Origin of the sequence: Massilia sp. CT11-108 (assembly GCF_047302915.1) — a bacterium.
Classification (GTDB): Bacteria; Pseudomonadota; Gammaproteobacteria; order Burkholderiales; family Burkholderiaceae_D; genus Telluria; species Telluria orientalis.
Map to the genome: position 1 here is coordinate 1 of NZ_JBKYMO010000007.1, position 46141 is coordinate 46141.

A 46141-nucleotide genomic window follows, 5' to 3' on the forward strand; every position below is an offset into this window, starting at 1 on the left:
GCCGTGGCCTTCGTGTTCGCGGTCAAGCAGCCGCTGGCCGACCTGCTGCGGACGCACCACGCTGCCGCGCCCGCGGCGCTGCGGGCCGTCGACACGTGGGTGGACCAGATGGGCATGTATGCGCTCGACGCCTTCCAGCGCAGCCGCGAGCAGATCATCGCGCGCCAGCAACGGGAATTGCTGGAGCTGTCGACGCCGGTCATCAGCCTGTGGGAGGGCGTGCTGGCCCTGCCCCTGATCGGCACGCTCGACAGCGTCCGCGCGCAAGTCGTGATGGAAAGCCTGCTCGACCGGATCGCCGCGACCCACGTCCATACGGCCATCATCGACATCACGGGCGTCCCCACCGTGGACACGATGGTCGCGCAACACCTGATGAAGACCATCGCGGCGGCCCGCCTGATGGGCGCCGACTGCATCCTCAGCGGCATCCGGCCGCAGATCGCCCAGACCATCGTGCATCTCGGCGTGAACCTCGCCGGCGTCGTCACGAAAGCGACGCTGGCCGACGCGTTTCTCCACGCGACCGGGACGGCGGCCGACTGAAAAAGGCGGGCCGTGGTAGCATCGGCGCCCTGTTTCAGTGATCGATGGAGGACCCGGTGAGTTTCGTGTTTCGGCTGATATCCCAGGACGAGGATGCGGCGCCGTCCGTCGCCTTCCAGGACAGCATCAGTCCCGGCTACGTCCCGCTGTGGGAAGAGGTCGGCGTGTACGACGCCTTGTACAACAGCGACGGCCGCGAGGCCCGCGACATCTCGCGCGCGATCGCGTACGGCGTCGACCGTATCGCCGGCGACGAATCGCTGGGCCGCATGCTGCCGTCCTCGTGCCGCCAGGAGGAAGCGCTGCGCTTCCTGGAAAACGTGCACCGCGGCTGCACGATCCACGTGTCGGCGCGTGTCGAGACGCGCTGATTCCATGTCCCGGACCACCGTTACCCTGGGCGGCGAGCAGGTCGACCGCGCACGCATCGACGCGCTGCTGGCGGAAGACACGCTGCTCGTCCTCGAAGACTGCGACCTCGCCGGGGCGGACCTGTCGCGCCTGAACCTGCAGGATTGCGCATTCATCCGCTGTGCCGTATCCGAGACGTCGTTCTATGCCGCGAACCTGGCGCGCACGCGCTGGCAGCGCTGCCGCGGCGGCCATGCGGATTTCGAATCGGCCGACCTGGTCGATGCGAAGTTCGACGGCTGCGACTTGAACAACGCCGGATGGCGCCGCACCAAGCTGGCATCGGTCGCGTTCCGCAGCTGCAAGCTGACGGGCGCGCGCTTCGAGGAGGTGAGCCAGCTGGGTCTCTCGTTCGAAGACTGCCTGCTGGTCGGCGCCGACCTGCGCCGGATGTCGTTCCGCAAGGCGGTGCTGCGCGGGCTGGATTTCGCCGATGCCGATCTGTCGGGCTGCGATTTCCGCGAGGCCGTGTTCGAAGAAGGCTGCAGCCTGCGCGAGGCCCACATCAAGGACACGCGCTTCGATGCGGCCGATCTGCGCGAGGCGGATCTGGGTGGCCTGAAGCTGTCGAATGCGAAGCAGTTTGCGGGCGCGACGATCTCCACGCGGCAGGCGGCGGAGCTGGTGCGGGGGCTGGGATTACACGTGGCTTAGCGCGGAAGCATAAGCGGACGTTGTCGCGGATCCGGCACCCGTACCATCAACTCATTACAGGGCCTCAACCTTTCGCTCGCGTTTCCCGTAACTGACGGCGAAGCTTCACATTGTCTGCCACTGCGCACACGAACCCGACAGTCGCAAACACGGATAGGGCATCATTGCTGCCGAACTTCCAGAATGCCCATGAGGTCAGGGCCAGACCCAGCCCTGTAGCGAGCAATAATAGCGAGTCTTTCATTTGAAGTTCTCGTAGAGCTTGTGGTACTTTCGCCCCGCTACGCTTGCGTCGTAGATGCCCGGATTGCGATGGAGAAGCGGCAACAGCCAATCCCGTTTCAAATTCCAGCGGGACGCCTCGAACAGCACGTCGCTCAACGACGTGCCACCCGCCAGCGTTCGGCCCGTTGCTACTGCCAAGCTGCCTATTGCCGCCCCTATGTAGTACGCTGCCTGAACTGCGGCCACAGTGGCAAGGCGTTCCAGGTTCGTTCCTGCACCGATCATCTCCAGAACGGTTACTTTGGTCCCGTACTTGTCGATATAGGCGAGCATGCCGGATATGCTGGCCTGCGCGGTTGCAACCGATCCATAGAGATTTTCGGGCGCAGGTAAATTGAGCGCATCCATGTTCTCTTTGAAATATTTGTAGAAGTCCGACATTGGATGGCTCCCGGTTGTGCTGTGCGCTATGCAACGACCTTATTGGCCGACAAGTCCCAGCCTCCCGCAGTCGACCCACCGGCACCGCCAGAGATTTTTTGTTGCGTGTACTTCCAGGTCATCTTGGCGAATTTCAGTTGAAAGTGTTCCTGCATCCCGCCTGTCGCCGTCAGTCCCGGCTTGATGGAACCGATTAACACATGTTCGAGGTTCATCTCGAAATACTTGACCCGCTCGCCGTTACTGTCGGCCCGGAAGAACTCGAACTTTGCTTTTGGGATAGTTTTCCCCATGGCGCAGTGTTGCAGCAGGAGCGGTGTAGAAAGGTCGGCCAGCTTGGCGACTACGACATCATCGAAATCGGCACGAGCCGATGTATGGCCGCCGCTGGTCGAGGTCACGGGGCTCCGTGGTTGATCTACACCGAAGTGCACATTCAAGCACTCAATCCAGTCTTTGTGGGCTGAGTCCTGGGACTCACCCTTGATGCCTTCGATATGAAGATAAGCGTCCACTGCCATGATGCCTCCGTTGTCGATTGAGCAAGTGATGCATTCTGGCTTGGCCTCCTATCAGCAACGTTGGTGATCGTCAGTACATCAAAGGGGAAAGATCAACAGCGCTGGCATGTCGCAGCTACAGCGGTGTAATACGGCCGTACGGGATTTATGAGGCGAGATCGCGATGGCCCGGCGATCATAAATAAACGTGCACCGCGGTTGCACGATCCACGCGTCGGCGCGTGTCGAGACGCACTGATCTCATGTCCCGCACCACTGTTACCGCTGAGCGGCGCGGAGCTGTCGCGCCGATCTCCACGCGGCAGGCGGCGGCACTGGTGCGGGGGCTGGGGTTGAACGTGGCTTGGTTAGGATGACCGGTGCATCTTTCAGACTGTCATCGTCTTCGATGTAGCCTGATACCGCTGATAGTTTCCCACCACATCATCATACATTTCCACAGTTTTCTTCAAGTACGACGGATGATTGGCGTTGATGAAGATCCGTCCGCCTGCCTCGTGCACGCGTGGGCCGACGCGTCGGATTGCAGGATAAACGTGTTGTTTGATCGCTCGATAGGTCCCACCGCACACGACGATCCGGGGATCGATCAACTCGATCTGTTCGCGCAGGAAGATGGCATCGCGTGCGGCGGCGTGCTCCACAGCGTTGGTCGCTCTGGCACCTCCCATTGTCTTTTTTAAATTGATGAACGCGCATGCGAGTAGTGCAGTCTTCCTGTTCTTGTGCGCGTCCTCGAAGGTCGGAAAACTGGCCTCCGCGGCGTGGACGAGTCCATGTGCCCAACGCCCGACATTGTGGAAGGTCGGGCGATCCCATAGCTTGCTGGATGGATGTGTCGTGCACGCTTTATGAATCAGCGCTGCGATGTTGCCGCGGTAGCCGTTGGTTTCTCGGAGTACGAAAAGAATCTGCGTGCCGGCCTGGAGCCACCGGGCCGGATCGACGATACCGTCCTCGACGAAGTGGTCCTGAAAATCCGGACTGCTGGCGCGCCATCTCGAAAAAAGATCCCTTGCTGCGGAGGGATAGTCTCTGGTCATGGAAAGGGGCGGCCGTTCAGTGCACGAATCCGATCGAGCCGCACGGTCGGGCCGCCACGCAGCCGCAGGTATTCGACGCCGGTGTCGGCGTAGACATCCTCGATCACGCCCGCCAGGTTGTCGAGCGTGCCATCGGGACGTTCCACGTCCAGCGTGCACGGGCGGCGCAAGGTGGCCAGCGCCAGCAGTTCGTCATGGCGCTCGCAATTGATCGGGATGTAGGGCTGGTCCATGCCTTATTCTAGCGCGTTGCCAGCCCGGTGATGACGTGCTGCAGCGGCGTGGCCCCCGCCCATTCGACGGCGTCGGGATCGCTCCTGATGTCGATATGCGGGCCATTGAGGCCCCGCGTCATTTCCGTGAAACCGGCGAGTGCTGCCGGCGAAAAGCCCGCATCGGCCAGCGCGTCGGGCCACTGAGCGTCCGGCAGGACCACCACGTCGACCGGCTTCCCGAGCGTGGCCGCAACGCTGGCGGCGACGTCGATCGGGGCGTAGTCCGCGGGCCCCGCGAGCGTGACGATGCGGTGGCCCGGCCATGCTTCCTGCAGCAAGGCGGCCGCGGCGTTGCCGACGTCCGCGGTGGCCACCATCGGGATGGCGCGCTGCGGCGGTGCCAGGAACGTCGGCAGGGTGCCGCTGCGCACGGCCTGGCCGACCATGGGCATCCAGTTTTCCATGAAATAGGCCGCGCGCAGGAAGGCGGCCGGCACGCCGGATTCGCCCAGGCGCTGCTCGAACATCCGGTTCATGCCGATCCAGCCCGTGCCGTTCTCGCGGTCGGCGCCCACCGAGGACAGGGCCACGAGCCTGGGCACGCGCGCCGCCGCCGCCGCGCGCGCCGTGGTGGCGGCAATCAGGTCGGCGTGCTCGAACAGGTCGTCGCGGCCGTATTGTTGAGGACTGACGACGTAGGCGCCGCGGACGCCACTGAGCGCCCTGGTCAGCGAGACCAGATCCGTCAGGTCGGCGATCGCGACCTCCGCACCGCGTTCAGCCCAGTGGCGACCCTGGGCCGGGTCGCGCACGATGACGCGGACAAACTGGCCGGCGCGCAACAGCGCATCGGCCGCGGCGGCACCGGTGCGGCCGGTCACGCCGGACACGGCGTAAGGAAGAGAGGGGGCTGCAGTCATGGAAATCTCCTGTGAAGTTGAACCGGAAGCGTGCATGATTGCGGGACATGCATCAATGACATGAAAGGCATAGTGAAAATGCGCCAAGTGGATTTGTCCGGGGCCGACCTCAACCTGTTGAAACTGTTCGAAGCACTCGTCCGGGAGCGCAGCGTCACCCGGGCGGGCCTCCGGCTGGGCCTGAGTCAACCGGCCGCCAGCCGCGCACTGGGACGACTGCGTACGATGCTGGGCGATCGCCTCGTCGTCCGCGGCACGTCCGGTCTCGAATTGACGCCGCGCGGCGAGGCCTTGGCAGGCCGGGTGACCCGGTTGCTGGACGACGCCCGGGGCATCGTCGCGCCTGCCGTCTTCGATCCGGCCGCCGCAACGGGGCGGATCACGATTGCCGCGCACGATCACCTGAGCCTGGTGATCCTGGGTGAATTGATCGCCCGTTTTGAACGACAGGCGCCCGGATTAAGTCTGCACATCGCACAACCTGCCGGGGACAATATGCGGCTCGTCGAGCAGGGGATGGCGGATCTGGCCATGGGTACGTTCGACAGCCTGCCGGGTAGTCTTTATCGACGCGGGCTGTACACCGACCGCTTCGTATGCGTAGTGCGGTCCGGCCACCCCGGCGTGACGCGGGGACTCGGCCTGGAACAGTATGTGGCGCTGCGCCACGTGACCGTGACCATTTCCGGGCTGGGTGAAAGTGCGGTCGACGCCGCGCTCTCCGCACTGGGCCTCACGCGCCGCGTCGCGCTGCGCGTCCCCCATTTCATCGCCGCTGCGCTGCTGGTGGCGGACAGCGACATGATCCTCACGCTGCCGGGCCGCCTCGCGCGCCGGCTGGCGGACAAGCTCCCGATTGCGCTCCTGGATGTGCCGCTGGAGGTCGCCCCTTTCTCGCCGGCCATGATCTGGCATGAGCGCTGCCACGGCGACCCCGCCCATGTTTGGGTCAGGCAACAACTTGCGGACATCGTGGCGGCGTTCGTGTAGTAATATTACACTTCCATCATCCAGCCGGATCGCTGCGTCGTCCGGCTATTCGGGAGTGTAAAGATGCGTCTCCGTCTGCTCGCGCTTGCCGCGATGTTTACAAGCTACATGGCGGCGCCGGCCGTCTGGGCGCAAACCGTCGTGGCCACGGCCAGCTCGCCGGGCGGCGTGCTGACGGTCGACGTCCAGCTCGACAACATGGGCAAGCTGGCCTACGACATCAAGCGCAAGGGCAAGGAGATCATCGCCCCGTCGCATCTCGGCTTCAACCTCGCCAATGCGCCCAAGATGGACGACGGTTTCACGGTGAAGGACAAGCGCGTCAGCGAGCATGACGACACATGGGAACAGCCGTGGGGCGAGCGCCGCTACGTGCGCAACCATTACCGCGAGCTGCGCGTCGACGTCGAGCAGACGAACCGCTCGAACCGCCGGCTCGCCATCGTCTTCCGCATCTACGACGACGGCATCGGTTTCCGCTACGAATTCCCCGACCAGCCGCAGCTGCGCGACGTCGCCATCACGGACGAGCTGACGGAATTCGTCGTCGCCCGGCCCGCGACGGCGTGGTGGATCCCGGCGGGCGAGTTGTCGGGCCTCGAGCAGATCGTCGAGAAGGCGCCCTTGACCGAGATCGGTACGGCCAACACGCCGCTGACGCTGCGCCTGGACGACGGCACGCACATCGCCCTCCACGAAGCGGCGCTGGTCGACTACGCGACGATGTGGGTGCGCAAGGTCGCGGGCCAGAAGCTGCGCGCGCAGCTGGCGCCGTCCACGACCGGGGCGGCCGTCGTGCGCCATGGCGCGTTCACGACGCCGTGGCGCACCCTGCGCATCGCGGACGATGCGCCTGGCCTGTACATGTCGGACCTCGAGCTGAACCTGAACGAGCCGAACAAGCTGGGCGACGTGTCGTGGGTCCACCCGTCGAAATTCGTCGGCGTGTGGTGGGAAATGCACCTGAACAAAGGAACGTGGAACGCGGGGCCGAAGCATGCCGCGAACACGGCCAACGTCAAGCGCTACATCGACTTCGCGGCCGCGAACGGCTTCCGCGGCGTGCTGGTGGAGGGCTGGAACCGCGGCTGGGAAAGCGACTGGGGCCACGGCGGCGCGGACTTCAGTTTTACGCAGCCTTACCCCGACTTCGACCTGCCCGCGCTCGCCGCGTACGCGAAGCAGAAGGGCGTGCGCCTGATCGGCCACCACGAGACGGGCGGCAACGTCGCGGCCTACGAAAAGCAGATGGATGCGGCCTATAAACTGTATGCGAAGCTGGGCGTGGACAGCGTCAAGTCGGGCTATGTGCACGAAGCGGGCACGATGCAGTTCCCCGGCCCGGACGGCAAGGTCCACTACGGGAACTACGATTCGCAGGAAGGCGTGCGGCATTTCGTGAAGGCCGTGACGGAGGCGGCGCGCTACCGCATCGCCATCGACACGCACGAACCCGTGAAGGACACGGGCCTGCGCCGCACCTACCCGAACTGGCTCGCGCGCGAGGGCGCACGGGGCGTCGAGTACAACGCGTGGGGCGAGCCGCCGAACGCCGCCGACCATGAAGCGAAGCTCGTGTTCACGCGCATGCTGAGCGGCCCGATGGATTACACGCCCGGCGTGCCCAGCCTCGTCGGCGCGGGCGGCAAGACGTTCAATTCGACGCAGGCCAAGCAGCTCGCCAACTACGTCGTGATCTATTCGCCGCTCGCGATGGCGGCCGACCTGCCGGAGAACTACGCGAAGTATCCGGCCGCCTTCAAGTTCATCCGCGACGTGCCGACCGACTGGGCCGACACGCGCGTGCTGAACGGCGCCGTCGGCGAGTACGCGACCATCGCGCGCAAGGACCGCCGTTCGGACGCCTGGTACGTGGGCGCCGTCACGGACGGCATGGCGCGCACGGTGGCCGTGCCGCTGGCCTTCCTCGACCCGGGCAGGCGGTACGTGGCCGAGATCTACCGCGACGGCGAGCAGGCCGATTACCGCAACGAGCACCGGTTCGATCTCGTGACGGAGACGAGGACCGTGACGGCGAAGGACGTACTCGACGTGCGGCTGGCGCCGGGCGGCGGGCTGGCGGTGCGGATCGTGCCGAAGCAGTGATTTTTCGATAGCCTGCGAGGGCGCCGTTCGTGGGATGATCGCGTCCATGAACAAACGCTTACTCGCATTCTTCGGCGGCATCCTGCTCGCCGCCTCGGCGGCCCACGCCGCGCCCGTAGTGCAGCAGGAACCGCTGGAACTCGGCAAGGCCGCCGCCACGCGCTTCACGGTGCAGCGCGACGGCGCGCCCGCCATCCGCTACGTCATCTCGCAACCCGCGCACAAGGCGCCGCTCGTGCTGTTCGTGCAGGGTTCCGGCTGCACGCCGCCGTTCGTCGGCCTGGGCACGCCGAACCGTTACTCGACCGTCTTCAATTTCGTGCCGCTGGCGCAGCGGGGCGACTACGCCGTGATGGTGGTCGACAAGCCGTACCAGCCGGAGGCCCCGCCCCAAGCGCCGCCGGGCGTGGCGACGGGATGTCCGGCCGCGTTCAACGCCAACTTTTCCTACGACAGCTGGCTGGACACGCTGCGCGGCGCGCTGCGCCATGCGCTGGCCTTGCCGTGGGTCGACGGCAGCCGCGTGCTGGTGTTCGGCGTGTCGGAAGGCGCCGTGATGGCAGCGGGCCTCGCGCGCGCGTTGCCCGAGGTGACGCACGTGGCGCTGATCGGCGGCACCGGCACGAGCCAGTTGTTCGACTTCGCCGCCAACGCCTATCGTGCGGGGACGAACGACGACGACACGCTCGCGCGCCTGCGCGACATCGACGCGACCGTCGACGCCATCAACGCGGACCCGCGCAGCAGCGTGAAATTCGCGTGGGGGCACACCTATCTGCGCTGGAGTTCCTTCTTCGCGCAGGCGCCCGGCGAGAACCTGGTCCAGTCGAAGGCGCGGGTCTGGCTGGCCAGCGGCATGCGCGACGACAGCGTACCGGTCCTGTCGACCGAGGTCGCGTACGCGCGCCTGCGCGCGCTCGGGCGCGACGTCACGTTCCGGCGCCTGCCGCGCGCGGGCCACAACCTGATGGCGGAAGGGGGCTCGATGGCGGACGTGCAGAAGGAGTACGACGCCATCATGGCCTGGTTCGACCGCCGCTGAGCGTTGGCGCTTACGGCTGCAGCGCCTTCTCGATATCGCCCGCGATCTCTTCCGGCTTGGTCTGCGGCGCGTAGCGATGCAGCACGGTGCCGTCGCGGCCGACGAGGAACTTGGTGAAGTTCCACTTGATGCCCTCGGTGCCCAGCACGCCCGGTGCCGCGTTCTTCAGGTATTTCCACAGCGGGTGCGCCGCATCGCCGTTGACGTCGACCTTGGCGAACAGCGGGAACGACACGCCGTAGTTCTTTTCGCAGAACGCGCCGATCTCCGATTCCGTGCCCGGCTCCTGGCTGCCGAACTGGTTGCAGGGGAAGCCCAGCACTTCCAGGCCGCGCGCGTGCAGTTCGCGGTACAGGGTCTCGAGGCCCTGGTATTGCGGCGTGAAGCCGCATTTGCTGGCGGTGTTGACGATGAGGAGGACCTTGCCGCGGTACTGGGCCAGGTCGACCGGCTTGCCGTCGAGGGAGGTGGCCTGGAAGTCGAACACGTTCATCGTGGGCTCCTGTATGCTTGGGTTGATTCGAAGGCAACAGTGTAAGGCAAAGGAGACATCGATGCAGTCCACCGTGAACATTCCCCTGGCCGCCGGCGCGCTGCTCAGCGCCGTCGCCGCGTTGCTCCACCTGGGCATCATCGCGGGCGGTCCGGCGTGGTACCGCTTCTTCGGCGCGGGCGAGCGGTTCGCGCGGGCGGCCGCGCAAGGGCGCCGGTATCCGACCCTCGTCACGCTGGGGATCGCCGCCGTGCTGTTCACGTGGTCCGCGTATGCGCTGGCGGGGGCGGGCATCATTGGCGGGCTGCCGTTCCTGAAGGCGGCGCTGGTCGCCATCACGGCCGTCTATCTCGTGCGCGGGGCGGCGTTCGCGCCGCTCGTTCTCGCCAGGGGCGGCGCGATCACGCCGTTCGTCGTGTGGAGTTCGGTGATCTGCTTCGGCTACGGGGTGGTGCACCTCGTCGGTCTCGTGCAGCGCTGGGCGGCGCTGTAGCCGAAGCGGATCAGATGAGACCGAGCGTCTCGGTGCCCGCGGAGAAATCGCGGTTCTTCGCGTGCTTGCTATTGAGCTTGATGTTCAGGCGCAGGTCGTTCACGGAGTCCGCGTTGCGCAGCGCATCCTCGTAGGTGATCTTGTCCGCCTCGTACAGGTCGAACAGGGCCTGGTCAAAGGTCTGCATGCCCAGCTCGCGCGACTTCTTCATGATCTCCTTGATCTCGTGGACCTCGCCCTTGAAGATCAGGTCCGAGATCAGCGGCGAATTCAGCATGATCTCCATCGCGACCACGCGGCCCTTCGCTTCCTTCTTCGGAATGAGGCGCTGCGAGATCAGGCCCTTCATGTTCAGCGACAGGTCCATCAGCAGCTGCTGGCGGCGCTCTTCGGGGAAGAAGTTGATGATACGGTCCAGCGCCTGGTTGGAGCTGTTCGCGTGCAGGGTGGCGAGGCACAGGTGGCCCGTTTCGGCGAACGCGATCGCGTGTTCCATCGTCTCGCGGTCGCGGATTTCTCCGATCTGGATCACGTCCGGCGCCTGGCGCAGGGAGTTCTTCAGCGCTGCCTCGAAGCTGTCCGTGTCGACGCCGACCTCGCGCTGCGTGATCACGCAGTTCTTGTGCGGATGGACGAATTCGACGGGATCCTCGATCGTGATGATGTGGCCGTAGCTGTTTTCGTTGCGGTAGCCGACCATCGTCGCCAGCGTCGTCGACTTGCCGGAACCCGTGGCGCCCACCATGATCACGAGGCCGCGCTTGGTCATGATCACGTCCTTCAGCACCTCCGGCAGGTCGAGGTCCTCGAACTTCGGGATCGTCGTCGTGATCACGCGCAGCACCATGCCCACGGCGCCCATCTGCATGAAGGCGGAGACACGGAAACGTCCCAGGTCGCCGGGGCTGATGGCGAAGTTGGCTTCCTTCGAGAGCTCGAAGCCGGCGGCCTGCTTGTCGTTCATGATGGCGCGCGCCAGGTCGGCCGTGTGCGAGGCCGTGAGGGCCTGGCTGGACACGGGCGTCATGCGGCCGTCGATCTTCATCGCGGGCGGGAACCCGGACGTGATGAACAGGTCGGAACCGCCCTTGCTGACCATCAGGCGCAGCAGGTCGAACATGAATTTGGAGGCCTGGTCGCGTTCCATGCGCTGTCCTTAACCTGGGAAGTTTTCGGGGATCTTGGCGGCGGCGCGCGCGGCCGCGGACGAGATCACGTTGCGGCGCACGAGGTCCGTCAGGTTCTGGTCCAGCGTCTGCATGCCGACGTTGGAGCCGGTCTGGATCGCGGAATACATCTGCGCGATCTTCGCTTCGCGGATCAGGTTGCGGATGGCCGGCGTGCCGATCATGATCTCGTGCGCGGCCACGCGGCCGGCGCCGTCCTTCGTTTTCAGCAGGGTCTGCGAGATCACGGCCTGCAGCGATTCCGACAGCATCGCGCGCACCATCTCCTTTTCCTCCGCCGGGAACACGTCGACGATACGGTCAATGGTCTTCGCGGCCGACGACGTGTGCAGGGTGCCGAACACGAGGTGGCCCGTCTCGGCGGCGGACAGTGCGAGGCGGATCGTCTCCAGGTCGCGCAGCTCGCCGACGAGGATCGCGTCCGGGTCTTCGCGCAGCGCCGAGCGCAGCGCATTGTTGAACGACAGCGTGTGCGGACCGACTTCGCGCTGGTTGATCAGGCACTTCTTCGAGTCGTGCACGAACTCGATCGGGTCCTCGATGGTGAGGATGTGACCGTACTCGTTCTCGTTCAGGTGGTTGACCATCGCGGCGAGGGTCGTCGACTTGCCGGAGCCCGTCGGACCCGTCACGAGCACGAGGCCGCGCGGCTTCAATGCGAGGTCGGCGAAGATCTTCGGCGCGTTCAGTTCTTCCAGCGACAGGATCTTGGACGGAATCGTCCGCAGCACGGCGGACGCACCCCGTTCCTGGTTGTACGCGTTGACGCGGAAGCGCGCGAGGCCGGGAATCGCGAACGAGAAGTCGCATTCCAGCATCTCTTCGTACTGCTTGCGCTGGCCGTCGTTCATGATGTCATAGATCATGCCGTGCACGTCCTTGTGCTCCAGCGGCGGCAGGTTGATGCGGCGTACGTCGCCATGCACGCGGATCATCGGCGGCAGGCCGGCCGACAGGTGCAGGTCGGAGGCTTTGTTCTTGACCGAGAAAGCGAGCAGTTCGGAGATGTCCATTTATAATCCTGTGGTGGGGCCTCGCAAACCTACTGCGCGTCGGATTTTCGTCCTGCGATGCTCGCCGTACCGTAAGTACGGCTGCGCTTCTCGAACGAAACTCCTTCCGCTCGCTACGGTTTTCGAGGCCCCTTTGCGACACGTATGTCTGAAAATATTTCCTACAGAAAACCATTATGTCCACAATCGCAGCCAACTTGCAAGCTGTCGAAGCGACAATCCAGGCCGCTTGCGAGGCCGCGAACCGGCCCCGTTCGACGGTCCAGTTGCTGGCCGTTTCGAAGACGTTTCCGGCGGAAGCCGTGCTGGAAGCGATCGAAGCGGGCCAGCGCGCGTTCGGCGAAAACTATGTGCAGGAAGGCGTCGACAAGATCGCCGCTGTGGCAAAAGCGCGACCCGGCCTGATGCTGGAATGGCATTTCATCGGCCCGATCCAGAGCAACAAGACGCGGCCCATCGCGACCAGCTTCCAGTGGGTGCACACGGTCGAACGTTTAAAGATCGCGCAGCGGCTGTCGGAACAGCGCCCGGCCGAACTGGGCCCGCTGGACATCTGCCTGCAAGTGAACATCAGCGGCGAGGCCACCAAAAGTGGCGTCAAGCCGGAGGAGTTGCTGGACCTGGCGAAGGCCGTCGTCCAGCTGCCGAACCTGCGCCTGCGCGGGCTGATGGCGATCCCGGAACCGCAGGCCGACCCGGCCCTGCAACGCGCCCCGTTCGCACGCCTGCGCGCGCTCGCGCAAGACATCGTCAAAGCCGGTATCCACCTCGACACGCTGTCGATGGGCATGTCCGGCGACCTGCAATCGGCCGTGCTGGAAGGCGCGACCATCGTACGCATCGGCAGCGCGATTTTCGGCGCGCGCCATTATGAGTGAATGAAAAAGCGCGCATCACGCGCGCCTAACCCCGGGACTCTCATGAAAATCAGTTTCATCGGCGGCGGCAACATGGCCACCGCCCTCATCGCCGGCCTGGCCGGCAAGGTCGCGCAGGCGGCGGACATCCACGTCGTCGACCCGAACGCGGACGCGCTCGAGCGCCTGCGCACGCAATACGGCGTGACGACGTCGCCGGACATCGGCGCGGCCGTCGCCGCCAGCGACGTCATCGTGCTCGCGGTGAAGCCGCAGCAGATGCGCGACGTGACCGTGCACTTGCAGTCGCAGCTCGCGAACAAGCCGCTGCTGCTGTCGATCGCGGCGGGCATCCGCGGCGCCGATCTGTCGCGCTGGCTCGGCGGCTACGGCGCCATCGTGCGCACGATGCCGAATACGCCCGCACTGATCGGGCAGGGCATCACGGGCATGGTGGCGATGGCCGGCGTCGGCGCCGCGCAAAAGGACGCCGCCGACAGCATCATGCGCGCCGTCGGCCAGACCGTCTGGCTCGATGAAGAAGGCCTGATCGATCCGGTGACGGCGGTGTCGGGCAGCGGCCCCGCCTACGTGTTCTACTTCCTCGAAGCGATGCAGCAGGCGGCTGCGGAAATGGGGCTGTCGGTGGAGCAGGGCAAGGCGCTCGCGCTGGCCACGTTCACGGGCGCGGCCCAGCTGGCGGCGCAGTCGGACGAACCCGTCGACGTGCTGCGCCAGCGCGTGACCTCGAAGGGCGGCACCACGCATGCGGCCATCACGAGCATGGAGGCGGCCGGCGTCAAGCAGGCCATCGTCGAGGCCATGAAGGCGGCGGCGGCGCGCGGGCGGGAGCTCGGCGCGGAACTGGGCAAGGACGCCTGACAACCGACGATGATGCGTGCGATCCCGCGCCCGTCGCTCGTCCTGATGCTTGCCGCGAGCCTGATGGCGGGCGCGCCGGTGCCGTGCATGGCCCAGTCGCGCCCGCACCGCGGCGGCAATGGGCCGCATACGGTGTCGTCGATGCTCGGGCAGCCCCAGTACTGCGACGTTGCGCCGGCGAACTAGCGGTTTTGCCAGACCCACTTCAAGCCGCGCATATAGCCTTCGGCCTTGCTGGTGCCGTGGCCCATTCCCTCGATCGTCACACTCTGCAGTTGCAAGCCCTGGTACTGGTGCGATGCCAGCTGCTTTTCGAATTGCTCGATCGCGCCGCGATACTGGGCCTGTTCGATCGAGCCGACGGAAATGAACATGCGCGCCTTCAGGGGCCGGTTCTGCCTGGCCAGCGCTTCCTCGAGTTTGAACACGGCACCGCCGTCCCAGACGACCGTGGGACTCAGCGCGATATATCCCGTGAAAAAGTCCGGCGTCTTCATGGCGGCGCCCAGCGTGAACAGGCCGCCCAGCGAGGCGCCGGCCAGTGTGCGGTTGTCCTTGTCGCCGTGGTACTTCGATCCGATCAGCGGCGCGACTTCCTTTTCCAGGAAATTCAGGAATTGATCGCCTTTGCCCGAGCCGGGCGCCATCCACATCGACGTATAGGTGTAATCGCGCACGCGGGCGCTGCCGTAGTCCGTGCCGTCCGGGTACGACAGGCCGACCATGATGAACTCCGGCGCCATCTTGTCGTACACCAGGTTGCCGTAGGCGCCGGCGAGCAGCGGCGTGTCCCAGTAGCCGTCCGTGAAATACAGGACCGGATATTTCTTGTTCGGATTGCTCCAGTAGCTGTCAGGGTAGACGATGATCAGTTCGTGGGTCTGGCCGGTATAGGCCGACTTCACGGACACGATGTCCGAATTACCGAACACGAATTTCTTCGACGTTGGCTCGGCGAGTGCGGCGGACGCCAGGCCAACGGACAGCAGCAGGACGAGCAGCGTTTTTTTCACGGACGCCCTTCGAGTTGCGGTGGTTGTGCCGGCCGCTTGCCCAGCAGCGCCCAGAGCGAATAGACGCCGATCGCGGTACCGAACGGGAAGTTGAGCAGCCCGAGCACGCTGAATATGATCGTGAACACCCGTCCCGTCGGCGATCCTTTCAGCAGCGCGATCCCGGCGATGGCTTCCGCCGCCAGCAGCAGCGCGAAGAATCCCGCCACTACCGCGCCGAAGCCGAAGAAGAAGTTCGCCACGGCGCCGTCGCTGCCGGCCGAGTCGGCGATGAAGTGGCCGATCCAGTTGGTGCCGAGTGCGAAGATCAGCATCATGCCGGCGCCCAGCACGCCGATGACGATGTGAAGCGCGGCGGTAATGCGGGTGTGAATGTCCATGGCGTGCCCATTGATAAAGGCGCTTAGTGTATTTCGTTTTCACCCCGCATAAATACGCACAAAGTCACCTCAGGGCGTTGGCGCCTTCAGCCGGAACGCGACATCCCGGTCGCGGTCGACTTCGAGCCGGCCATCCTTGAACACCAGTTCCGCCACCTGGATGACCGTGCGCTGGTGCCAGCGCGCATCCGTCGCCGCTTCCGGTTCGTTTTCCTGATGGACGAAGTAGTAGATGAACGCGCGGTCGCCATCGACGACGACGTCCGCATGCTGCCCCTTGGCCCGGTCGGTGGCCTTGTGGCCCGGCTCGCCGAGGATGTAGCCTTTCTGTTCCGTCCAGGTACGCGCATCGTCGGACCGCAGCACCATCAGGCCCTTCCACACGTCGACGACCATCCAGTAATACCCCTTGAAGCGGAACACCTTCGGTCCCTCGCCCGTGGTCGGATTGACCGGCTCGTCGCTCACCTTCTTCCACGTACGCAGGTCCTGGCTGTCGGCGGCCAGGATCTTGCTGCCGGCGCGCTCGTCCTTGTACCACATCCGATAACCCTGTCCGAGCTTGATGACCGTCGGGTCGATCATGCGGCCGGTGTCCAGCTTCACGGTGCCTTCGCACTGCCATTTGGACAGGTCGGTGCTGGTCAGGTGCTCGATGCGGCCTTCCGCGCCGGGGCCGCCCCACCGGTGGAAGATACCCGGCACGATCGTGAGCCACATGTGGTACGTGCCATTTTCATAGTAGATCTCGGGCGCCCAGAGCGTCACGTCCGTACACGCCTTGGGAAACTCGGCCGTGCCCTGGTAGCGCCAGTGCACGCCGTCGTCGGAAGCGGCGATGCCGATGGGCGTGCCGTGCACCCATGCGACGTCCTGCGGGTCGGGCAGCTTCATCGTCGCCCGGCGATTGGTATAAAACATTTTCCACAGCTTGGCGGCGCGGTCGTAGACGATGGACACATCCGCCGCGCCGTCGTACACGGGGTCGCGGAACACCGGTTTCGGTGCGACGTCGGCGGCGCTGGCCGCCAGCGGCAGCACAAGGGCCAGGGTGGCGAGGAACGATTTCATGGGGTCTCCGGTGGACTCAGAACTTGATCGATAGCGGTTTGCCGGCATACGTGACCGACTTCGTCGCGCCCGCCGGTTCGATGGCGGTCGCGTTGTCCCGGCCGACGACGACGACATTCAGCTTGCGCGTCCCGACCAGGCCCTTGAACGTGCCCTTGCGGGCGCCGATGGTCAGGGTGCGCGCGGCGTCGTTCCACGCCAGGTCGTAGGTGGCGTACTTGCCCTTTTCGTAGTCGTACGTTTCGTTGTCGTCTTCATAGACCGTGAACTTGCCGTCGGCGCCCGGATAGACGCGGATCTCGTAGGGTGCATCCGGCCGCTCGGTCGCGTACTGGACGACGGGACCCATCGGCACGATCGCACCGGCGCGCACGTACAGCGGGAAGACGTCGAGCGGCACGTCCTTGGCGACCGTGGTGCCGCCTTTGAAGCGCTCGTGCGTCCAGAAGTCGTACCAGTCGGTGCCCGCGGGCAGGTAGGTCTGCATCGTCGTATCCGGCTTGCCCGACGGTTGCGCCTGCGCGGCCAGCTGCGACGGCGTGCGCCATGCCAGGCGCAGGCTGCGCTCCGACGTGGCGTTGTAATACTCGAGGGTGATGGGGAGGCTCTGGCCCTTTTTCAGGACGACCTTGGTGCCGGCGTAGCGTTTGCCGCCGTTTTTCCAGTCCTCGACGGCGAGCTTGCCGTCGACGTACAGGCGGTAGCCGTCGTCGCCTTCCGCACCCAGCTCGTATTCGCCGTCTTCCGGCGCCACGACGGCGCCCGTCCAGCGCGCGGAGAAGTTGTCGAGGCTCGCCAGGCCGGCCGGCATGTCGGCCAGCGGCGGGCCGGGCCACTGGAAGTCGATGGTGGCATCGACGGTCTTGCCGTGCGGCGTCTCGAAATTGGTGCCCGCGAAGTATTGGCCGGCCAGTCCGGGCTTGCCGTCGGGCGTGCGCAGGGCGGTCGCCGGGATGGTGGCGGGCGGCGGCGGCTGGAAGCGGTACATCTGGCGCGTGACCGGATGGACGAGGAGGGACGGGCCGAACTGGAAGGCGTCGTTGATGTCGCGCACGCGCGGGTCGTCCGGGAAATCCATCGGCAGCGCGCGCATCAGCGTGTAGCCGTCACGCGTGACTTTGCCGGCCAGGCTGTACGTGTAGGGCAGCAGGCGGTAGCGCAGGCGCACGGCATCGTACAGCGCCTTGTACATCTCGGGATCCGACTGCTTGAAGAGGTAAGGCTCGCGCTCGATGTCGGTGCCGTGGATGCGCATCAGCGGATTGAAGGCGGCGTATTGCAGCCAGCGGGCGTACAGTTCGCGGTACGACGCATTCTTTTCGCCGCCCGGGAATCCACCGCCGATGAAGAAACCGGCGGTATCCTGCGTCCAGTACGGGTTGCCCGTGATGGTGACGTTGACGCCGCCGTTGATCTGCTCGAGCAGGGTTTTCCAGCTCGCCCGCGTGTCGCCGGACCACGAGGCCGCCGCCGTCCGTTGCGCGCCGGCCCAGGCCGAGCGCGTCAGCGTGAACACGCGCTTGTTGCTGGTGGCTCGTTGTCCCTCGTACGTGCCGAGCGTCGTCATCAGCGAGTATGGATTGAGGTAGCGGGCGAAGTCGCCCATCGCGTTGTTGCCGAGTCCCTTGATGTCGCGCTCGTTGTCGGCGGCGTTGTGCGCGGCCGTGCCGACTTCGACCTCGGTGCCGTCCATCCACAGCGCGTCCACGCCCACGTCGAGCAGGCCCTGCTTGACATGCTTGAAGTAGATCTTCCGGCCTTCGGGGCTGTACGCGTCGTAGATGCGCGCCTTTTTCGAAATCCAGTGCAGCGGCTCGAAGCGCAGCTTGTGTTCGTCGAGCTCGTGCGCCAGCGCGGTGTCGTTGCCGATCGACGGCCAGATCGACACCATCAGCTTCAGGTGCATGTCGTGGATGGCCTTCGTCATGCCTTTCGGATCGGGGAAGCGCTCGCGGTTCCACGTCATGCCGCTCCAGGTGCCGTCCTTGTCGCTGCCCCAGTACTGCCAGTCCTGCACGATGTAGTCGAGCGGGAACTGCTCCTTGCGGAAGGTGCGTGCCACCTCGACGAGGCGGTCCTGCGTCTGGTAGCGCTCCTTGCTCATGAACAGGCCGAACGCCTGCTTCGGCACCATCGGCGCCGCGCCGGTGAGGTCGCGGTAGCCGGCCACGACGTCGTCCAGCGTGGCGCCGGCCATGAAGTAATAATCGACGCCGCCCGGCGCGCTCTCCGCCCACAGCGACGCGCCGTCGGCGTTATCCGTGAAGCGCATCTTCGAATACGTGTCCCACAGGATGCCGTAGCGTTCCGTCGACACCATGACGGGGATGATGATGCCGATGTTCGTCTGCACCAGCAGCAGGTCCTTGTTGCGGCGGTTGATGTCGCCTTCGCCCACGAAGCCGAACCCGTAGATGCCCTCGCCGGGCTTCAGGGTGAACGTGTTGCGCGCTTCATAGGTCGGCGCGCCGGCCAGCTCGATTTTCTTCAGCGTCTGCGGCGCGCTGCGCTTTTCCTGCGTATAGACCTTGCCCTGCGCATCCTGGAACGTGATGGCGCCGGTCGACTTGTCGATCACGATGCGCAGCCGTTTGCTTTCCAGCGTGAGAGAGTCGGCGCCGTCGCGCGTGGTGAAGGCGACGGCCGCGGGCGGGTGCGTCACGACGATGCTCGGATGGCGCCAGTAGTTTTCGCCGAGCGTCGTGTTCACGCGCACCGTCGCCGGGCCGTAGAAGATCACGTTCTTGGTCACGCCGCCGACGCGGACTTGCACGCCGTGCGCGATGGGCGCATATGAAAAGGCCGACGTCGCGGCGGCGACCGGCAGCAGATGGCCGTTGGCGTCGAGGCCGGCGAGCGGCGCCGCGTGCGCGCTCGCGGCGAGAGTTGCGAGCAGCGTGAGCGTCGGCAGCGCGGTATGTGTTTTCATGACGTTCCTGGTCGATGGATGGCTGGGATCAACGCGGGACGTTAGCAGAATAATTTGTTCGGGAATAATACTAATTTTTACGATATCGATAATGAAAACAGTATCGCAAAGGTCGCGTATGTACCCCGACGCGCTGAGATAGCGCTATCATCGTGTGATCACAATCAAGGAGACCTCATGAAGACACTGTTGGCAGCATGCGCCGTCGCGCTCGGCGTCGTCGTCCCCGCCTCGGCACAGCAGCCCGCCGCCCCGGCGGCCGAACGCCACTTCGTGCTGGAGAACACGCAGATCATCCCCGTGCAGTCGGAGTCCACAGGCAGGGCGCACGAGCTGGTCGTCGTGCTGCCGTCCAGCTACGCGGCGCATCCGGAAAAGCGCTATCCCGTGCTGTACTACCTCGACGCGTACTGGGACACGCCGCTGCTGACCGCCACCTACGGCAACCTGATCTACGATAACCAGGTCCCCGAGTTCATCATGGTGGGCCTGTCGTATCCATCCGGCGCCAACTACGACGTCGAGCGCCGCCGCGACTACACCATCACCGCGACGGACGCCGATTCCGGCAAGGCCGACGCCTTCCTCGGCTTCATCACGAAGGAAGTCGCGCCGCTGATCGAGAGCCGCTTCCGCGCCGAGAAGACGGACCGCGTGATCGCCGGCAGCTCGCTGGGCGGCCTGTTCGCCATCGCGGCCGCGTACAAGGCGCCGGGCTTCTTCGCGGGCCATATCGCGATCAGCCCCGCGGCCGGCTGGGACCACGGCGCGCTCGGCAAGCTCGATGCCGCCTACGCCCGCGACCACAAGGCGCTGCCCGCGCGCATGTTCATCTCGCACGGCAGCATCGAATATCCCGCATTCCAGCAGCCCATCGTGGCGTTCCAGAAGCAGCTGGGCAACCGCAACTACCAGGGCCTGGCGCTGCAGACGTGGACGATGGAAGGGCTCGACCACACGGCCGTGAAAGGCGACGGCTACGTGCGCGGCCTGATGTGGGTGTGGAAACCGAAGAAGCCGGCCGGGCCGAGCGGGCTGACGAAGGCGATGCAGCAGCAGGGCGAGTAGGGCGCCGGTCAGCGTCCGCGGAAGTGCGACGCCTGCAGGAAGCGCAGGCCGGCGAGTACCTGGTCCACGCGTTCGCTGGACAGCCGGCCGATGCGTGTCCCCAGCCGTGCTTTCGGGATTGCGCTGATCTGCGAAGGCAGGACGACGCTGCGTTTCTCGAGTCCGCCCTCGCCGGGTTCCAGCGGCACGCAACCGGGCTCGCTTGCCCGCCTGAGGTTCGTCGTCAGGGCGCAGACGATTACGGTGTCGATGCGCGAATGATTGAACAGGTCGTCCTGCACGACGAGGTGCGGATGGGGATACCCGGGCACCGAGCCGCGCGTGCCGTCCGGCGCCACCCAGTAGAGCTCACCCCTGTCGATGCGCCGCGCGGGCGTGTGGTCGTTGTCCATGTGGTTTCCAATCAGTGAAATGATAGGATAGCGCTTTACGCACCATCCAGAGGAAGCCATGACCATATTCGCCATGCCCGTATTCGACGCCACCGTCATCTACGAAGGCAACGAGCTGTTCAAGGGCCAGGGCGCGGCGCGCGGCTGGGCCGAGAAGCTGGCCAGGGAAATCGAGACGCCCGTCACGGTCGAGAAGATCGGCACCGGCTGGGCGCTGTGCGCTCAACTTGACGGCGTCGCTTGCCGCTGGGGCATCCTGGGCCAGCGCTTGAAGCGGCTGGACTGATGACCGCGTTGACGGTCTCGCGGATCCTGCATGCGGGCTACGTGTTCGCATGCGAGGGTACGCGCATCGCCTTCGACACCATCTTCGAAAACCCGTTCAGCCGCAACTGCCACGCGTTCCCGGACGTGCGCTTCGACGCAGCGCTGATCCGGCGCCAGCGCTTCGACGCCGTTTTCATCTCCCACTTCCACGACGACCACTGCTCGCTCGAGAGCCTGGACCTGCTGGACCGCGCGACGCCGCTGTACATCTACTGCCTGTTCGACGAGCTGTTCGACATGGTGCGCGAACTGGGTTTTACGCGCGTCCACGCGCTGCAGCTGGACGTGCCCGTGGACGTCGGCCCGTTCCAGGTCGTGCCGCGCGAAGCGATGGATGCCGAGGTCGACTCGATGTTCCAGGTCCGTGCCGCCGGGCTGAACGTCCTGAACGTGGTCGACTCGTGGATCGACGATGCGGCGCTCGCACGCCTCGTCGCCGAAAAGCCATGGGATCTCGTGCTGTTTCCGTTCCAGACGATGCGCGAGATCGAGGTGCTGGCCCCGACGCGCGCCGAACCCGCGCCGCCGGCGCTGCCGGAGGAATGGCTGGAGCAGTTGCAGGCCCTGGACCCGCGCTTCGTCGTGCCGAGTTCATGCCAGTTCCAGCTCGAACCCTGGTCGTGGTACAACCGCGCGTTCTTCCCGATCTCGTATGCCCGTTTCACCGCCGAGGTGCAGGCGGTGCTGCCGCGGGCGCGCGTCGTGCGCATGGATCCGTCGGTCTCGATGCGGCTCGATGCGGACGGATTGCGCGCGGCGCCGCCGCTGGACTGGGTCATTCCCGTCGGCGCACAGGACGTCGACTACATTTATGAGGGCAATGCCGACGCGCCGCCCACGGCCGACATCGCCCGCCACTTCCCTGCGCTGACGGCGGACCAGTGGACGTGCGTGCTGGACTTTTGCCGCACCGGCCTGGCGGACCGGTATGCCGCGCTGGATGACGAGAGCGAGTATTTCGACAGCCCGCGCATCTGGCAGTTGTCGATCCACGATCATGCGGGCGAGGTGACGCGCTTCCGCTACCGGCTGTCGCCAGGCAGCGCGGAACCTGTCGACGATGATGGACCGCTGGGCTGGACCACCGGGATCCCGGCCGCGAAACTGTACGCGGCGCTGGAACTGGGCGAGTCGCTGACGTCGCTGTACATGCGCATCAACGATGCCGTGTTCGATGCGGACACGGAGCGTGCCCTGGCGCAGGCCGACGTGGTCGAGGATCCGCTGATCCGCTGCCTGTTCAGCGAGGGCTTCGGCGCCTACCAGCGGGCGCAGTTGCGGCGGTTGCTCGCGCGCTAGCCCGGCCCGAAGTCCAGTTGCGATTGTTCCGGCGGATACGTGATGTGCAGGCCCTCGACGTGCGCGAAGGGCGTCAGCTTGTGCGGCTTGCGCTGGCGCGCATCGATGATGTCGTCGACGGGCACGCCGCGCACCAGCAGCGCATCGGCGACGAGCGAGCGGTGGCAGCGCCACGGCACCGCTTCCGCGCACATCAGCGCGCAGGGCCGGGTCTGCGCGAGTTCGATGACCGCATCGACGTTGGCCGCGAATTCGTCGGTCTGCATGTAGTCCGCGTAGCCGCGGAACGACGTGTTGCGCCAGGCGGCATTCGGTGAATCCTTGAGTGGGCGGCGCAGGCCGCCGAGGCCTTTCATGTATCGGTATTCGATGCCGGCATCGAGCAGCGAGGCCGCGAGTTCATCCTGCCCGAATTGCGGATTGTGGCGCGATTTGGGGACGGTCCGGATATCGAGCAGGCAGGCGATGCCGTTCTGCCAGAGCAGTCCGATGAACTCCTCGATCGTACGGTTCGAATGCCCGATGGTGCAGACGGGTGCGGGTGTCATGACGCTATTCTGGCACGGCCGCGCGGGGCGGGGCGCCCGCTTCCTTACAGACTGAAACGTCTCTTACAGCGACCGAACAGAGCGTTTCGAGCGCGCGCGCTACGATGAAGTCATCCACTTCAATCGGGAGAACAAAATGACACTCAATAATCGCCCCCTCCTGCGCATCGCCGCCATCCTGGCCTTGAGCGCCGCCACCACATCCGCGTTCGCGCAGAGCGCCGAATATCGCCGCGGCTATGACGACGGCTATGCCGCCGGCCTGCGCGAAGCCGGCGGCGGTCGCGGTGAAGGCCGCGGCTCGCGCATCTTCGTCGAAGACGCGGAATACGGCACGCATTTCGCGTCCTGCGACGCACGCCGCGCCGTGCGCTATCAGGTCGAACGCAATCGCGGCGCCGTCCGCGCGGACAACCAGCTGTGCGGCGATCCGGCGCGCGGGGAGCCGAAGCGGTTGCGCATCGTGTATCGGTGCGGTGACAGCGAGGCCGCCCGCGTCGTTGCGCGCGAGAATGAGACGGTGCGGTTGAGCTGCAGGCGCTGAGTGGGTGCGCCCGGTGTACAATGTTGCAACATTGACACCATTGCGTACCACCATGACGAGTATCTTGCGGCCCCTCGGCCTGTCCCTGCTGCTGGCCACCTCGATCGCGAACGCGGCCGAGGCGCCCTTCTACTTCATCGACATTACCAACACGGGCAAGGCCGTCCTGTACAGCGAGTCCCAAACCGCACCGAAGGGCGACCTGTCGTATGCGCTGGTCGAGCAGGTCGGCATGGGATGCTGTTTCAGGGCGACCGGACGCAAGCCCGCCCGCAAAGGGGATGACGACATGGCCAGGTTCGTGGCAGACGACGACAAGCCCATCTTCAGCCACGCCGTCCAGTTCAGCAGCGCAAAGAAGCCCGAGCTGGAACAGGCCTACGGCTTCGAAGGCATGCAAACGGTAACGAAGAAAGGTCGCGACACCTACCAGGTCACGCTGCAGGCCGGCGACCCGGTGTTCGTCCGCACCTGCTACTCGGGCGAAGGGCTGCGGGTGCGGCTGTACCACCGGCTGGCCGACCGGAAGCCGTACGCGAGCTATTACTACTATCTCGGATACGACGTGGAGCCGACCTGCCGCTAGTGCGCCGCAAGCGTCAGCGCAATCCCCATCTCCCGATACGGCCGCAACACCTCTTCACCGGTACCCGCCGGCACCACGAGCCCACTGATCTCGGCCAGCCCGACGATCCGGTACGGCGACGCGGTGGCCAGCTTCTCCGACGACGCCAGCACGACGGTCTCCGCCGCCGCATGGCACAGCGCCCGCTTGATGCACGCTTCCTCGTAATCGCCGGTCGACAGTCCGCTCTCGGGATGCACGCTCGTCACGCCCATGAAATACGTGTCGGCGCGGATTTGCGCGATGGCTTCCAGCGTCGCCGCACCCACGCCGACGGCCGAGTGGCGGAACAGGCGGCCGCCGAGCATGATGACCTCGATGTCCGGATGGTCCATCAGCTCCATCGCGATGGACGGGCTGTGCGTGACGACCGTCGCTCCCAGGCGCCGCGGCAGCGCGCGCACGAGTTGCGCGCACGTCGTGCCGCCGTCGACGAACACGACCTGGCCCGGCTGCACGAGCGCGGCGGCGGCGCGGCCGATGGCGGCCTTGTCGTCGGTGGCGATGTTGTGGCGCGTCGCGAAGTACGCCAGCGCCGGGCTGGCGGGCAGGGCGCCGCCGTGCACCCGCTGCAGCAGGCCTTCCTTCGCCAGCTCGCGCAGGTCGCGCCGGACCGTGTCTTCCGACACGCCCAGTTCCGCGCTCATCTTCGTGGCGACGATCTGGCCGTCGCGCCGCAACACATCCATTAGATACTGTTTTCGCTGGCTCGTCAGCATGCCGTCCTTTCGTCGTGCTTGACATTGCACGATACTGCACGATAGTTTACACGAACTTCAATGACTGGAGAATATCGTGCAGGATCGTGTGGAAATCAGGCAGGTCGAGCTGCTCTCGGACGACTGGGGCATCCTGAACAAGACGACGTTCGCGCTGCGCACGGCAGATGGCGGCTGGGACGTGCAGACCCGGGAAACCTATGACCGGGGCAATGGCGCGACGCTGCTGCTGGTCAACCGCGCGCGCCGCACCGTCGTGCTGACGCGCCAGTTCCGCCTGCCGGCCTATGTGAACGGCCACGACGGCTTCCTCGTCGAGGCAGCGGCCGGCCTGCTCGATGGCGCGAGTCCGGAAGAACGCATCCGTGCCGAGGTCGAAGAGGAGACGGGCTACCGCGTCGGCAACGTCACGCGCTTGTGGGATGCGTTCATGAGTCCCGGCAGCGTGACGGAGCGCCTGCACTTCTTCGTGGCCGAGTACGAGGCGCGCGACCGCGTGGGACCCGGCGGCGGCGTGGCGGCCGAGGGCGAGCGGCTGGACGTGCTGGAACTGGACATCGACGCGGCGCTGGCCATGATCGGCACGGGCATCGTCGACGGCAAGACGATCATGCTGCTGCAGTACGCGCGCTTGTACCTGTTCGCGCCGCGCGGGATGATGATCCTGGTCGCGGGCCCGTACCGGTCGGGCACGGACGGTGATCCGGACCGTATCGCGGCCAACGTCGCGGCGATGGAAGCGTGCGTGATGCCGCTGTACGAGGCCGGGCACCTGCCCGTGCTGGGCGAATGGCTCGCGTTGCCGACGGTGCGCCTGGCCGGATCGCAGGCGCCGGGGGACGCCGTGTTCGACGCCCTGTTCCACCCGCATGCGCAGCGCCTGCTGGAGCGGTGCGACGCCGTCCTGCGTATCGGGGGCGCGTCGGAAGGGGCGGACCTGATGGTGGCGACGGCGCAGAAGCTGGGCAAGCGCGTGTACGAGGCTATGGAAGAGATTCCACCCGCGCCCAGCCTTGGTACAATCACATCACCATGAACAAGACTGCCATCTCCCTCGTGCTGGGCGCGACGCTGGTCGCATCGCTGTCCGCCTGCAGCAGCAAGACGTCGGCCAACGAAAAGAACTTCGGCCTCACCGTCTCCCAGTATTTCGACAAGAAGGGCGACCTGTGCCTGGATCCCATCAAATGGCCGGTCGACGTGTATGAAACCGACATCCGCCAGCAGAAGATGTACCCGGACGGCGTGGCCGGCCAGATGTCGGCGCTGGAATCCGTCGGCCTCGCCAGGAGCGAGGACGTGGAATTACCCGGCGCCGTCGTCAATGGCAAGGCGAGCGGGGTGAAGGTCAAGCGCTACACGATGGCCGATGCCGCGAAGCCCTACCTGCACGCGAAGGCCGGGAAGCAGCCGCGCATCTGCTGGGGCCGCAAGTCGCTGAGCAAGGTGCTCCGCTGGGCGGACCCGGCCAAGGTGGGCGACCACGAGGAGAGCAGCGTGATCTACACCTATCAGCTGTCGAACGTGGCCGACTGGGCCCGGAAGCCGCAGGTCAAGGAAGCGTTCCCCGAAGTCGGGCGGAACGTCGACGGCGAGCGCTCCCAGAAGGAAAAACTGTACGTCAAGCTGACGCCGAATGGCTGGGAAGCGCTCGGCCTCAACGACTAGCGGCGCAGCTGCGCGAGGATGCCCAGCGCGCCGCGCGCCATCTTCACCGCCGACAGGGCCGACGTGACGAGCCCGGCCAGGCGCTTGCGGCGCATGAGGACGACTCCCAGCACGGCACCGGCCGCGCCCAGCACGAGCTTGCGGTTGGCGGCGACATAGCCCATGACCGGATGCCCGGTCAGTGCATTCGACGGACGCAGCGCCTTCAGCTCGTAGGCGAGGCCCACGCGCTGTTCGGCGCATTGTTCGATCAGGGCCGCGCGGCGGGTGGCGAGATCAGGCTTGTTCATCGGTTGCCTCCGCATGATGTTGGGCCAGGCCATGGCGCAGGTAGTCGACGTCGTTGCGCAGTTCGGCCAGCGTGGCCGAGAGCAGCGGCGCTTCCGCGGTCATGCTGGCGCGGACTTTCATGAGGATGATGCCGGCCAGCGCGCCGAACAGGACGGCCATGCCGCCGACGGCCTGCAGGCGGTACGTGTCCCAGAAGATGGCGATGACGAACAGCGCGGCCAGCAGGAGGGCGCCGGCCGCGAGGAACACGGCCAGCAGGGTCCACGCGAGGTGGCCCAGCAGGCGGCGTGCGTCTTCCTGGAATTCGACCGCGGCCAGTTCCAGCCGCGTGCCCGCCATCGCGACGAGCGTCGCGCCGATCCGGCCTGCCGCCGCCAGGATCCCCATTACTTACGGGCGATCAGCATGCCGATCACGACACCGACGGCAGTGCCCAGGCCGACGGCCTTCCACGGATTCTCCTTGACGTATTCGTCGGTGGCCTTGGCGGCGACCTTGGCTTTTTCGACCGCGGCTTCTTCCAGACGGACGATGTCTTCCTTGGCCTTGACCAGGGTGCGCTCGAACTTGACCTTGGCGGCCTTGAATTCTTCGCCGGTCAGGTGGCCGCTGTGGCGCAGCCACGCTTCCGCGTCCTGGACGACGGTCTTCAGGTCGGACAGCAACTGGTCGCGGGCGCCGGACTGGGTCGGGATTTTTTCCATCATGGGGGGAACCTCTCGTTATGGGTTATTCAAGGGACAATATTATCCTAATGCATAGTCTAACGCGACGCCAGCAAACACGGCCGCACCCAACCAATTGTTGTGGTTGAACGCGGCAAAACACTTCATGCGGTCGCGGCCGCGGATCAGGGTGTAGTGGTAGACGGCCATCCCGGCCGCGACGGCGATGCCCGCCACGAACCACCAGCGCAGGCCCAGCGACCAGCCGCACACGAGGTCGATGAGGAGCGTGGCCGCGTAGCACACCATGATCGCGGCGACGTCGTAGCGGCCGAACGTGATGGCGGACGTGCGGATGCCGATGACGAGGTCGTCGTCGCGGTCGACCATGGCGTATTCGGTGTCGTAGGCCAGCGACCAGAACACGTTGGCGACCAGCAGCCACCACGCGACGGCCGGGACGTGGTCCTGCACGGCTGCGAACGCCATCGGGATGCCGAAGCCGAACGCGATGCCGAGGTAGGCCTGCGGCAGCGCGAAGAAGCGCTTGAAATACGGATAGCTGCCCGCGACGATCACGGCCACGACGGAGAGCCGCTTCGTCAGCGTGTTCAGCGGCAGGATCAGCAGGAACGAGACGATCGCGAGCACGGCCGCCACCATCAGCGCTTCCCAGCCCTTGATGCGTCCGCTCGTCAGCGGGCGGTCGACCGTGCGCTTGACGTGGCGGTCGAAGTCGCGGTCGGCGTAGTCGTTGATCGCGCAGCCGCTTGATCGCATCAGCGCCGTGCCCACGATGAAGATGGCGAGGATCATCGGATCGGGATGGCCGTTCGATGCCATCCACAACGCCCACAGCGTGGGCCACAGCAGCAGCAGGATGCCGATGGGCTTGTGGCCCCGGACCAGGCGGAAATAAAGCGCCAGCTTGTTCATTGTGCGTTCGAATTGAAAATCTGCAAGGTCAGGATTGTAGCCTGTCGGGGCGCGCCCGGCTGTACGGCGCAGGACGATACGCGGCGATCATGCGCACGTCGACGATGCACAAGGCATGGCGCACGCGCGCGCTCTACGATGCCGGCTTCGGATCAAGGAGAATGCATATGCGGTTCGTAACCATGGTGGTGGCCGGAATCGGACTTGGAAGCTGCCTGCTCGCGCAGGCTGGCGGGCAGGAACAGGGCGCGTGGATTGAGGCGCGGTCGCTGCGCGAGCTCCCGGCAGGCATCCAGGCGCTGCTGGGCGTGGGACTCGGGCTCGCGGGCATCGCCGACCGGGGCGGCGATTTCAGCGAGACCGACGCCAGCGACGACAGCATGCCGCGCCGCCGCTTCGTGCTTGGGGTCGTGAACGGCGGCACGGCGCTGATCGCGCTGGAGCAGGGCGGCCGCGTCTATGCCGTGCGCGCCGTCGAATTCAAACAGGAAGGCAGCACGTGGGACGCGGCGCGACGGGACCGGATCCTGGAACGGGACGAAGGTCAGCATGCCGTTCGGATCCTTCATGTCCGGCACGGACGCGCGCGGCAGCACGGTCAGGCCGATGCCGCTCGCGACCATGTGCCGGATCGTCTCCAGCGACGAGCCCTCGAAGGTGCGCTGCATGCCGTTGCCCGGCGACGAAGAAAAGCGCGCCATCTCCGGGCAGACTTCGAGCACCTGGTCGCGGAAGCAGTGGCCGGCGCCCAGCAGCAGCATCGTCTCGCTCTTGAGGTCCTCGGCCGCGATCTCGGTGCGCGTCGACCACGGGTGGTTCTTCGGCATCGCGACGACGAACGGTTCGTCGTACAGCGCCTGCACGGCCATGCCGTGTTCCGGCAGCGGCAGGGCCATGATCGCGGCGTCCAGCTCGCCCTGGCGCAGCAGGTCGAGCAGTTTCACCGTGAAATTCTCCTGCAGCACGAGCGGCATCTGCGGCACGTTCGCGATCAGGTTTTTCACGAGCGGCGGCAGCAGGTACGGGCCGATGGTGTAGATCACACCGAGGCGCAGCGGGCCGGACAGCGGATCCTTGTTCTGCTTGGCCAATTCCTTGATGGCGGCCGTCTGCTCGAGCACGCGCTCGGCCTGGGCGACGATCTGCGCGCCCAGCGGCGTCACGGACACTTCCGAGCCGCCCCGTTCGAACAGCGTGACGCCGAGTTCGTCCTCGAGTTTCTTGATGGCGACGGACAGCGTGGGCTGGGCGACGAAGCAGGCTTCGGCCGCATGCCCGAAATGGCGGGCGCGTGCGACGGCGACGATGTATTTCAGTTCGGTCAGTGTCATGGGATCGGAGTTTATTGAACGGCCGTGTTCTCGAAGACACGTTTGCCTGCCTTTTAAGCAGTCTGTCACTATTTTACCGGTAAAGCCATGGATATAATGGCCGGGCAGGCGATGTTGCCTTGCGTTAATAGGAAGACATCCATGTCCTCGACCTTCGGCCCGGCGGAAGCCCAGGCCTATATGCACAAGCTGCTCACGGTCATGCACCAGCAGAGCGGCTCCGACCTGTTCATCTCGGCCGACTTCCCGCCCAGCATGAAGCACCAGGGCGCCATGAAACCCCTGAGCCAGCAGCGCCTGACGGGCGACATCACGCGCGCGCTGTCCCTCTCCCTCATGAACGAGCGGCAGCGGGCCGAGTTCGAAGCCGAGATGGAATGCAATTTCGCGATTTCCCTGCCGGGCGTGTGCCGGTTCCGCGTGAACGTGTTCGTGCAGCAGCAGAGCGTAGGCATGGTCGTGCGGACCATCGCATCCGAAATCCCGAACTTCGAAAAGCTCGACCTGCCCGAGGTCTTGAAAGATGTCGTGATGACGAAGCGGGGTCTCGTGCTCGTCGTCGGCGGCACGGGTTCCGGCAAGTCGACGACCTTGGCGGCGATGATCGATTACCGCAACAGCAACTCGGCCGGCCACATCATCACGGTCGAGGATCCCGTCGAATACGTCCACAAGAACAAGAGCTGCCTGATCACGCACCGCGAGGTGGGCGTCGACACGCTGTCGTGGCACAACGCGCTGAAGAACACGCTACGCCAGGCGCCGGACGTGATCCTGATCGGTGAGATCCGCGACACGGAAACGATGGAACACGCGATCGCGTTCGCCGAAACGGGTCACCTGTGCCTGGGGACCCTGCACGCGAACAATGCGAACCAGACGATGGACCGCATCATTAACTTCTTCCCGGAAGAGCGGAGGAATCAATTGCTGATGGACTTGTCGTCGAACCTGCGCGCCATCGTCTCGCAGCGCCTGGTCCGCACGGAAGACGGCAAGGGGCGCAAGGCCGCCATCGAGATCCTGCTGAACACGCCGACGATCGGCGAGATGATCCTGAAGGGCAGCTTCCAGAGCATCAAGGAGATCATGCACAAGTCGCGCGAGCTGGGCATGTGCACGTTCGACCAGGCGCTCTTCGAGCTCTACAACAAGGGCTACATCAGCTACGACGAAGCCATCCGCAACGCCGATTCCGCGAACGGCCTGCGTCTGCAGATCAAGCTGTCGGGAGAAAGAAAAGCGCCGGGGGAGGGCGGCGGTGCCGCGAAGCCGGCCGAGCTGTCCATGTTGATCGACGAGCCGGAAGAGGAACCGCCGGCCGCAAGTTAAAATGCACGCCATGGCTACCTTCGAACAAAAACTCTGCACCCGCGCCACCTTGCCGCAACGCATCGCTGACCTGCCGAAACCCGTCGTGCTGACGAACGGCGTGTTCGACATCCTGCACCGCGGCCACGTGACGTACCTGGCCCAGGCCCGCGAACTGGGCGCGTCGCTCGTCGTCGCCGTCAACACGGACGCGTCCGTGAAACGCCTGGGCAAGGGCGACGACCGCCCGCTGAACACGCTGGCCGACCGCATGGCCGTGCTGGCCGCGCTTGAATCCGTCAGCCTCGTCGTGGAATTCGACGAGGACACGGCGCTGGAAGTCGTCCAGGAAGCCCGCCCCGACATCTATGCCAAGGGCGGCGACTACGTGATGAGCGCCATCCCGGAAGGGAAGGAAGTGATCGCCTACGGCGGCAAGGCCGTCGCGATCGATTTCGCGCACGACCGCTCGACGACGAAGCTCGTCGCGAAGATCCGTCAATACGGCTGATCGGGAATTAGCCGCGTCCCGCATGGTCGAATGAGTATTCCGACGGGATACTCATGACGACGATCGGCATCTACAAATGATGCAGCAGATGTGTCACTGATGGGCATCATCGGCAGGCGGATGCGCCGGGTTGTTGCGACCAGCGGCACTATCCATCGCGCCGATGAAACGGCCAGATAATTTCCGAGTAAACCAACAATCATCGACGCCCGCCGGGCTGTAAATCGCGCGGCAATGGATCGAGAGGCAGAGCCCTACGGGCTACAGGTCTGCCGATGTCATTCAACTTCCTCCTAATTACCAATAGTTCTGGCGTTCTGGCGCCTCTTCGGCATTTCCCGGCTGGGTTTCGCTGTGCATCATTAATTTGATCCGGCAATCTGCGTTCGCTGTTTTATCGATCGGCCCAAGCATTAAAAATATTGATAATTCTCGTCCCCGATTTCTAACGCAATGTAACTGCTTGATCGCTTTTTTCACCAAGATTTTTATGCTGATGTTTATCGTGCGCTACTGGACAAGACACAGATGCTGTTGTTAAACTTTCCGCCGTTAAATTTATATGACCTGAAAAAATCAAATTGCGAGGACGAATATTCGACCTGGTTACAGACTGCCTACCATTGCCGGCAATTAGTTAATTTGAGTTTTCAGATTGCAATAAATAGAGAAATTTTGCAACATTAGTTTAAATTACTTCAATGCGAAAAGGCAGGGCGCCGCGTTTCGGCAGGGGCATATGGCGTCTTGTTCGACTCCTCGATCTCACCGCAGTATTCGCGGTTATTTTCTCGTGACGACGGCGCAAAAGCTCAATTCATGCCCAATAAGCATGGGGCACAGAATAACTGTCATGCGATTTCGAGTGCGGTGTCGAGTTACTGTCTGACGATCCTAATATCGCTCTGAAGGGAATGCAGAGCAAGCTGCTGAATAATGGACTAACTAGCAGAATGATTGAGATATCGCCCCCCGATGCTGACCTTTACGCGCTTTACCTGCGTTGCCTCCAATCCTACCAATCGATACCGTTGACATGAACTCGCGCGATCTCGCCGGAGCCTTCCTAAGTGCGCTCACCCAAACCAACCGTCCGATTCGTCTTCGTCTGGCAGGCGAGCGAAAGCTCCTGGATGATGTACTGCTGGTCAAGCGCGTTGTCGGGAACGAGTCCATGTGTGGGGGCCTCGAATATCGCCTGCAATGCGTATCAGCCGAGTCCGGACTGGCATTGAAGGATTTCATCGCACTGCCGATTGAACTGCAACTGGTCACCGACCGGGGTGAATTGCGCTCTGTCTGCGGCGTCGTCACGCATGCGTTCGCGGGACAAAGCGACGGCGGGCTGGCCACGTATCAGCTGGTTGCACGTGATGCGCTCGCAATCATGGAACAACGCGTCAACACACGAGTTTTCCGAAACAAGAACGAAGTAGACGTTGCACTGGCGATTCTCGACGAATGGAAGCAGACGAACGCTGTCCTCGCGAAAGCATTCGATGTTGACACGGCCCAGTTACGGGGGAGTTACCCGGCCCGCGAATTCATCATGCAGCACAATGAATCGGACGCTGCCTTTCTGCGTCGTTTGTGGAAGCGCCAAGGCATTGCGTGGTTCATGCGGCCGGGGCGGGCAAGCCAGGACGACAGCAACGACATGCCAGCCCACACGCTGGTGTTATTCGACGACGCAACCGGGCTGGCTCAGAATTCCGCCGGCATCGTGCGCTACCACCGCGATCACGCTACCGAATCACGGGACAGTATCACTACCTGGACCGCCATGCGTAGCCTGAAACCCGGAGGCGTTACGCGCCACAGCTGGGACTACGCAAGCGTCCGTCTCATGGAAACGCAGGCGCTGACGACCATGCAGCAAGGACCGATGGGGGACCAGCTCGCTGCCGGCATCGACGAATACGTGGTCGATGTGCCTCACGCTGGCGACGACATGAAAGATTACCGCCGTTTGGGCGACCTTCGCATGCGTCGACACGAGTACGAAGCGAAGTGCTTCCACGGCGAAAGCGGCGTACGTGACCTGTGCGTCGGCGAATGGATTGGACTGTCCGGCCACCCGGAAATCGACACGCATCCGAGCGATGAGAGACAGTTCGTGATTACCGAGCTCTCGGTCCTGGCTGACAGTAACTTGCCCAAAGCGGTCGACGAGAAAATCCAACGGCTGTTCTCAGCCAATGGATGGCAAACGGAACTGTCAACCTCTACTCTGCTCAAGGCCAATGAAGAACGCGAAGTACGCTACAGCAATCGGTTCACGTGCGTACGTCGCGGCATTCCGATTGTGCCGTCGTTCGATCCTCGCACCGATCTGCCGGTAGCAACGTTACAGAGCGCGTTGGTTGTCGGTCCGGACGGCGAGGAAGTGCATTGCGACACGATGGGTCGGGTCAAGATCCGCTTTCCGGCAACCCGGCAACAAGACCACGCAGGCGCCGGCGCGAGCGACACCGACAGCGATTCCGCCTGGGTGCGGGTCGTCAGCACGTGGGCGGGTGGTCAGCGCGGTGCATTCACACTGCCGCGGGTTGGCGATGAAGTGATCGTCGATTTCCTCGGTGGCGATCCTGACAAGCCGCTTATTGTTGGCCAGGTCTACAACGGCGCGGCATTGCCGCCCAAATTCAACCATACCGGCACCCTACCGGAGAACAGATATCTATCCGGTATCAAGAGCAAGGAAGTGCAAGGGGGCCGCCTGAACCAGCTTCGTCTGGACGATACGCCCGAGCAAATCAGCGCACAGCTTGCGAGCGAGCACGGCTACAGCGAGTTGAACCTGGGCTGGCTGACACACCCACGGCAGGGCGGCAAAGCCCGTCCCCGAGGTGAAGGAGCAGAACTGCGCAGTGATAACTCGGTCGTCATCCGCTCGGCCCAGATGTTGCTGTTGACGACGCAGGCCATGCTGCGAGCACAGGGCGATCAACTGGAACGCGGCATGCTTCAAGGACTGCTTGAGAGCTCGCAGGCACTCCTGAAGGAGTTGGGGGAGTTTGCTGAACAGAATCAGGCCATGGCCGTGGACCAGGAACCACACAAGGACCTGAACGAGAACTTGCGGAATGCCGAGAAAGGCACCAACACGCAGAGCGGCGGGGAAGTCGACACCGCTTCGCCGCTTATCGCGCAATACGCACACGGCGGTTTCCTCAGCGCAACCCCTTATTCTTCCGTTAGCTATAGCGGCCAACAGCACAATGTGATCGCACAACAGAACATCCAGGCGGTCGCGGGTGAGCGCGTCAACATTAATGCTCGACAGGGTATCTCACTCTTCTCGCAGAAGAACGGGATGAAGTACATCGCGCACACCGGAAAAGTCGACATCCAGGCACAACACGACAGCATTGGTATTGCCGCGGGAAACGACATGACGATTACCGCGAGTGAAGGCGAGATTACGATTGCTGCCCAAAAGAGCATCAGTCTGATTTGTGGTGGCGCATACATCAAGATAGCGGACGGCAAAATCGAACTGGGTTGCAGTGGCGATTTCACTGTCAAGGCAGGCATGCACAAATGGGATGGCCCAGGCCGGATGTCGTTCGATCTACCGCACTTCTCTGGTGAAGGAAAACCGCCGGCACAATGGATCGGTCTGGACTATCGGGATGCCGACACCGGAGAGGGAGTCGATGGAGCGGAATACGAAATCCATTTCGACAAGGGACCCGTCTTGAATGGAACGCTGGACGCAAATGGCAAGACCCGACGGGAAAACGTCGCCAACAAGCCCGTGAAAAAAGTGATTTATAAGCCGCGCACGGCCGGAACGGATAAGCCAGCAGCACCGCTGAGCGATTTGTTGCAAGAATAAAGCATAACGAATATCGACAATATTGGTAGCGAGCATACTGAATGGCTGAAGTCAATACAACACAAATGCGCGACGCCTTGGCATGGGCGACAAATGACCGGGAAAAAGCCAAGGAACCGAGTACGAATCCAATCGTATGGTTCTGGGAAGCGATCGAGGGCGACTTCAACGAAGATCGGTCGACCGCCCAACTGCTCACCGACGCGGCAATTTCGATGATTCCGTTAGTCGATCAAATTTGCGACCTACGCGATCTCATAGCAAATTGCAAAAAGCTCAGTCATGATTACAAGGACAAGGCGGCATGGCTGGCTTTGGCCCTGACCCTTATTGGCCTGTTCCCGACACTCGGCTCATTGCTCAAGGGTGTACTCAAAATCATCTTTGCGCACGTCAGGCGTGCCGGCATCGACCAGGCGGCAAAGGCTGTCGAAAGGGGAATGTCGTGGGTGATCGTATATTTGCGAAGGGAAGAGGTTCAAAAATACATCAAGGCCCGCAAAATCGATCGCCTGTTTGCATGGCTTGCAACTGGCGTTAAAGAACTTCGTGGCCGGATAAATACCAAGGCGCTGCTCGCCGCATTTGATACGGGAATTTCTGCGCTTGAGGGGATGGTTAACAAGGTCAGGCTTGTACCGACCATCTATCGCAAGGCCAAGGCCGCGTTGGAGCAGGCCAAAGCGATACGGTTGGCGGCTAACCAGCACATGGAAGAGACGCTGAAACCTGTCCACGATATATTGACCACGATTATATTGAACCTGGAGCGCCGAACTCTTGAGAGAGAGCGTGCGATCTTAAATGCGAGCAATATTCACTTTTGTGGTGCGCTTCCGGAAGCGGATGCGATTACCTTGATGCGGCAACATCAGCCGCCATGGTTAAGTAAAACCGGGGATAAGTTCCTTGCGCCAGCAAACGCCACACGTCATCGACCTAAAGTGGATATGCTTTCCGCGAAACTTGACGCAGCTGGCAATCCTCGGCCGCAAGGAGATATTTTCCCTCACTTAACCAATCAAAATATCGAGTCCTTCCATACTCTACAGGCACATACAATCAAAGGTCCCGCTCGTCTGTATCGCATCCTTGCCCCGAACAGCCGCGGTATGAGCGATTGTTGGGTGTCGGAAGAAATTTTCAATAAATTGCAGAACTCTCCTAATCCCAAAGAAGCTTGGCGCAGATATTTGGCCGTCTGGCCGGATTGGAACGTCAACGGGCAATTCGTAATCTACGATGTAAAATCAGGCGAATCATTGAATGTGTGGCGTGGTCCGGCTTCCAGTCAAAAAAAGGATGGGCTCACAGGCAACTTTCTCGAGGGCGGTTGGGAGCAGATTGTTTTTAAGATCGAACGTACCGATCCGCGCAACGATACGTTAACTTATTATGAGTTAATGAAAAGTTCGAAAGGAACGACGCTGGGCCCGCCATTGGATCAAGCTCACCTCGATCACGTTACGGCATTGATGGATCAATCTCAAAAAGCGGGCTTTTTGGCCCGACACATTGGACTGCGCCAGCAAATTAATCACCCAAACATTAGTGGACCGTTCGATACCGGATGGGGTTACACAGAATTTGACGGAGTCTGGACGTCCGACAAAATAGGCCTGCCAGCGCTGCCTGGGCAGGCAACTGCGATTGCAAAGGGGGCGATATGAGCACACCAGGAAATAAATTTTCGTTATCGGCATGGGATAAGGTTCAGGCGGCCATGCTCTATCATTACGCCTCGTTGGATTACTTGAAAGGCTTGCATCGAATGGTGAGCGAACTAATGGATGGCGAAATTGATCCATTAATAAATCTGGCGAGGGCGCAGGGACGGGATGCCGTATTGAGGGATGCACGGTGGGGCGACAGGAATACCGTGCAGAACTGGGCAAACAGCGCGTGGCCTTTTTTAAGAGATTTTCAACAATCGCTCACAAGAGACATCGCTTTGCGCACCATAGATCAATATAAAATCACTGGCGCCAATCAGTGCCTACGTGGCCTGGATGAATTCTCAATGAACTGGGCAACACCGGATGAAGAAGAGAAAATTCAGTCAGTATTAAAAGAGATAAGTCGTTATGCAATGAATATAGACTATACCATGGATGATTGGCCAAAAAGCCGGTGGGACGATTACGGCTTTGCATATAACTATCCTGAATTTTCGGTTCAGTTTCCACGCATCCCGAAATTTCGGGTGCGTACCGACGTGACGGCAGAAAGTTCCAAAGCTCCCCCCCGTACTGGAGTTTACGTCTCTTCAGATGATCCCCATGCCGCGTTGCAATTTGCATGGACCGGTGGCGGGGGCGGCAAACTTCGTCCCGCATCCACGTTCAACGAGATCGGCCTTGATGCCCTCCAGTACGTTGGTCGAAAGGATCTTTGGTTTGATCAAGCAAAGATGCTGGCATTTGTCCAATCGCAAAAGTACGCGGCGTTGCTTGCCCGTGAGGTGGTGATTGATGGCAAGCCGAATCCATACCTTGCTCCCTCAGCGGTGGCATGTTCCGCCTTTACTGATATCCCTTCGAATTGGTATTTCGTTGAAATCATCAATGACGAATTCGAAGACATCGCCGTTGTCAGCGAAGATGATAGCCGCACCATAAACACTCCAGAACGTTTGCGCGTCGAAGGAGGTCATACCTGTGTGCGTGCAGGATATTGGTTCACGCCAGCAAAAGCAGGATCACGTCGTTACTTCAAGGACGGTGAAATCATGCCAGCCTTCGGTACGGATTACGGCGTTACATTCTGGCAATGGGACGAGAATCAGCAATAAAGTTATTCGTCACTAGAGCGTGTTAAATGTTAGTCCCATTTGATCGGGAATGCGTTAATTAATCATTCTGTGCGCTGCTTCTGCCATTCCTTGAGGGCCGGGATAGGCGTTTTTGCGTCGAGCGCACGGTGCGGAATGTGGTGGTAGTGCGGCTTCAAATAGTTCATCAAGGTCGCTTCCAGGTCGGCCTTGCTGTCGAAGCGGGTCTGCTGTAGCAGTTCGTTGATGCGACCATCAAGGCGTTCAACCATACCGTCCGTTTGTGGATGACGGCAATGTCAAGCGGCGTTCGACGGTGATTGAGGCGCAGCCTCGTCGAAGGCGTGCTTGCCGCTGGGTTTCTTGTCTTCGGTGGCGAAACAGTCGGTGACTTGCGAGCCGTCATCGGTCGACATCCTGTTGTCTACCGATCCAAGGGCGACATGTCTTCGCGCTTGAGTCACTTCGCGTCCGTCGTCCGCATGATACCGAAGACCTTTTCCGCATGACGATCCGACAGGCCAGAGTACTTGATTTCCTGCCGGACTTTCGGGGTTGTGTTTGATACCGGATGGCGTTACACAGAATTTGACGAAGTCTGAAGGTCGGACAAAATAAGCTTCCCAGCGCTGCTTGGGCAAGTGACAGCAATTGCAAAGGGGGCGATGTGAGCACACCAGGAAATCAATTTTCGTTATCGGCATGGCACAAGGTTCAGGCGGCAATGCTTTATCATTACGCCTCGCTGGACTACTTGAAAGGCTTGCACCAAATGGTGAGTGAATTAATGGATGGCGAGATTGATCCGTTAATCAATCTAGCGAGGGCGCAGGGACGGGATGCCGTATTGATGGATGCGCGGTGGGGTGACAGGAATACCGTGCAGAATTGGGTAAACAGTGCGTGGCCTTTTTTAAGCGATTTTCGACAATCGCTTACAAGAGACATCGCGATGCGCACCACGGACCAATATAAAATCACTGGTGCCAACCAGTGCTTACGCGGCTTGAATGAGTTCTCAATGAATTGGGCAACATCAGATGAAGAGGCGAAGGTTCAGTCAATATTGCAAAAAATAGGCCGTTACGCAAATAAAATTGACGATACGTTAAATGATTGGCCAACCAGTCGATGGCGCGATTTCAACTTTGCATATTATTATTCAGAATTTTCGGCGCAGTTTCCACGCATTCCGAAGTTTCGCGTTCGTACGGATGTGACGGCGGAAAGTTCCAAGACGCCGCCACGCACTGGAGTTTACGTTTCATCAGATGATCCCAATGCCGCGTTACAATTTGCGTGGAACGGAGGCGGGGGTGGAAAACTTCGTCCAGCGTCTACGTTCAATCAGATCGGTCTGGATGCTCTCCAGCAGGTCGGCCGAAGAGATCTTTGGTTCGATGAAGGGAAGATGCTCGCGTTTGTCCAATCGCAGAAATATGCACCGTTATTCGCAAACGAGATAGTGATTGACGGCAAGCCGGCCCCATCCCTTGCTTCACCGGCAGTAGCACGGTCCGCTTTTACCGCGGCCCCTTCGCATTGGTATTTCGTCGAAATCATCAATGACGAATTCGAAGACATCGCCGTTGTCAGCGAAGATGATAGCCGCACCATAAACACTCCAGAACGTTTGCGCGTCGAAGGAGGTCATGCCTGTGCGCGTGCCGGATATTGGTTCACGCCAGCAAAAGCAGGATCACGTCGTTACTTCAAGGACGGTGAAATCATGCCAGTCTTCGGCACGGATTACGGCGTTACATTCTGGCAATGGGACGAGAATCAGCAATAAAGTTATTCGTCACTAGAGCGTGTTAAATGTTAGTCCCATTTGATCGGGAATGCGTTAATTAATCATTCTGTGCGCTGCTTCTGCCATTCCTTGAGGGCCGGGATAGGCGTTTTTGCGTCGAGCGCACGGTGCGGAATGTGGTGGTGGTACGGCTTCAAATAGTTCATCAAGGTGGCTTCCAGGTCGGCCTTGCTGTCGAAGCGGGTCTGCTGTAGCAGTTCGTTGATGCGACCATCAAGGCGTTCAACCATACCGTCCGTTTGTGGATGACGGCAATGTCAAGCGGCGTTCGACGGTGATTGAGGCGCAGCCTCGTCGAAGGCGTGCTTGCCGCTGGGTTTCTTGTCTTCGGTGGAGAAACAGTTGGTGACTTGCGAGCCGTCATCGGTCGACATCCTGTTGTCTACCGATCCAAGGGCGACATGTCTTCGCGCTTGAGTCACTTCGCGTCCGTCGTCCGCATGATACCGAAGACCTTTTCCGCATGACGATCCGACAGGCCAGAGTACTTGATTTCCTGCCGGACTTTCGGGGTTGTGTTTGATACCGGATGGAGTTACACAGAATTTGACGAAGTCTGGAGGTCGGACAAAATAAGCTTCCCAGCGCTGCTTGGGCAAGTGACAGCAATTGCAAAGGGGGCGATGTGAGCACACCAGGAAATCAATTTTCGTTATCGGCATGGCACAAGGTTCAGGCGGCAATGCTTTATCATTATGCCTCGCTGGACTACTTGAAAGGCTTGCATCAAATGGTGAGCGAATTAATGGATGGTGAGATTGATCCATTAATAAATCTAGCGAGGGCGCAGGGACGGGATGCCGTATTGAGGGATGCACGGTGGGGCGACAGGAATACCGTGCAGAACTGGGCAAACAGCGCGTGGCCTTTTTTAAGGGATTTTCAACAATCGCTCACAAGAGACATCGCCTTACGCACTATGGAACATTATGAAGTCACTGGCGCCAATGAGTGCCTGCGTGGTTTGAATGAATTCTCAATGAATTGGGCAACGTCGGATGAAGAAGAGAAAATTCAGGCAGTATTAAAAAAGATAATTAATTACGCTAGAAACATAGACTACACAATGGATGATCGGTCGCGCAGTCGATGGACTGATTTTAACTTTGCATATAACTATCCTGAATTTTCGAAACGGTTTCCATGCATCCCGAAATTTCGGGTGCGTACCGACGTGACGGCAGAAAGTTCCAAAGCTCCCCCCCGTACTGGAGTTTACGTCTCATCTGACGATCCCAATGCCGCGTTACAATTTGCGTGGACCGGCGGTGGCGGTGGAAAACTGCGTCCTGCATCCACGCTCAACGAGATCGGCCTCGATGCCCTCCAGCAAGTTGGTCGAAAGGACCTTTGGTTTGATGGCGCGAAGATGCTCGCGTTTGTTCAATCGCAGAAATATGCATCGTTCTTCGCAGGCAAGATGATTATTCCTGGTAAGCCGGATCCATACCTCGCTCCCTCACTCGTGGCACGCTCCGCCTTTACTGAAATCCCTTCGAATTGGTATTTCGTCGAAATCATCAACGACGAATTCGAAGACATCGCCGTTGTCAGCGAAGATGATAGCCGCACCATGAACACCCAAGAACGTTTGCGCGTCGAAGGAGGTCATGCCTGTGTGCGTGCGGGATATTGGTTCACGCCAGCAAAAGCAGGATCACGTCGTTACTTCAAGGACGGTGAAATCATGCCAGCCTTCGGCACGGATTACGGCGTTACATTCTGGCAGTGGGACGAGAATCAGCTATAAAGTTATTCGTCACTAGAGCGTGTTAAATGTTAGTCCCATTTGATCGGAAATGCGATTGACCAATCATTCTGTGCGCTGTTTCTGCCATTCTTTGAGGGGCGGAGTAGGCGTTTTTGCGTCGAGATTACGGTGCGGAATGTGGTGGTAGTACGGCTTCAAATAGTTCATCAAGATCGCTTCCAGGTCGGCCTCGCTGTCGAAGCGGGTCTGCTGTAGCAGTTCGTTGATGCGACCATCAAGGCGTTCAACCATACCGTCCGTTTGTGGATGACGGCAATGCCAAGCTGCGTTCGACGGCGATCGAGGCGCAGCCTCGTCGAAGGCGTGCTTGCCGCTGGGTTTCTTGTCTTCGGTGGAGAAACAGTCGGTGACTAGCGAGCTGTCATCGGTCAACGTCCTGTTGTCTACCGATCCAAGGGCGACATGTCTTCGCGCTTGAGTCACTTCGCGTCCGTCGTCCACATGATGCCGAAGACCTCTCCGCATGACGATCCGACAGGCCAGAGTACTTGATTTCCTGCCGGACTTTCGGGGTTGTGTTTGATACCGGATGGAGTTACACAGAATTTTACGAAGTCTGAAGGTCGGACAAAATAAGCTTGCCAGCGCTGCCTGGGCAAGTGACAGCAATTGCAAAGGGGGCGATATGAGCACACCAGGAAATCAACTTTCATTATCGGCATGGCACAAGGTTCAGGCGGCCATGCTCTATCATTACGCCTCGCTGGACTACTTGAAAGGCTTGCATCAAATGGTGAGCGAACTAATGGATGGCGAGATTGATCCATTAATAAATCTGGCGAGGGAGCAGCAGGGACGGGATGCCGTATTGAGGGATGCACGGTGGGGCGAAAGGAATACTGTGCAGAACTGGGCAAACAGCGCGTGGCCTTTTTTAATAGATTTTCAACAATCGCTCACAAGAGACATCGCTTTGCGCACCATAGATCAATATAAAATAACTGGCGCCAATCAGTGCCTACGTGGCCTGGATGAATTCTCAATGAACTGGGCGACACCGGATGAAGAGGAGAGAATTCAGGCAATATTGCAAGTGATAAGTCGTTATGCTAGGAATATAAACTATACTATGGATGATTGGCCTAGTAGCCGGTGGGACGATCACGGCTTTGCATATAACTATCCTGAATTTTCGGCGCAGTTTCCACGCATTCCGAAGTTTCGAGTTCGTACAGATGTGACGGCGGAAAGTTCCAAGACGCCGCCACGCACTGGAGTTTACGTTTCATCAGATGATCCCAATGCCGCGTTACAATTTGCGTGGACCGGTGGTGGCGGTGGAAAACTGCGTCCTGCATCCACGCTCAACGAGATCGGCCTCGACGCCCTCCAGCAAGTTGGTCGAAAGAACCTTTGGTTTGATGGCGCGAAAATGTTCGCGTTTGTTCAATCGCAGAAATATGCATCGTTCTTCGCAGGCAAGATGATTATTCCTGGCAAGCCGGATCCATACCTCGCCCCCTCACTGGTGGCACGTTCCGCCTTTACTGAAATCCCTTCGAATTGGTATTTCGTCGAAATCATCAATGACGAATTCGAAGACATCGCCGTTGTCAGCGAAGATGATAGCCTCACCATGAACGCCCAAGAAGGTTTGCGCGTCGAAGGAGGTCATGCCTGTGTGCGTGCCGGATATTGGTTCACGCCAGCAAAAGCAGGATCACGTCGTTACTTCAAGGACGGTGAAATGATGCCGGCCTTCGGCACGGATTACGGCGTTACGTTCTGGCAGTGGGACGAGAATCAGATGTAAAAGTATTTACGACAAAGACCTACTAAACTGCACAGGAGAACGTCCATGAAAGGCGTGATTCGATTGGGTGATCTGACCAGTCACGGTGGCAAGGTTGTGATCGCATCCGCCACCTCTTCGGTCAATGGCCTTGCCGTTGCACGGCAAGGTGACGCATGTGTCTGCCCCATCCCCGGGCATTCGATATGCGTGATCATTGAGGGTGACCCGTCCGTGTTGATCGGCGGGGTTCCGGTTGCCTTTCACGGCCACAGGACGTCATGCGGTGCAAGCCTTATCTCTTCCGCCTTCACCTCGGGAACACCATAAATCACGCGTATGGGAGAGTGTCGGGTAAAGACGGCCCGGCGACCAAGCCGCCTTAGCCCCCGCCGGCGTACCCGTTCTGGCGCCACGCTTCGTAGACGACCACGGCCACCGTATTCGACAGGTTCAGGCTGCGGTTGCCCGGCATCATCGGCAGGCGGATGCGCTGGGCCGGCGGGAACGATTCGCGCAAGGCCGGGTCCAGGCCGCGCGACTCGGCGCCGAACACGAATATGTCGCCCGGGCGGAACGCGGCATCCGCGAACGGCGACGAACCGTGCGTCGTCATCGCGAACATGCGCGTGCGGTCCGGCTGTGCGTCGGCCAGGAAGGCGTCCCAGTTCTTGTGGACCTTCATCGTGGCGTAATCGTGGTAGTCGAGACCGGCGCGGCGCATCTTGGCATCGTCCAGCGGGAAGCCGAGCGGCTCGACCAGGTGCAGCTGCGCCCCCGTGTTCGCGCACAGGCGGATGATGTTGCCCGTGTTGGGCGGGATCTCGGGTTCGACCAGTACGACGTGAAACAAAGCTATCTCCTTGGGTTACGGGTGGGGCGGCGTGCGCGCAAATACAAAATTCGTCACGCGCGCCGCGCCGAACCGTTTAAAAGTGGCGGCCAGTTCGCCCAGCGTGTGGCCGCTCGTCATGACGTCGTCGACGAGGCCGACGTGGCGGCCTTCGACGAGGTCCGGGTCCTCCACGGCGAACGCGCCACGCACATTCTTCGCCCGCACGCTCGGCGCGACGCCCGACTGCGCCGGCGTGTCGAGCGTGCGCAGCGCCAGCGCCGGATGACATGCTACCCCGAGCGCCGCCGCCAGGGGCCGCGCGATTTCCAGCGCCTGGTTGAAGCCGCGTTCGACGAGCCGGTTCGGCCCCAGCGGGACCGGGCACAGCAAATCGGGCAGCGGCAGGCCGGGGCGGGCGAGCACGGCATCGCGGATCTGGCGCGCGAACCACGGCGCGAGCGCGAGGCGGGCGCCGAATTTTAATTGAAGCACGAGCTGGTCGAGGGGAATTGCGTAATCGACGGCGACGACGGTGGCGTCGAAGGCGGGTGGGTCGCGCAGGCAGGAGCCGCAAATGTTATCGTCGTGCTCGCGCTTATCAACGTCGTCCCCGCGCAGGCGGGGATCCAATTTTTCATGCGTCGTCGGCAGCGCGAAATTGGGCTCCCGCCTGCGCGGGAGCGACGGTAGGGCTGCTAACGGGTTCGCACACTGCCCGCAACGCACCCGCCGCACCCCCGCATACGCATCCCGGCACGCAGTACATACGACATCATCGCACCCGCTCCCGCACAGGGCGCACATCGATGGCATCAGCACGCGCAGCCAATGCCGCAGGGACAAATAACGGGCCGTCATCGTAAGTTCCACCCATCATGTACACTCCCGCCATTATCCCATTCACCGCAGCCCCATCATGGTTTCACCCCAAGCCCCGTCGAAGATGAGCGCCCCGATCGATCCGGTCCGCGTGCGCCAGCTGTTCGCCGACCCCGCCCGGGTCGCCCCTTCCGATTTCCTGCGGCGGGAGATCGCCACCCGCATGTTCGACCGCCTGACGCTCGTCAAGACGGCGCCGCGCCAGGTGCTCGACGCCGGCTGCGGCGCCGGCGTCGATATCGCCGAATTGCAGAAACGCTATCCGGCTGCGCAGGTGCTCGGCCTGGACGCCGTGCCGGCCATGCTGGCGACCGCCACGGCCGCCACGGCCGCCACGTCGGCGCCGCGCTCCTTGTTGAGTCGTTTGCTGCCGGCCAAAGCCGGCATCGATCTCGTTTGCGGCGACTTCGGCAACCTGCCGTTCGGCCCGAACTCGCTCGACCTGGTCTGGTCGAACCTGGCATTGCACTGGCATCCCCAACCCGACCGCGTGTTCGCCGAGTGGCGTCGCGTGCTGCGCGTGGATGGTCTGCTGATGTTCTCGAATTTCGGTCCGGACACGTTCCGCGAACTGCGCGCCGCGTTCGCGGCGATGGACGAGACGCCGCACACGTTGCCGTTCGTCGACATGCACGACTTCGGCGACCAGCTCGTGGAAGCGGGGTTCACGACGCCCGTCATGGACATGGAACAGATCACGGTGACGTACGACACGGCCGACAAGCTGCTGGCCGACGTGCGCGCGTTCGGCGGTAACCCGCTGGCCACGCGCCGCCGCGGCCTCGTCGGCCGGGCCGCGTGGCAACGCATGCGCGACGCGCTGGAAGCAGGGC

48 protein-coding genes and 4 pseudogenes are annotated in these 46141 nt (G+C 62.2%); 27 read left to right on the plus strand and 25 right to left on the minus strand.

The window, feature by feature from the left end; genetic code table 11:
- The 3 genes from ACEN88_RS01750 to ACEN88_RS01760 form a co-directional block, all read left to right on the plus strand.
- A partial coding sequence (locus tag ACEN88_RS01750; protein WP_413337101.1) for an STAS domain-containing protein occupies positions 1–546 on the plus strand: 546 nt, incomplete at its 5' end.
- 56 nt (positions 547–602) lie between these two features.
- Entirely contained in the window at positions 603–917 is a 315-nt protein-coding gene (locus ACEN88_RS01755; RefSeq protein ID WP_413337102.1) for a hypothetical protein, read from the plus strand.
- A gap of 4 nt (positions 918–921) precedes the next feature.
- On the plus strand, positions 922–1611 hold the full coding sequence (locus ACEN88_RS01760) for a pentapeptide repeat-containing protein (RefSeq protein ID WP_413337103.1): 690 nt from the start codon (positions 922–924) through the stop codon (positions 1609–1611).
- A 240-nt stretch (positions 1612–1851) separates the two neighbouring features.
- Here the strand turns inward: ACEN88_RS01760 and ACEN88_RS01765 are convergent, their stop codons facing one another.
- The 5 genes from ACEN88_RS01765 to ACEN88_RS01785 form a co-directional block, all read right to left on the minus strand.
- Positions 1852–2277: a hypothetical protein gene (locus ACEN88_RS01765; protein WP_413337104.1), complete on the minus strand. Its 426-nt coding sequence runs from the start codon at positions 2275–2277 to the stop codon at positions 1852–1854.
- Positions 2278–2303: 26 nt separating this feature from the next.
- Positions 2304–2798, minus strand: coding sequence for an Hcp family type VI secretion system effector (locus tag ACEN88_RS01770; RefSeq protein WP_413337105.1), 495 nt, complete (start codon positions 2796–2798; stop codon positions 2304–2306).
- A 368-nt stretch (positions 2799–3166) separates the two neighbouring features.
- Positions 3167–3841 carry a hypothetical protein gene (locus ACEN88_RS01775; protein ID WP_413337106.1) on the minus strand — a complete coding sequence of 225 codons (675 nt, stop codon included), beginning with the start codon at positions 3839–3841 and terminating at the stop codon, positions 3167–3169.
- The gene (locus ACEN88_RS01780) at positions 3838–4074 is read right to left on the minus strand and encodes a hypothetical protein (RefSeq protein ID WP_413337107.1); all 237 of its coding nucleotides are present in this window, start codon (positions 4072–4074) and stop codon (positions 3838–3840) included. Before ACEN88_RS01780 ends, ACEN88_RS01775 begins: the two co-directional genes overlap by 4 nt.
- 8 nt (positions 4075–4082) lie before the next feature.
- Positions 4083–4976 carry an NmrA family NAD(P)-binding protein gene (locus tag ACEN88_RS01785; protein WP_413337108.1) on the minus strand — a complete coding sequence of 298 codons (894 nt, stop codon included), beginning with the start codon at positions 4974–4976 and terminating at the stop codon, positions 4083–4085.
- 60 nt (positions 4977–5036) lie between these two features.
- Between ACEN88_RS01785 and ACEN88_RS01790 the strand changes: the two genes are divergently transcribed.
- The 3 genes from ACEN88_RS01790 (at position 5037) to ACEN88_RS01800 (ending at position 9114) form a co-directional block, all read left to right on the plus strand.
- Complete coding sequence (locus tag ACEN88_RS01790) at positions 5037–5966, plus strand: LysR family transcriptional regulator (RefSeq protein ID WP_413337109.1); 930 nt, start codon at positions 5037–5039, stop codon at positions 5964–5966.
- Between the two features lie 63 nt (positions 5967–6029).
- The gene (locus tag ACEN88_RS01795) at positions 6030–8072 is read left to right on the plus strand and encodes a glycoside hydrolase family 97 protein (protein WP_413337110.1); all 2043 of its coding nucleotides are present in this window, start codon (positions 6030–6032) and stop codon (positions 8070–8072) included.
- Positions 8073–8118: 46 nt separating this feature from the next.
- Positions 8119–9114 (plus strand): alpha/beta hydrolase family protein, encoded by a 996-nt coding sequence (locus ACEN88_RS01800; protein ID WP_413337111.1) that lies wholly within the window; start codon positions 8119–8121, stop codon positions 9112–9114.
- A 10-nt stretch (positions 9115–9124) separates the two neighbouring features.
- Here ACEN88_RS01800 and ACEN88_RS01805 read toward each other — a convergent pair whose 3' ends face one another.
- Positions 9125–9607, minus strand: coding sequence for a glutathione peroxidase (locus ACEN88_RS01805; protein ID WP_413337112.1), 483 nt, complete (start codon positions 9605–9607; stop codon positions 9125–9127).
- Between the two features lie 61 nt (positions 9608–9668).
- Here ACEN88_RS01805 and ACEN88_RS01810 point away from each other — a divergent pair, with 61 nt between their 5' ends.
- Positions 9669–10100, plus strand: coding sequence for a hypothetical protein (locus tag ACEN88_RS01810; protein WP_413337113.1), 432 nt, complete (start codon positions 9669–9671; stop codon positions 10098–10100).
- Between the two features lie 10 nt (positions 10101–10110).
- On the opposite strand, the gene ACEN88_RS01815 is transcribed toward ACEN88_RS01810, so the two are convergent.
- Together ACEN88_RS01815 and ACEN88_RS01820 are read right to left on the minus strand one after the other, a co-directional pair.
- Positions 10111–11247 (minus strand): PilT/PilU family type 4a pilus ATPase, encoded by a 1137-nt coding sequence (locus tag ACEN88_RS01815; RefSeq protein ID WP_413337114.1) that lies wholly within the window; start codon positions 11245–11247, stop codon positions 10111–10113.
- 9 nt (positions 11248–11256) lie between these two features.
- A complete protein-coding gene (locus ACEN88_RS01820) occupies positions 11257–12300 on the minus strand; it encodes a type IV pilus twitching motility protein PilT (protein WP_056122528.1) in 1044 nt (347 codons plus the stop codon).
- A gap of 176 nt (positions 12301–12476) precedes the next feature.
- On the opposite strand from ACEN88_RS01820, the gene ACEN88_RS01825 reads away from it, so the two are divergent.
- Genes ACEN88_RS01825 through ACEN88_RS01835 form a run of 3 tightly spaced genes read left to right on the plus strand, consistent with a single transcriptional unit; the run spans position 12477 to position 14225 of the window.
- Positions 12477–13178 carry a YggS family pyridoxal phosphate-dependent enzyme gene (locus tag ACEN88_RS01825; protein WP_413337115.1) on the plus strand — a complete coding sequence of 234 codons (702 nt, stop codon included), beginning with the start codon at positions 12477–12479 and terminating at the stop codon, positions 13176–13178.
- Positions 13179–13220: 42 nt separating this feature from the next.
- A complete protein-coding gene (gene proC / locus ACEN88_RS01830) occupies positions 13221–14039 on the plus strand; it encodes a pyrroline-5-carboxylate reductase (protein WP_413337116.1) in 819 nt (272 codons plus the stop codon).
- Between the two features lie 9 nt (positions 14040–14048).
- Positions 14049–14225, plus strand: a complete 177-nt coding sequence (locus ACEN88_RS01835; protein ID WP_413337117.1) for a hypothetical protein — start codon at positions 14049–14051, stop codon at positions 14223–14225.
- Here ACEN88_RS01835 and ACEN88_RS01840 read toward each other — a convergent pair.
- The 4 genes from ACEN88_RS01840 to ACEN88_RS01855 form a co-directional block, all read right to left on the minus strand.
- Positions 14222–15052: an alpha/beta hydrolase gene (locus ACEN88_RS01840; protein WP_413337118.1), complete on the minus strand. Its 831-nt coding sequence runs from the start codon at positions 15050–15052 to the stop codon at positions 14222–14224. The two genes, ACEN88_RS01835 and ACEN88_RS01840, sit on opposite strands and share 4 nt — an antisense overlap.
- Positions 15049–15432, minus strand: a complete 384-nt coding sequence (locus tag ACEN88_RS01845) for a hypothetical protein (protein ID WP_413337119.1) — start codon at positions 15430–15432, stop codon at positions 15049–15051. The genes ACEN88_RS01840 and ACEN88_RS01845 overlap by 4 nt, the downstream gene beginning before the upstream one ends.
- Positions 15433–15501: 69 nt before the next feature.
- Positions 15502–16503, minus strand: coding sequence for a family 43 glycosylhydrolase (locus ACEN88_RS01850; RefSeq protein WP_413337120.1), 1002 nt, complete (start codon positions 16501–16503; stop codon positions 15502–15504).
- 16 nt (positions 16504–16519) lie between these two features.
- On the minus strand, positions 16520–19432 hold the full coding sequence (locus tag ACEN88_RS01855; RefSeq protein ID WP_413337121.1) for a TIM-barrel domain-containing protein: 2913 nt from the start codon (positions 19430–19432) through the stop codon (positions 16520–16522).
- Between the two features lie 177 nt (positions 19433–19609).
- Between ACEN88_RS01855 and ACEN88_RS01860 the strand changes: the two genes are divergently transcribed.
- On the plus strand, positions 19610–20500 hold the full coding sequence (locus ACEN88_RS01860; protein WP_413337122.1) for an alpha/beta hydrolase: 891 nt from the start codon (positions 19610–19612) through the stop codon (positions 20498–20500).
- A gap of 8 nt (positions 20501–20508) precedes the next feature.
- Here the strand turns inward: ACEN88_RS01860 and ACEN88_RS01865 are convergent, their stop codons facing one another.
- Positions 20509–20892, minus strand: coding sequence for a type II toxin-antitoxin system PemK/MazF family toxin (locus ACEN88_RS01865; RefSeq protein WP_413337123.1), 384 nt, complete (start codon positions 20890–20892; stop codon positions 20509–20511).
- Between the two features lie 58 nt (positions 20893–20950).
- Between ACEN88_RS01865 and ACEN88_RS01870 the strand changes: the two genes are divergently transcribed.
- On the plus strand, positions 20951–21178 hold the full coding sequence (locus ACEN88_RS01870; RefSeq protein WP_160409665.1) for a hypothetical protein: 228 nt from the start codon (positions 20951–20953) through the stop codon (positions 21176–21178).
- Positions 21178–22518, plus strand: a complete 1341-nt coding sequence (locus tag ACEN88_RS01875; RefSeq protein ID WP_413337124.1) for an MBL fold metallo-hydrolase — start codon at positions 21178–21180, stop codon at positions 22516–22518. The genes ACEN88_RS01870 and ACEN88_RS01875 overlap by 1 nt, the downstream gene beginning before the upstream one ends.
- Here the strand turns inward: ACEN88_RS01875 and ACEN88_RS01880 are convergent.
- On the minus strand, positions 22515–23066 hold the full coding sequence (locus ACEN88_RS01880) for a DUF488 family protein (protein WP_413337125.1): 552 nt from the start codon (positions 23064–23066) through the stop codon (positions 22515–22517). The genes ACEN88_RS01875 and ACEN88_RS01880 overlap by 4 nt on opposite strands.
- A gap of 136 nt (positions 23067–23202) precedes the next feature.
- Between ACEN88_RS01880 and ACEN88_RS01885 the strand changes: the two genes are divergently transcribed.
- Together ACEN88_RS01885 and ACEN88_RS01890 are read left to right on the plus strand one after the other, a co-directional pair.
- Complete coding sequence (locus ACEN88_RS01885) at positions 23203–23610, plus strand: hypothetical protein (RefSeq protein ID WP_413337126.1); 408 nt, start codon at positions 23203–23205, stop codon at positions 23608–23610.
- 52 nt (positions 23611–23662) lie between these two features.
- The gene (locus tag ACEN88_RS01890) at positions 23663–24196 is read left to right on the plus strand and encodes a hypothetical protein (RefSeq protein WP_413337127.1); all 534 of its coding nucleotides are present in this window, start codon (positions 23663–23665) and stop codon (positions 24194–24196) included.
- Here the strand turns inward: ACEN88_RS01890 and ACEN88_RS01895 are convergent.
- A complete protein-coding gene (locus ACEN88_RS01895) occupies positions 24193–24954 on the minus strand; it encodes a DeoR/GlpR family DNA-binding transcription regulator (protein ID WP_413337128.1) in 762 nt (253 codons plus the stop codon). The genes ACEN88_RS01890 and ACEN88_RS01895 overlap by 4 nt on opposite strands.
- A 73-nt stretch (positions 24955–25027) precedes the next feature.
- Here ACEN88_RS01895 and ACEN88_RS01900 point away from each other — a divergent pair.
- Together ACEN88_RS01900 and ACEN88_RS01905 are read left to right on the plus strand one after the other, a co-directional pair.
- Positions 25028–25597: pseudogene (locus ACEN88_RS01900) on the plus strand (NUDIX domain-containing protein); the annotation flags it as partial.
- A 389-nt stretch (positions 25598–25986) separates the two neighbouring features.
- The gene (locus ACEN88_RS01905) at positions 25987–26622 is read left to right on the plus strand and encodes a hypothetical protein (protein ID WP_413337129.1); all 636 of its coding nucleotides are present in this window, start codon (positions 25987–25989) and stop codon (positions 26620–26622) included.
- Here the strand turns inward: ACEN88_RS01905 and ACEN88_RS01910 are convergent.
- From ACEN88_RS01910 to ACEN88_RS01930, 5 genes and pseudogenes are all read right to left on the minus strand, one after another.
- On the minus strand, positions 26619–26912 hold the full coding sequence (locus ACEN88_RS01910) for a hypothetical protein (protein WP_413337130.1): 294 nt from the start codon (positions 26910–26912) through the stop codon (positions 26619–26621). The genes ACEN88_RS01905 and ACEN88_RS01910 overlap by 4 nt on opposite strands.
- Complete coding sequence (locus ACEN88_RS01915) at positions 26899–27300, minus strand: phage holin family protein (protein ID WP_413337131.1); 402 nt, start codon at positions 27298–27300, stop codon at positions 26899–26901. Before ACEN88_RS01915 ends, ACEN88_RS01910 begins: the two co-directional genes overlap by 14 nt.
- Positions 27300–27620: a DUF883 family protein gene (locus ACEN88_RS01920; protein ID WP_413337132.1), complete on the minus strand. Its 321-nt coding sequence runs from the start codon at positions 27618–27620 to the stop codon at positions 27300–27302. The genes ACEN88_RS01915 and ACEN88_RS01920 overlap by 1 nt, the downstream gene beginning before the upstream one ends.
- Positions 27621–27659: 39 nt before the next feature.
- Positions 27660–28514: a 4-hydroxybenzoate octaprenyltransferase gene (gene ubiA, locus ACEN88_RS01925; protein WP_413337133.1), complete on the minus strand. Its 855-nt coding sequence runs from the start codon at positions 28512–28514 to the stop codon at positions 27660–27662.
- 503 nt (positions 28515–29017) lie between these two features.
- Positions 29018–29845: pseudogene (locus ACEN88_RS01930) on the minus strand (LysR substrate-binding domain-containing protein); the annotation flags it as partial.
- Between the two features lie 141 nt (positions 29846–29986).
- Between ACEN88_RS01930 and ACEN88_RS01935 the strand changes: the two are divergent.
- The 5 genes from ACEN88_RS01935 to ACEN88_RS01955 all read left to right on the plus strand — a co-directional run bounded on the left by ACEN88_RS01935 (position 29987) and on the right by ACEN88_RS01955 (position 38299).
- Positions 29987–31177 (plus strand): PilT/PilU family type 4a pilus ATPase, encoded by a 1191-nt coding sequence (locus ACEN88_RS01935; protein WP_413337134.1) that lies wholly within the window; start codon positions 29987–29989, stop codon positions 31175–31177.
- Between the two features lie 10 nt (positions 31178–31187).
- On the plus strand, positions 31188–31667 hold the full coding sequence (gene rfaE2, locus ACEN88_RS01940) for a D-glycero-beta-D-manno-heptose 1-phosphate adenylyltransferase (RefSeq protein WP_413337135.1): 480 nt from the start codon (positions 31188–31190) through the stop codon (positions 31665–31667).
- A 1036-nt stretch (positions 31668–32703) separates the two neighbouring features.
- Positions 32704–35508: a type VI secretion system Vgr family protein gene (locus ACEN88_RS01945; protein WP_413337136.1), complete on the plus strand. Its 2805-nt coding sequence runs from the start codon at positions 32704–32706 to the stop codon at positions 35506–35508.
- 41 nt (positions 35509–35549) lie between these two features.
- Positions 35550–37178 (plus strand): hypothetical protein, encoded by a 1629-nt coding sequence (locus ACEN88_RS01950; RefSeq protein WP_413337137.1) that lies wholly within the window; start codon positions 35550–35552, stop codon positions 37176–37178.
- Positions 37175–38299, plus strand: a complete 1125-nt coding sequence (locus ACEN88_RS01955) for a hypothetical protein (RefSeq protein WP_413337138.1) — start codon at positions 37175–37177, stop codon at positions 38297–38299. Before ACEN88_RS01950 ends, ACEN88_RS01955 begins: the two co-directional genes overlap by 4 nt.
- Before the next feature lie 62 nt (positions 38300–38361).
- Here the strand turns inward: ACEN88_RS01955 and ACEN88_RS01960 are convergent.
- A pseudogene (locus ACEN88_RS01960) lies at positions 38362–38559 on the minus strand (IS481 family transposase); the annotation flags it as partial.
- A gap of 386 nt (positions 38560–38945) precedes the next feature.
- Between ACEN88_RS01960 and ACEN88_RS01965 the strand changes: the two are divergent.
- Entirely contained in the window at positions 38946–40070 is a 1125-nt protein-coding gene (locus ACEN88_RS01965; RefSeq protein WP_413337139.1) for a hypothetical protein, read from the plus strand.
- Positions 40071–40132: 62 nt separating this feature from the next.
- On the opposite strand, the pseudogene ACEN88_RS01970 reads toward ACEN88_RS01965, so the two are convergent.
- Positions 40133–40330: pseudogene (locus ACEN88_RS01970) on the minus strand (integrase core domain-containing protein); the annotation flags it as partial.
- Between the two features lie 386 nt (positions 40331–40716).
- Here ACEN88_RS01970 and ACEN88_RS01975 point away from each other — a divergent pair.
- Complete coding sequence (locus ACEN88_RS01975) at positions 40717–41841, plus strand: hypothetical protein (protein WP_413337140.1); 1125 nt, start codon at positions 40717–40719, stop codon at positions 41839–41841.
- 63 nt (positions 41842–41904) lie between these two features.
- Here the strand turns inward: ACEN88_RS01975 and ACEN88_RS01980 are convergent, their stop codons facing one another.
- The gene (locus ACEN88_RS01980; protein WP_413337141.1) at positions 41905–42234 is read right to left on the minus strand and encodes an integrase core domain-containing protein; all 330 of its coding nucleotides are present in this window, start codon (positions 42232–42234) and stop codon (positions 41905–41907) included.
- Between the two features lie 253 nt (positions 42235–42487).
- Here ACEN88_RS01980 and ACEN88_RS01985 point away from each other — a divergent pair, with 253 nt between their 5' ends.
- Positions 42488–43615 carry a hypothetical protein gene (locus ACEN88_RS01985; protein WP_413337142.1) on the plus strand — a complete coding sequence of 376 codons (1128 nt, stop codon included), beginning with the start codon at positions 42488–42490 and terminating at the stop codon, positions 43613–43615.
- Positions 43616–43660: 45 nt separating this feature from the next.
- Entirely contained in the window at positions 43661–43924 is a 264-nt protein-coding gene (locus ACEN88_RS01990; RefSeq protein ID WP_413337143.1) for a PAAR domain-containing protein, read from the plus strand.
- A 52-nt stretch (positions 43925–43976) separates the two neighbouring features.
- Here the strand turns inward: ACEN88_RS01990 and trmL are convergent, their stop codons facing one another.
- Together trmL and ACEN88_RS02000 are read right to left on the minus strand one after the other, a co-directional pair.
- Complete coding sequence (gene trmL / locus ACEN88_RS01995; RefSeq protein ID WP_413337144.1) at positions 43977–44447, minus strand: tRNA (uridine(34)/cytosine(34)/5-carboxymethylaminomethyluridine(34)-2'-O)-methyltransferase TrmL; 471 nt, start codon at positions 44445–44447, stop codon at positions 43977–43979.
- Positions 44448–44462: 15 nt separating this feature from the next.
- Positions 44463–45059, minus strand: a complete 597-nt coding sequence (locus ACEN88_RS02000; RefSeq protein ID WP_413337145.1) for a ComF family protein — start codon at positions 45057–45059, stop codon at positions 44463–44465.
- A 286-nt stretch (positions 45060–45345) separates the two neighbouring features.
- Between ACEN88_RS02000 and ACEN88_RS02005 the strand changes: the two genes are divergently transcribed.
- Positions 45346–46141, plus strand: a 796-nt coding sequence (locus tag ACEN88_RS02005) for a methyltransferase domain-containing protein (RefSeq protein WP_413337146.1), incomplete at its 3' end; no start/stop codon positions are given.

What these genes read in the sequence shown, in the direction of transcription:
- ACEN88_RS01760 (WP_413337103.1), top strand. Translation starts at nt 922, where the DNA reads ATGTCCCGGACCACCGTTACCCTGGGCGGCGAGCAGGTCGACCGCGCA.
- ACEN88_RS01765 (WP_413337104.1), bottom strand. Translation starts at nt 2,277, where the DNA reads ATGTCGGACTTCTACAAATATTTCAAAGAGAACATGGATGCGCTCAAT.
- ACEN88_RS01770 (WP_413337105.1), bottom strand. Translation starts at nt 2,798, where the DNA reads ATGGCAGTGGACGCTTATCTTCATATCGAAGGCATCAAGGGTGAGTCC.
- ACEN88_RS01775 (WP_413337106.1), bottom strand. Translation starts at nt 3,841, where the DNA reads ATGACCAGAGACTATCCCTCCGCAGCAAGGGATCTTTTTTCGAGATGG.
- ACEN88_RS01780 (WP_413337107.1), bottom strand. Translation starts at nt 4,074, where the DNA reads ATGGACCAGCCCTACATCCCGATCAATTGCGAGCGCCATGACGAACTG.
- ACEN88_RS01785 (WP_413337108.1), bottom strand. Translation starts at nt 4,976, where the DNA reads ATGACTGCAGCCCCCTCTCTTCCTTACGCCGTGTCCGGCGTGACCGGC.
- ACEN88_RS01790 (WP_413337109.1), top strand. Translation starts at nt 5,037, where the DNA reads ATGAAAGGCATAGTGAAAATGCGCCAAGTGGATTTGTCCGGGGCCGAC.
- ACEN88_RS01795 (WP_413337110.1), top strand. Translation starts at nt 6,030, where the DNA reads ATGCGTCTCCGTCTGCTCGCGCTTGCCGCGATGTTTACAAGCTACATG.
- ACEN88_RS01800 (WP_413337111.1), top strand. Translation starts at nt 8,119, where the DNA reads ATGAACAAACGCTTACTCGCATTCTTCGGCGGCATCCTGCTCGCCGCC.
- ACEN88_RS01805 (WP_413337112.1), bottom strand. Translation starts at nt 9,607, where the DNA reads ATGAACGTGTTCGACTTCCAGGCCACCTCCCTCGACGGCAAGCCGGTC.
- ACEN88_RS01810 (WP_413337113.1), top strand. Translation starts at nt 9,669, where the DNA reads ATGCAGTCCACCGTGAACATTCCCCTGGCCGCCGGCGCGCTGCTCAGC.
- ACEN88_RS01815 (WP_413337114.1), bottom strand. Translation starts at nt 11,247, where the DNA reads ATGGAACGCGACCAGGCCTCCAAATTCATGTTCGACCTGCTGCGCCTG.
- ACEN88_RS01820 (WP_056122528.1), bottom strand. Translation starts at nt 12,300, where the DNA reads ATGGACATCTCCGAACTGCTCGCTTTCTCGGTCAAGAACAAAGCCTCC.
- ACEN88_RS01825 (WP_413337115.1), top strand. Translation starts at nt 12,477, where the DNA reads ATGTCCACAATCGCAGCCAACTTGCAAGCTGTCGAAGCGACAATCCAG.
- proC (WP_413337116.1), top strand. Translation starts at nt 13,221, where the DNA reads ATGAAAATCAGTTTCATCGGCGGCGGCAACATGGCCACCGCCCTCATC.
- ACEN88_RS01835 (WP_413337117.1), top strand. Translation starts at nt 14,049, where the DNA reads ATGATGCGTGCGATCCCGCGCCCGTCGCTCGTCCTGATGCTTGCCGCG.
- ACEN88_RS01845 (WP_413337119.1), bottom strand. Translation starts at nt 15,432, where the DNA reads ATGGACATTCACACCCGCATTACCGCCGCGCTTCACATCGTCATCGGC.
- ACEN88_RS01850 (WP_413337120.1), bottom strand. Translation starts at nt 16,503, where the DNA reads ATGAAATCGTTCCTCGCCACCCTGGCCCTTGTGCTGCCGCTGGCGGCC.
- ACEN88_RS01855 (WP_413337121.1), bottom strand. Translation starts at nt 19,432, where the DNA reads ATGAAAACACATACCGCGCTGCCGACGCTCACGCTGCTCGCAACTCTC.
- ACEN88_RS01860 (WP_413337122.1), top strand. Translation starts at nt 19,610, where the DNA reads ATGAAGACACTGTTGGCAGCATGCGCCGTCGCGCTCGGCGTCGTCGTC.
- ACEN88_RS01865 (WP_413337123.1), bottom strand. Translation starts at nt 20,892, where the DNA reads ATGGACAACGACCACACGCCCGCGCGGCGCATCGACAGGGGTGAGCTC.
- ACEN88_RS01870 (WP_160409665.1), top strand. Translation starts at nt 20,951, where the DNA reads ATGACCATATTCGCCATGCCCGTATTCGACGCCACCGTCATCTACGAA.
- ACEN88_RS01875 (WP_413337124.1), top strand. Translation starts at nt 21,178, where the DNA reads ATGACCGCGTTGACGGTCTCGCGGATCCTGCATGCGGGCTACGTGTTC.
- ACEN88_RS01880 (WP_413337125.1), bottom strand. Translation starts at nt 23,066, where the DNA reads ATGACACCCGCACCCGTCTGCACCATCGGGCATTCGAACCGTACGATC.
- ACEN88_RS01885 (WP_413337126.1), top strand. Translation starts at nt 23,203, where the DNA reads ATGACACTCAATAATCGCCCCCTCCTGCGCATCGCCGCCATCCTGGCC.
- ACEN88_RS01890 (WP_413337127.1), top strand. Translation starts at nt 23,663, where the DNA reads ATGACGAGTATCTTGCGGCCCCTCGGCCTGTCCCTGCTGCTGGCCACC.
- ACEN88_RS01895 (WP_413337128.1), bottom strand. Translation starts at nt 24,954, where the DNA reads ATGCTGACGAGCCAGCGAAAACAGTATCTAATGGATGTGTTGCGGCGC.
- ACEN88_RS01905 (WP_413337129.1), top strand. Translation starts at nt 25,987, where the DNA reads ATGAACAAGACTGCCATCTCCCTCGTGCTGGGCGCGACGCTGGTCGCA.
- ACEN88_RS01910 (WP_413337130.1), bottom strand. Translation starts at nt 26,912, where the DNA reads ATGAACAAGCCTGATCTCGCCACCCGCCGCGCGGCCCTGATCGAACAA.
- ACEN88_RS01915 (WP_413337131.1), bottom strand. Translation starts at nt 27,300, where the DNA reads ATGGGGATCCTGGCGGCGGCAGGCCGGATCGGCGCGACGCTCGTCGCG.
- ACEN88_RS01920 (WP_413337132.1), bottom strand. Translation starts at nt 27,620, where the DNA reads ATGATGGAAAAAATCCCGACCCAGTCCGGCGCCCGCGACCAGTTGCTG.
- ubiA (WP_413337133.1), bottom strand. Translation starts at nt 28,514, where the DNA reads ATGAACAAGCTGGCGCTTTATTTCCGCCTGGTCCGGGGCCACAAGCCC.
- ACEN88_RS01935 (WP_413337134.1), top strand. Translation starts at nt 29,987, where the DNA reads ATGTCCTCGACCTTCGGCCCGGCGGAAGCCCAGGCCTATATGCACAAG.
- rfaE2 (WP_413337135.1), top strand. Translation starts at nt 31,188, where the DNA reads ATGGCTACCTTCGAACAAAAACTCTGCACCCGCGCCACCTTGCCGCAA.
- ACEN88_RS01945 (WP_413337136.1), top strand. Translation starts at nt 32,704, where the DNA reads ATGAACTCGCGCGATCTCGCCGGAGCCTTCCTAAGTGCGCTCACCCAA.
- ACEN88_RS01950 (WP_413337137.1), top strand. Translation starts at nt 35,550, where the DNA reads ATGGCTGAAGTCAATACAACACAAATGCGCGACGCCTTGGCATGGGCG.
- ACEN88_RS01955 (WP_413337138.1), top strand. Translation starts at nt 37,175, where the DNA reads ATGAGCACACCAGGAAATAAATTTTCGTTATCGGCATGGGATAAGGTT.
- ACEN88_RS01985 (WP_413337142.1), top strand. Translation starts at nt 42,488, where the DNA reads ATGAGCACACCAGGAAATCAACTTTCATTATCGGCATGGCACAAGGTT.
- ACEN88_RS01990 (WP_413337143.1), top strand. Translation starts at nt 43,661, where the DNA reads ATGAAAGGCGTGATTCGATTGGGTGATCTGACCAGTCACGGTGGCAAG.